Origin of the sequence: Aquimarina discodermiae (assembly GCF_040786235.1) — a bacterium.
GTDB lineage: Bacteria > Bacteroidota > Bacteroidia > Flavobacteriales > Flavobacteriaceae > Aquimarina.
The window spans coordinates 1-57,671 of record NZ_JBFMKP010000033.1 but is presented as its reverse complement, the minus strand read 5'-3'; the positions used below and the strand labels follow the sequence as shown (position 1 = coordinate 57,671).

The window sequence follows — 57,671 nt, the reverse complement described above, 5'->3', positions numbered from 1 at the left end:
AATCACGAAGAGAATAATAATGTTATCAATCAAGAGCAAAGTGGAGAAGGTAATACAGCAAGAGCGACTCAAAACTTAGGGGCTTTTGGAGGCGACAATGTTGCAATTCAACAACAGGTAGGTAATGCAAATAATGCAGAAGTATCTCAGGATGGAAGTAACAATGCTTCAGATCAATCGCAGAGTGGAGATGAAAACAATGCAACCGGTACACAGTCGGGAGACAATAATGCATTGACTCAAGTACAAAGAGGAGCAAACAATAATGCAGTAGCGCAACAAGGAGGGCTTTTCTTTGCTTCTACAGGAGGTGTAATTGATCAGGTACAAACAGGTAACGATAACGACGCTTTTGCAAGGCATGAAGAAACAAGTAATGTTATATCTCAAACTCAGGAAGGAAATAAAAATAAAGCATCTGCAGTGCAAAATGTATTAACCTTTGGAGGAGAAAATACTACCACACAACTACAGATAGGAGATGGTAATAGTGCAGAGGCTACCCAAGAAGGAGATACCGGTATTGCTGGAGAAGGAAATAGTATCCTTCAAAATCAAACAGGTAACCTTAATGAGGTTATGTCTTTTCAGAATGGAGCAGCTAACCTAAGTGAAGTATACCAAATAGGAGATATGAATGTATCAACAAATACTCAGTTTGGTGAGAATAATAGCATTTTGGTCAATCAGACTGGTACGATGCATTCTAGTATTTTACTACAAAACGGAACCAATAATGCAGCAGTAATTAACCAGAGTAATTCTGGAGGAGGATCTAAGTAGTGAATTATTTCATTAAAACATAATAAGAAAGAGTTATACATGCCATGCTTATTGGTTTGTATAACTCTTTTGTAATTGTAGATAAAACCTTTATAGAATGTATAAAACAATCAATTTACGGTTAGGACTTTTTATAATCATGTCTTTTTTGTGGTATGGCACTTATGCCCAAACAACAAAGAGTGAAAATGATTTGATCTCTGATAAAGAGAAGTTCATGACACTATCTCAAAGTACCTCTCTGTTCGAATCGGCTCAACTTATAAATCAACAGACTACCTCTTCGATTGGTAATATGGTGTATATACAGCAAATAGGAACGGGTAATTTAGTTACTTCAAATAGTACATCAGAATTTTCAAACATAAACATTGTTCAGAATGGTGATTACAATAAAGTTGAGATAGATGAGCATGCAAAAGAAGTTGAAAAAACAATCCTACAAACAGGTACTAATAATTCTGTTACTGATTTTTCTTTTAATGCTGATATTTCAACAAAGTTAGAGTTAACCCAAGAAGGAAATAATCTCATTTTTGAAAAATTTGGAAGTAATGAATTGTCAAAAAACTTAAAATTTAAAATGTCTGGTGAGTCCAGAACAATCATAATCAGAAGTTTTTAATCAAAAAAGTATGCAGATGAAAGCTGTTGTATGGATACATATTTTTATGATATGTCAGTTTTCTATGGCACAATATACCAATACAGAGGTTGTAGCCAAAATAAAGACAAATACTATCGATGACTCAGTCATAATTGTAGGAACCGCAGTCAATACAACCGAAGTATACAAGAGTTTGACCTATGTCTTGTCTGTTTTTAAAACAGACAATAATGCCAATGTAACAAAAAATACTCAGGAAGGGAGATTTACATTAGAGTCAAATGAAAATAAAGAATTGGTAAATACAGCTATCACAATCGATGAAGATTCTAAAATAGTGTTGTTATTATTGATATATGAAGAAGATAAAATTATAGCGAAGGATAGGATTGCATTCAACGAAAAAAAAAATGAAGAGATAAAAGAACAAGAGGAAACATCAAATGATGGAGTAGCGTTAAAAGGAATAGTACTTGACGAAACCAAAACCAAACCAGGAAGGGATTTTTATGATTATTTCTATAATACTTATATACTAAATCAAATAAATGGAAATAAAGTAGTAGGAGTTTATGAAAAACTAAGTTTTGGTAGAAGCACGATCATCCAAATAAAAATAGAAGATGTAGTTGTTCATGAATTTTTAGGGAAACCTGACCAAGAATACTTAGATAATATGTCAAAGATTTCGATTAGAAAGGTCTATAAATATTTTAAAGATTTAAAAAAACAGAAACATGCTATTTTTCAATACTAAAAAGACATGATCGGTGTATGAAAAATAAGATCATTTCTGTATGTGGAAATGTTAGATTAAAAAACACATAGTAATGAAACGAGCCAAATAAACAAGTATACATTACAAAGTATACTGGGCGAGTTTTATGAGAAGTTTAAAACAATAGAATAAACACATGAGATTACTAATAATTACCCTTTTTTTGGTAGTAGCTTTACCAAAAAATTCTGTTGGACAGGATTTGGTGTATACACCTAAAAATCCTGCTTTTGGAGGGGATACATTTAATTATCAATGGCTTTTAAGCGCTGCAGAAGCGCAAAATAAACTTACAGATGATAAAGATGCTTCTAGAGATCAAAGATCGGATGTAGAGAGATTCACAGAAAACCTTAACAATCAGTTACTCAATAGGATTTCCAGAACCTTATTTAATGAACAGTTTGGAGAAAATGGTCTAACAGAAGGGACATTTAATTTTGGTACACTATTCGTAGAAATTTTCCCATCAGGAGAAGGACTGGTTATTAATATTTTGGATACCAGCACAGGAGATCAATCTCAAGTAATAATTCCTAATTAATTTTTAATGCATAAGAAGTTTAACGTTATCACATTGATTATTGGTACCCTATTGTTAACGAGTTGTGGAGCATATTTTAACCAGCCCATAACTATAGAAAAGGCGAGATTAGGGGAAGGGTCAGAGGTAACCAGAATATTAGAAGAATTAGTGCCTCCAGTAGAACCCGTGGTTGTGGGAGTGTATAAATTTAGAGATCAAACCGGGCAGTACAAACCTACAGAAACAGGAAATACATTTAGTACAGCGGTTACACAAGGAGCAACAACAATCTTGATAAAAGCGCTCGAAGACTCCAAATGGTTTGTACCTATAGAAAGAGAAAACCTGAGCAACTTACTAAACGAACGTAATATCATACGATCTACCCGAAAAGAATATCGAAAAAATAAAAACCCTAATGAACCCCAGTTACCTCCTTTGTTGTATGCTGGTATTATTCTGGAAGGTGGTATTGTATCTTATGATTCTAATATTATAACGGGTGGTTTAGGAGCAAGATATTTTGGAGTAGGAGGTTCTACTCAATACAGACAAGATAGGATTACGGTATATTTAAGAGCAGTATCTACATCTAGTGGTAAAATTTTAAAGACAGTCTATGTTTCCAAAACCATTTTGTCGCAGGCATTAGATGCTAGTTTTTTTAGGTATGTTAAGTTTAAAAGATTATTAGAGGCCGAAACCGGGTTTACAAAAAATGAACCTGCACAACTGGCAGTTGCAGAAGCAATAGAAAAAGCTGTTTCCTCTTTAATTATAGAAGGAATAGAGGATAAACTCTGGTCTGCAAAAGGAGAAGAGAAAACGGTTAATGATATGATCATTTCCTATAACAAAGAAAAAAGTGAAGCACAAAATACTGCTCTATATAATCGATATTTTAAAGAACGAAGAACAAAGACTTCTGTTTTTGTAAAAGGAGGAACCTCTTTGATAAGTGGAGATCTTAAAAGTCCAGAACTAAGTTATGATGCAAAAATAGGATCGAGATGGTATTTTAACCCATATTTTAATTTTAACGGAAGCTTTAATAAGTTTAAATTAATCAATCAAAAATCATTTTCAAGAGGGTTTAATGCTATAGAGTTGAATGCCGAAATAACTGTATTACCCTTCGAAAAATTATCTCCTTTCTTTTTTGCAGGAGCCGGGATGGTTAATGATGATGATTTTGAAAAGAACTTGTTTAAGTTTCAATATGGGGGAGGAATAGAGTATATGATTTCAGATAAGATAGGCGCCTCATTGGGAGCTACTCATAATTTAATGCTTAACGATGAATTGGATGGTATCGTGCAAGGTAAAAGAGATGATCAGTATTTTAATTTTAATTTAGGTATTAACTGGTATTTTGGTACCCCGGTTAAAAGAAAAAAAATAAAGTAAAACATGAGAAATTATATTATAAAAATAATAGGTGTTTTTACAGTCTTTATTATGGTTTCCTGCAGTGAAGATACCATTGATTTAGAAGGGTTGGGATCTATAACAGGAAGAGTAGTAAATGAAGGAACTAATGAACCCATAGAAAATGTGAAAATAGAAACAAATCCGGGGACAAGTACTGTATTTACCGATAAGAATGGGGATTATAAAATTAAAGGAGTACCAGCAGGAAAATATTCACTTTCTGCTCAAAAAGAAGGGCTTTTGGCAGCTTTTGAAGGAATTACAGTAATTACAGATAACGAATTAGAAATAGTGTTTGAGATGAAGGTAGAAACGGCTAATAACCGTCCTCCATCTGCCGCTACCTTAAGTAAGCCTCTGGATAACGAATTGGATCAACCCGTAAGTGTTAAGTTGGTTTGGAGTGCTAGTGATCCCGATAAAGATGATTTAACGTATGTAATAAACTTAAGAAATGATAAAAACACCAGTGTAGAAGTGTTTGAAAACATAACAGATACTACCTATACAGTTACCGATTTGTCGTATGCAACAAGATATTTCTGGCAGGTGACTGCTAGTGATGGAATTAATCCTCCAGTAAATAGCGCAACATTTACTTTTGAAACGATTGATGTACCAAATAATAGGGTTGTTTTTACTAGAATTGTCAATGGCAATAGTGTGATTTACTCTGCAAATGAAAGTGGTGGTACAGAAATAGAATTGACTTCTAGCTCTAAAAATAGTTTTAGACCAAGAAGAAACGTGGCTACTGGTAAAATAGCATTTTTGCAATCTGTAGGCTCACAAACACATTTGTTTATAATGGATGAAGATGGAACGAATGTAAAACAGGTAACTTCCTCTATAGGGGTTTCGGGTTTTTCTCTAGAGGAAATAGATTTTTCATGGAGTCAATATGGAGCAAAGTTACTATTCCCAAATCAAAATAAATTATATAGTATTAATACTGATGGAAGCGGGCTAACCCTTGTTTATCAAACTACCGGAGATTTGATTACAGAAGTAGATAAAAATGATACAGCAGGTTTAATTGCTATAAAAACAAATGATCTGGATGGATATTCGGTTCAGATTTTTACAATTAATGATGCAGGAGTTGTACAGGATATAGTGCTTACAGGAGAAAATGGTGCTGCCGGAAGCATTCATTTATCAGCTGCCGGAGATAAACTGTTGTATGGTAGAGATATCTCTGGATCAGAAGATCCAACCACCTATAGGCAATTAGATACACATGTTTTTGTTTATGAATTTGCAGGAGGAACAAGTACAGATATCTCTACAGATAAACCAGCTGGTACTAATGATTTGGATGCTCGATTCGCTCCGAATGAAGCAAGTGCAATTCTGGTAAATACTTCTAATGATGGGGTGTCTGTAAGAAATATTCAAACCGTTACTATTTCCAATACAGATACAAGAAATACAATCATAGAAAATGGAGAAATGCCAGATTGGAAGTAAATAAGTAAACGAAGATACTTAATATATAAAAAGACCTATAGTCCTTGGCTATAGGTCTTTTAGTGTAGTTTCTAGTTATAGGTTTCTTACGAAACAAATAATGCATACCAATTGTTGTTTTATGGTAAACTCTAGCGACAAATGGTATTGTTTAGATAAGTACTATTAACTAGTAGATAATGTGTGTTGTTCCTCTTGTGATTTTGCTTTTACAAAATCATCTACTTCGTCGTGTTTAATTTCTTTTACTTCGATAGGAAAATCTCCGTTTGAACCTGAAATTATAATGGTTGATCTAAACTCCCCAGGAAAAGTTCCTTTTACCACATACGGAGTAGTTCCTTTTCCTAATGGTCCTGTCCAACCCATTACGTCAATCTTTAACCCACCAACAAAATGAGGGTCACGAATTAGATTAAAGCCATAAGAATAATTAGGTGCATCTCCTTCAGCTTTAACGATAAAAACTCCCGGAGTTCCCAGGCCGGTCCATAAATACTCTACTGTTGTTTTTTTTGGGTTAACAGGTTCTTTTGAATAAAATCCCATAATACTATTTAATTTTGTAATTAATCCCTACTCTTATTTTTTAGGATAGACTTTTCGGGTTCCGCCTATGTCATCACAAAAGATAGTATCTTGTAGCTACACAATTCAATTATCTCAATCATACCAAGTTTAATTATGAAATGTCGTAAAGAACAGAAAATGAACAAGTTTGAATACGCTATTTCATTGTTAATTTGGTATTAGATGCTGTTCTAATTTCCTGATTAATTTTCAAAAAAAATATTTCACCATATTTCACTGTTTGTCAATATATTCATTATGAAGGGTTAAGCACTTTCTTTGCTAGGTTTTAGTAGTACAAAAAGATCAAAATATCTAGCGCAATATGATTTTAAAGTTGAGTTTGTTTTTTTACATAGAACTTTCATTCTTTGTAATTCGTAATTCGTCATTAATTCAATTATCTTTGCGCTCTAATTTTCAATATAATGAGTCAAGAAGTAAGTAAGCGTTATGCTCAGCGTGGTGTATCAGCATCCAAAGAGGATGTACACAGTGCTATCAAGAATATAGATAAAGGGCTTTTTCCAAAAGCGTTTTGCAAGATTGTTCCGGATTATCTAACAGGAGATAAAGAGCATTGTTTAATTATGCATGCTGATGGAGCAGGAACCAAATCATCATTGGCATATATGTATTGGAAAGAAACAGGAGATCTTTCTGTTTGGAAAGGAATAGCGCAAGACGCATTGATTATGAATATCGATGATTTGTTGTGTGTAGGAGCCACAGATAATATTATGTTGTCTTCTACCATCGGAAGAAATAAAAACTTGATTCCGGGCGAAGTAATATCTGCTATTATAAATGGTACAGAGGAGCTATTAGAAGAACTTAAAAGCTTTGGAGTAGAAATCCATTCTACAGGAGGTGAGACGGCAGATGTGGGAGATTTGGTGCGTACAATCATTGTTGACTCTACAGTAACTGCTCGTATGAAAAGAGAAGATGTTATCGATAATGCTAATATAAAAGAAGGAGATGTTATTGTTGGATTGGCATCTTTTGGGCAGGCAACTTATGAAAAAGAATATAATGGCGGGATGGGGAGTAATGGATTAACCTCTGCGCGTCATGATGTGTTTAGTAAAGTACTTGCCAAAAAATACCCAGAGAGTTTTGATCCATCAGTACCCTCTGATCTGGTATATTCTGGTAAAACGAATTTGACAGATGAGGTAAAAGATGCTCCAATAGATGCAGGTAAATTGGTATTGTCTCCTACCAGAACGTATGCACCTGTAATAAAGAAAATCTTATCAAAATATAATAGTCAGGATATACACGGAATGGTACATTGTAGCGGTGGAGCGCAAACCAAAATACTTCATTTTATAGACAATCTACATATTGTAAAAGATAACTTATTTGAAGTACCACCTTTATTTAAGCTGATCCAAGAAAACTCTGGAACAGATTGGAAAGAGATGTATCAGGTATTTAATATGGGACATCGTATGGAGTTGTATGTTAGTCAGGAAATAGCAGAAGATATTATTGCAATCTCTAAAAGCTTTAATATCGATGCACAAATAGTAGGTAGGGTAGAAGCTTCAGAAGAGAAGAAATTGACCATTACTAGTGAATTTGGTACTTATATATACTAGTTGATAATAATCATAAATATTCCCAAAAGTTAAATAATATTTAACTTAATAATCAAATGAAAACATTAAATTATTCATTGATATTAATTTTTGTTTTTTTAGCAAACTTCTGCTTAAATGCTCAAACTCTAATTATAGATGATTTATCAAACTTAAAAAAAGGTATTTATAAAAACTATGAAGAGTTTAAATATAATAAACCTTCACTTAAGTTAGACTATGAAATTTTAGCGAAAAATAAAAAATATGGTCCCATAAACAATAGAGAAATAGTAACTTTTTATCGATTGGATGTTACTAAAGAACAATCAAAATCAATTGGCCCTATATACGGATTTTGTGATGGAGAACATATTTATATAAAAGGGTATTATAGAGTCCAATTAAAACCAAAAACGAATTTTTCTCAATTGGATTTTGTGGGTGAATATTGTCTTTATGAAGGTGTTGGGTCAAGTAGCATAAATACTGGAAATGGTAATATAGCGATGTCAAATCGGATATATATGGTACTAAACTTAAATAATAGACAAGTATCAGTTCTCTCAAAAAGAGTCTTGAAAAAAATAATTTCGGATGACCCAGAATTATTGATGGAATTTAAAAAGAGAAAAAAGAAACACAAAATTTTAAAAGAATATTTTCTAAAATACTTTGATCGAAAAGAAAAAAACAAACTATTACCAACACAAAAGTAAAAAACATTAAAACGCTTTTTTACTTGAAACGTTATACACATAAACAGAAAAGATTAAATGGATGTAAATACACAAATGGCTGTCCTCATCGATGGAGATAATATACCTTCTGCTCATGTAAAAGAAATGATGGAGGAAATTGCCAAATACGGCAATCCCACTATCAAAAGAATTTACGGAGATTGGACTAGGCCAGGTCTGACCAAATGGAAGAATCTTTTACTGGAAAATGCAATTACTCCAATCCAACAATATGGATATACAACAGGAAAGAATGCTACCGATTCTGCAATGATAATTGATGCTATGGACATTCTCTATAGTGGGAAAGTCGATGGGTTTTGCCTTGTTTCTAGCGACAGTGATTTTACTCGTTTGGCAACACGACTTAGAGAAGCAGGAATGCAAGTAATAGGGATTGGAGAGAAAAAGACACCCAACCCCTTTATTGTAGCGTGTGACAAATTCATCTATATAGAAATATTAAAGCAGCAATCAGAGGATAAAAATGAATCCAAGGAAGAGAGCAAAGCTGTAATTGATAAAATAACTAAAAAGGAGATAAACCTTATATCTTCAACTATCAAGGATTTATCTGATGAAGACGGATGGGCTTTTCTAGGAGACGTTGGGAGTTTACTTCAGAAAAAGCGTCCTAATTTTGATTCAAGAAACTACGGGTTTGAAAAACTCACACCACTTATTAAATCGATTGATAAATTCGAAGTTGAACAACGCGAAAATCAAAAAAGACGACACAAATTAATATTCGTTAGAATTAAAGAAAAGCATATACCAAAGACTAAAAAATCATAACTACCCTGCAAGATAGCAACGCTTTTTAGCCAAATGTTATAAAAATATATGAGTATCTATTTTGTGTACTAATGATGTTTTTAATGTAATTCTGAATTTATTTCAGAATCTCATCATGTTGATAAGTAAGTTTTTATGACAAGATCTTGAAATAAGTTCAGGTCGACAATGATGAATTATTATTCATTCCAGACATTCAATTAAAAGTATAATAGAAACGTTAAAAGTTACCTATTCGGCAACTTTTTTTGTTAAACTTGTATCGTATAATGTCTAAAACTGGAGGTTTTATACCTGTTCTTAAATGATTTTACTGTTAACTGAATCAAAAAGAAACAATTTTAGTAGGGAGTATCATTTGAGAAATGGTATTATAATCAAAATAGACATTTTTAATCGCTATAGATGACTCCTAGTTCTTATTAGATAAGAATATAGTCAACTACCTCGGAGCAAACTTGAGGTATCCAGCAGAAAAATAGTTTTTACATTTCGAGGCAAGCCTCAGAGAATTAACTCACAATTTGAATTAAAGTACCAATGAAAATTCGAATAGAAACTGAAAGGTTTATTATAAGGAATATAGAAGAAGATGATGTAAATGGTATGTTTGAACTTGATTCTGATCCAGAAGTGCATAAATATATAGGAAATGAACCTGTTAAAACAAAGGAAGAAGCTAGGCAAGTCATAAATTTTATTAGGGAACAATATATCGATAACGAAATGGGGCGTTTGGCAATTGTTGATAAGATTACAAATGATTTTATTGGTTGGACAGGGTTGAAATATGAACAGAGTGTACGAAAAAACCTAAGTTATTATGATTTAGGGTATAGAATAAGAAAAAAATACTGGGGGAAAGGAATTGCCACCGAGACCGCTAGGGAATCACTAAAATATGGATTTAATACATTGAATCTAAAGGAAATTAATGGTGCGGCAGATGTTAATAATATAGCATCAAATAAAATACTTAAAAAGGGGGGATTAAAATTTATTGAGACTTTTGATTTTGAAGGGGTTACTCATAATTGGTATGGTGCCAAAAAAACAGAATGGATAGCAAAAAATTGTAAAAAGTGATACGTTATGATAGATATTTCAAAAATAGAACCCCGAGAAATAATAAAAGGGTATAAAGCAAGATTTGTACATACAGAAAATACTACCCTTGCTTTCTGGGAAGTAGAAAAGGGAGCAGCAATACCTATACACTCTCATATGCATGAACAAACCATGCAGGTGATAGAAGGTAAATTTGAGTTTACTGTTGATGGTAACACCAAGGTGTATGAACCAGGGAGCATGGCTGTTATTCCATCTAATGTTCCTCACGGGGGTGTTGCACTTACAGATTGTAAACTATTTGATGTTTTTAGTCCTGTTCGTGAAGATTATAAAATATAGATGCCACTTTTTGTTTTGAGAGATAGTATTTTTAGAAAGAAAGATTGTGAATGTACTAGTTTTGTAGAAACTTTTGTTTTGTATAAATTTCTATAGCAAGATCGTCTGATTCTTTTTCCCTTTTGCTTATTTCTTTGTTGGTCTTGTCTAAGACATATTCCATTCGTTTGATTAATTTTTCAAGCTTTTCTTCTTTATTTCTTATAGAATTATATTGCTTTAAGTACTTTATGTTATTCTTGTAGTTAAAAAAATCTTTAGATACCGTTTTAAGTTTCTTTTCTAATACTGTTTTTTCTTTGTTCAGTTTCAAATTCTTAAAACAAACTAATATCAGGATAATCGTAAGTAGGAGAGTTAAAAAGGGCATGTTGTGTGTTTAATTTATATATTGATTAATGTTCTTTACATAATTTAACCCTGTTTTTTATACATAAAGCGGGTTAAATCTCATAGGCATAAATGATATCATTGCATAAAAGATGTAATTAAGTTTTTAAAACCTCTTATCCAGATACTCTAGAATATCTTGTATGTAACTATGTTAGTTTTATATATGACGAAAAAGTATAGAAAAACCCCTATTTTTATATGGTTTATTTGTAAGAAATAAGGCAAAAATTGAATTATATTTTTGAAATGAGTAGTATTAATTTTTTTAATCCACAATTCTTGTTTTACAGATATAGCTAAATTAATATAAAGTGGCATAAAAGATTTATAAAGGAAAAAGTTGAAAATTTATGGCACGACATAGCGAAAGCAATGTGCGAGATAGAGCAGTGAGAAAGGTCATAGCTGGGCTAAGACGAGTGTTTTTAACGCAGAAATTCGATTTTTTACTAGAAAGATTAATGTCAATTTATGTTGATTTAGCTATATATACGTAAATTGGTCATAAATTCTTAGAAACGAATCTATGTCCGATATCACAAGATTTTATAGCCTGGCACATATGTGCATTGCACTTATAGGGGGTATTGTGTTATTGGCCATATGGTATAATATTAGAAAACGTTTTAGTCAGTTTCTAGAAGAAGATGATGCACAAAAAAGGAAAGATAAAGGGCTGCTGTATTTAAGCATGGCACTTTTTGTTTGGGTATTTTCGGGAGGATGGATCTATATAGGACATCTTTTTTCTTTTACAGAGACCATCCTATATGATATTGGTTACAGATTGTTTTCAGTAGTAAATACATTGGTATTGATCATGGCGCTTTTTTATTTTGAATTTGCACCACAATTTTTGTCAAAAAATAAAAAAAATACACTTTTACTTATTGGCATAGCTTTGTTAGTATCTGGAGTGACTTTTATACTTGCTCAGAGTTTTAAGGATAATCCGGTGATTAATGGAATTCGAATTAGCGGAGTGCCAGATTTTCTATTTTCCTGCATCCTTACCTGGTTGTTTATGGTATCCTTTTATCGAACATTTATGAATCGTGGATTACAACCAGTGGCCATCATTTCTGTTTTGACATTTTTGCTGATGCTCATATCACAAATGCCCGATGTTTTTGTGGTAATGAGTAATGAATTGTATGAAAATTTGATAAAGATTGTGGCCAAAACCTCTTTTATATCCATCTTTTTGGTGCTTGCTACAAGTTGGGTAATTCAATTGGCATTAACACCAAAACCTAGTGAAATGACCATCAAATTTATGGATTGGTCTTTGGTTAAAATTACGATACCGTCTAAGTCAATTTATGATAAAACCATAGATTTTGGCTCTAAAACTACACAGTACAAGAACCTTTTAAGATTTGCTGTAAAAAGAAAATATAAAGAAGGAAAAGAACAATATCTTATGGTAAACTCTGGAGGCGAGATTAAAAGTCAAACCTATTTGAGTCGTATCATCGAAAATATAAATGATATCCTCGAACCCGAGGTCGAATCAAAATTAGAGAGAAAGGACTTGTTTATGTTTATGGGGCAAGGAAGATATCGACTAAGAGTAATTCCAGAAAATATAAAAATAGATAACACCTTACTACAAGAGTCTGGCTTGAATGAATAGTTTTATTAATTATTTAAGAATGGTAATTGTCACTTTTATTTAGTAATTAGTATAAGATTACAAAACCTCAAAGGTTTGGAAAACCTTTGGGGTTTAAATGTTGTTAGGTTTTTTAAGACTTTAACATTACATCATCTTCTTGTACACTTATATTTTGAGACATCAAATATTGATCAGGAATGTAATGCCTCATTTTGAGAGACGTTTTTCTGAGGCAGGAAAATTGTGCCTCAAAACGCAGGACGTTTTTCCCCTATGGGAAAGTCATGTTTCAAAACGCAGGGCAAAATTCCTAACTATAGAATAATTCTAAATAATTTAGGTTGATAAGGTTTAGTATGTTGATATTTAGTTGTATATGTGATTTGTGATTATTTGTAATCACTTGTATTGCAGCAACAAATTACTATTAATTGCTATTTTTTAGTACATCATTTTTAAAAATTAGAAAACTATGTCTGTTTTGTGTTTTATAATTTAAACACAGCATATGAATTCTGATCAAATTACTATTGATAATCGCGGAGTACTAGGGCACCCAAAGGGATTGGCTTACTTGTTTTTTGCCGAATTATGGGAACGTTTTTCATTTTATGGGATGAAAGCACTTTTGGTATTGTATATGACCAAGCACTTACTATATTCTGATAAAGCATCTTTTGGTATTATGGCGGCCTATATGTCATTGGTGTATGTCACACCTCTGATTGGAGGTATCATTGCCGATAAATATATGGGCTATAGAAAATCAATTGTGATGGGGGGTATTTTAATGGCTGCAGGTCATTTTTTTTTAACCATAGAAACTCCTTTGTTTTTTTATGGTTCATTGGCGCTTATAATAGTTGGTAATGGTTTTTTTAAACCCAATATCTCGACTTTATTGGGTTCATTATATGAAAAGGCAGATAAAAGAAGAGATGCTGGGTTTACCATTTTCTATTTAGGAATTAATGTAGGTGCTGCTTCAGCTCCTTTGATCTGTGCATGGTTTGCAGAAGTGTATGGGTGGCACTATGGGTTTTTGTTAGCAGGGATAGGAATGTTAATTGGATTAGTAGTATTTAAAAGAGGAGAACAAAATAATGTCTTTAGAAATAAAGGATTAGTACCAAATGATGATAATTACAAGAAAAAAATTAGAGGGCTTAACAAAGGTGGTCAAATATGGTGTATGGCTATTTTGTCTGTGCCTGTGTTCGCTTTGATCGTTAAGTTTAACGAGTTTGAACACTATTTGGTGTGGATTGCAACTTTATTCTTAGGAACATACATTATGTATATACTAAAGAATGTATCAATCAAAGAACGTAAGCGGTTAGTTGTCGCCATGTATTTTACCGCCTTGTATGCCCTTTTTTCTGCTGTTTTTGAGCAAGCAGGAAGCTCTCTAACACTTTTTGCCGACAGAAGTGTAAATCTGATAGGAATCAATGCTGCACAGACCAATAGTATCAATGCGGCGTGGATTGTAATACTGGCAATCCCTTTTGCAATGCTATGGACCTTCTTAGCCAGACGTGGAGCAAATCCAAGTTCTCCCTTCAAAATGGGAGTTGGGATGTTACTTCTAGGTGCTGGGTTTGTAATTTTTGGAGCAGCTGCGCAAGAGGTAGATCAGTTTGCCAAAACACCGATGTTTTACTTAATATTGGGATATTTTGTACTTACAGTGGGTGAATTGTTCTTATCTCCTATCGGGCTTTCTAAAATAACAGAATTGTCCCCTATAAAATATATTACGTTTATTATGGGAGTATGGCTTTCGGCAAATTTTTATGGTCATTTTTTTGCAGGAAAAATTGCACAGCTAACCACGGTAACAGAAGGTGAAGCACCTATTTTTTCTGAAGGAGTTTTTGGAACCATCACAGAAACAATAACGGGCTTATCTGCCGATACTCTAGCAGGAGCCATAGAACCTATGCAACAATTATATTCTTATGTGTCTGTATATGCGGTTTTTGGTGTAATCACTATGGCAATTGGTATGTTGGCAATTTTTATTTCTCCTGTAATTAAAAGGTTAATGTCTGGGATATCTTAATTGTAGTTGCAGATATTTTTGTGTGAAAAAGAATCACTCGTTTTAAACGAATGATTCTTTTTTTATTAGAAAAAAACACAAAAGTTGGAGTGAATTTTTTCAATCTATTCTTACGTCAGAAATATTTATGTTTTTGGTAAGTAAAGAATTATAGATCAGAAATGTTTTAAAGATTGATATCCTTGTGAAAACAACAAAAGTATTTTATAAAATCCTTAGAAAAAATGGGAGAATATGAAATAGGTTTGCGTACACACATAGGAGACTGTAAAGAATATACATTTAAAAAAATAGTCATAAGAGATCATTCTTTTAATGAAAATGAACAATTTTCAGAAGAAGTTAAGGAATACTTGTTGTAACCTAATCCAACCTCTGGAAACTTTACAATAAGCCTTGTGTTTTATGTGGCAATGCCAATAAATATAAAACTATTTAGTGTTACTAATAATAAAGTTCTAAAAAGATTTCAAGGAACAGGAAACTCAGAATACTTCATTCCTTTTAACCTACAAGGAGAATTACCATTTAGAATCTATTCTTTGATGCTGGAAATACCAGGCAAAAGTTATGTGCGAAAAATTATAATTGAATAGAAAAATAATATTCTTTAGAGAGCTATTTAGTTTTACAATATGTGTTTTGGACAAAAAAGCTTACTTTTGTAAATTTTACAGACTGTAAGGATACATTATGATTGATAAATTAAATATTGTTAAGCAACGATTTGATGAGGTGAGTGATTTGATCATTCAGCCCGATATCATTGCTGATCAAAAAAGGTACATAAAACTTAATAAAGAGTATAAAGATCTTAAAGCGATTATGGATGAGCGAGATCGTTATATCGAGCTTACAGACAATCTTAAGGAAGCCGAAGAAATAATAGCAGATGGTAGCGATGCAGAAATGGTCGATATGGCAAAAATGCAATTAGAAGAGGCCAAAGAAGAGCTACCTGAACTAGAAGAGAAAATACGATTTATGTTGGTTCCTAAAGATCCCGAAGATGCTAAAAATTGTGTCGTAGAGATTCGTGCAGGAACAGGAGGGGATGAAGCGAGTATTTTTGCGGGAGATCTGTTTAGAATGTATACCAAATATTGCGAAGGAAAAGGTTGGTCTACAAGTGTTGTAGATCTTAATGAAGGTACAAGCGGTGGGTATAAAGAAATCATTTTTGAAGTAAATGGAGAAGATGCCTATGGTACCATGAAATTTGAGGCAGGTGTACATCGTGTACAACGTGTCCCTCAAACAGAAACTCAGGGACGTGTTCATACCAGTGCAGCAACCGTAATGGTGCTTCCTGAAGCAGAAGAATTTGATGTAGAGTTGGATATGCAAGAGGTACGAATAGAAAGAACTACTTCTACAGGACCAGGAGGACAATCGGTAAATACTACCTATTCTGCGATCAAACTACATCACGAACCCACAGGAATGATTGTAAGTTGTCAGGATCAAAAATCATCGCACAAAAACCTGGAAAAAGCGCTTAAAGTTCTAAGATCCAGATTGTATGAGTTAGAACTGGCCAAAAAACAAGCAGCAGATTCAGAAAAAAGAAAAAGTATGGTATCCTCTGGGGACCGTTCTGCAAAAATTAGAACCTATAATTACCCTCAAGGGCGTGTTACCGATCACCGTATAGGGCTAACCTTGTATGATTTGGGAAATATTATTGATGGAGATATTCAAAAAATTATTGATGAGCTTCAGTTAGTAGAGAATACAGAAAAACTGAAAGAATCTAACGAGATGTTATAAGTGTAGTCCAAGATAAAATAATTAAAAGGCCTCATACGAACGCTATGAGGCTTTTTTTATGCAAATTTCATAACCGATAGAAAGACCTCATTTTTGCTACAGGAAAATAAAAATCATCTAATTGTTAACTTCAAAAGAGATTTGTCATTTTGGTTTTTAGTTACTTTTAGTTTTAAAAGAGGAAAAAGAATTAGAGTGTAGTTCTGGTAATTTTTATATAGATATGCTCAATTTTAACAATTATAATCAAAACTGTTAAAATGTTTTTTGTCGTATTAAATCTTGATTTTGAAGAATATATTCCCGGTAAAGAGTTAATAATTTATTTTTGTAAAAAGACTATTCTTTAATCGATTTTTTTCTATAATCCTAAATTATAGATCACTAGGATAATTCAAAATAACCTTGTCAAAATATGTTGTAGAAAGCTTACTAATAGAAGTGTTTTTTTATAATCGAACAATCAAAAAAATATTCATGATTAACTGAAGAATTTTTATGTTAAATTTTCACTATTTGTAGGTTTCTGTAAAAAAAACTTACAAATGTGAACTAGTGTCACACTGAAAGAAAATTAGTTTGGATCAAAATAATTCAGACATAATACCTTGTTTTTATTTGTTAAAATTTATGATGGAAAAACGATAAAGATAACGTATAAAATATGTGGTTTTTGTATAAAACAAAATAGTGTTTTAGATTCGGATTTTGTTCTTATTTGTTTAGTTTTGAGTGATTTATAACTTTTAAACTGAACTCAACATGAAACTAAAAAAAATAGTATTACCATTAGTAATGGTAGCATCTTTTATGGTGCATTCACAGAAAAAAGAAGCAAAAGCTTTCTATCATGGTCAAATTTCTTCTGTAGAATATGTCCCTTCTATAGTATCTCGACCCAATGACTTGCAGGCTCCAGACTATTTACCCAAGGAGGTGAAAGACAAAAGATCATTGGGGCATCAAATTGTTGCAGGTAAAGATCCCCAGACCGATAATGATTATTTTGTAAAGAATAGACATCAAATGGAACAAAGTGTTAAAAGGAATCCGCCGAGTCTTGTTTTTGATACGTTTACCACTAATTCTTTACCTGGTGACCCCTCTTTGGCGATTGGCCCTAACCATGTGTTCGTAGTTTATAATACTGGATTTATGATCTATGATAAAGAAGGAAATCAACTTTTGGGTGAAACCGCTCCTAATCCTGCTATTTTCCCATCAGGGGGATGTTGTGACCTTACGGTATCTTATGATAATATTGCAGATAGATGGGTGCTTTCTTTTTTAGGGAATGGAGCTCAGGTAGCAGTTTCAGATGGCCCTAACCCTTTAACAGCGGGATGGTATGTTTATAATATACCTACGATAGAAGATTATCAAAAACTATCTGTATGGAGTGATGGATACTATATTACCGATAATTCATTTGGACAGAATAAGCTTTGGGCATTAGAAAGGGATGCGATGTTAGTAGGGGATTCTGAGGCTCAGGTTATTGGATTTAATCTTCAGAATCTTGCGAGTCTTGGTTTTATAGCTCCGCAAGTTTTAAATATTACAGATGATAATGCACCTGCTCCTGGAGGCGCTACTGTCGTTTACTTACAGGATGATGCTTGGAGTGGCGTATCCGAAGATCATATTAAGATTTGGACAGTCGATGTAGATTGGAACTCACCGGCAAGTTCTACGGTTTCCAGCCCTCAAGAGATTAAAACTACCCCTTTTATCAGCGTTTTTGATGATGGGAGTTTTGAGAATTTAAGCCAGCCTGGAGGAGGTCTGGATATTGATGCGCTGCAAGGTACGATTATGAATCAAGCCCAATTTAGAAAGTTTGCTACTCATAACTCCGCGATATTTAATTTTGTAGTAGATACTGATGCTGGCCCTAGTGAGTTGGCAGGGATACGTTGGTATGAATTTAGACAAAGTGGGGATAATCAACCTTGGTCTCTATATCAAGAAGGGACATATACCGCACCAGATGGAAGACATGCCTGGATGGCCAGTATGGCAATGGATAAAAATGGAAATATAGGAATGGGATACGCTTCTATGTCTGGACCTACAACGCCTACCACAGTTCGGGTTAGTTCTTACTATACTAGTAGACTAAGCTCTGACCCATTAGGAGTAATGACAGGTGAAGAAGAACTTATTGCGAATGGAAATCAAAATGCCCCTAGTAAACGTTATGGAGACTATAGTAAAATGGATGTTGATCCTATCGATGATTCTTCGTTTTGGTTTATTACAGAATACTTTAAGAGTGGTACTACGACAGCTGTTGTTGGAAAATTTCAAATAGAAGTCGATACTCCTGATACCGAATCGCCTACTGTACCAACGAATTTGATGGCAAGCAATATTACGACTAATGGAGCAACACTTAGTTGGACAGCATCTACAGATAATGTAGCAGTGACTGATTATACTATTTCTATAAATGGTAACGCTGTAGGTACGTCACAAACTACAGCCTTTGATGTAACAGGACTTTCTCCTACTACATCATATAACGCTTCTGTAACTGCTAAAGATGCTGCAGGTAATGTCTCTGAAGCAGCAACCGTTTCATTCACTACAATTACTAATGATATTACCTATTGTGATTCTGCAAGTAGAAATGCAAGTGAAGAATATATTAGTAATGTGCAGTTAAACACAATTAATAATACTTCTACTGGTCAAACATATACAGATTTTACGTCGGTTTCTACAAATTTAAATCAGGGGCAAACCTATACGATTTCTATCACTCCTACTTGGGTAGGTGCTATATATAGTGAAGGTTATGCAGTTTGGATTGATTACAATAATAACGGTAGTTTTGATGATGCAGGAGAACTAGTTTGGTCTAAATCAGCTTCGAGAGATACGGCTAACAGCGGATCATTTACGGTTCCTAGCGGTACTTCTCAAACTTCTGTTAGGATGAGAGTGTCTATGAAGTATGGCGGAGTTCCTACTTCATGCGAAACTTTTAGCTATGGTGAAGTAGAGGATTATACGGTTAATCTTGTGATCTCTGGAGTTGCTGTTAATGCAAATGCGAGAGTTCTGAAAGCATTTACAGAAAATGTGAAAAGTAATATTAAAATGTACCCTAATCCGGCCAATTCAGAGTTAACCATTGATATCAAGGAAGGTAACTTTGACGAGATCAAAATATTTTCATCTACAGGAGCCATTGTTAAAAAACTAACACCAAAAGTTGGAGCTAATGTTATTGATGTATCCCAGTTTACTACAGGAGTGTATTTTGTAAGATTTGTATCTAAAAAATTGGCTGTTACTGAAAGGTTTATTAAACAATGATCGTTTAATCTAAAGAACTCCCCCAAGACCCATGTCTCGGGGAGTTTACCAAAAGTTACAAAAGAGATTAAGATAGTTTTTATTTTATAAATGGTCTTAGGCCTCTACAATAAAAAAATCGTTCTGTTCAAAAACATTCGTTTTTTCTTAACCGTAGACTTGTAAATAGAAACAATTTTATTTTGTCCTAGACAAATCAAAAACTACCTGTCTCTTTAATTTTAAGTTTTAAAATAGATTAAAAACTTAAAAAGTAGTTTTGATGTTTTTTATACTTGAAGCTTAAATTTTAACAATTGCGAACAAAACTGTTAAAATGCTTTTTGTCTTAATAACTATTGATTTTGAAGAACCTATACCTGTTTTGATATTGGCTATTTGGATTGTAAAAAGATGATTCTGTATTCGGTCTTATTTATAAATTCTCATAACGTATCAAACGTGATAACTAATAAGGTAACTTTATCAAAATATGTTGAGGAGAAGTTCTTAACAGAGCCATTTTTAATTAATGAATAAGTGAAAAATACGGGAGTTGAATTATGAATTTGAGATGTCTATTTTTACGGGTTTTATTTTTTTAAAACTAACGATTCGATATAAATCATCGATATGTTGAAGGAAAATTAGGATACATCAAAATAATTTAGACATAATATCTTGTTTTTTTGTTAAAATTTAGGGCCAAAAACAAAAAACCACATATAAAATATGTGGTTTTTCCATAGAATAAAATAAAGTTTTATATTCGGTTTTCAGTCTTATTTGTTTAGTTTTGAGTTGTTTATAACTATAAAACTAAACTCAACATGGAATTAAAAAAAATAATATTACCATTGGTAATGGTAGCATCTTTTATGGTGCATTCTCAAGAAAATGAAACTAAAGCTTTTTATCATGGAAAAATATCTTCTGTAGAATATATTCCTTCTATCATATCAAGGCCTAATGATGTTTTGTCTCCTGATGATTCAAAATTGAAAGGAAAAGATAAGAGGTCATCCTTGTTAGGAAGTAGAGTAGTAATAGGTAAAGATCCTCAAACACAGAATGACTATTATGTAATGAATAGACATGAAATGGAACAGAGCGTCAAGAGAACTCCTCCTAGTCTTGTTTTTGATACCTTCTCAAAAGATTCAGATGCAGTTACGGACCCTTCTTTAGCAGTTGGTCCCAATCATGTGTTCGTAGTTTATAATACTGGATTTATGATTTACGATAAAGAGGGAAATCAACTTTTAGGTGAAACCGCTCCTAATCCCGCAATTTTCCCTTCAGGCGGATGTTGTGATCTTACGGTATCTTATGATAATGCAGCAGATAGATGGGTCATTTCTTTTCTAGGAATTAACGGAGACACAACTCAGCTGGCAATTTCAGATGGATCCAATCCGCTTACATCGGGTTGGTATGTATACAATCTTCCAGATGTATTTGATTATCAGAAATTATCTGTATGGAGTGATGGATATTATATCACAGACAATGGTTTAAGAAATTTGTGGGTATTAGAAAGAAGTGCTATGCTGACGGGAGATCCCGAAGCCCAGGTTATTGGTTTTGATCTCAACGGCATTGTTAGTAATCGTTTTATTGGTACTCAAGCCTTTAATGTTACCGATGATAATTTACCTGCACCAGGAGGCGCTACTATCGTTTATTTACAAGACGACGCTTGGGAGGGAGTGTCTGAAGACCATATTAAACTTTGGACCGCAGATGTAGATTGGGAGAATCCAGAAAATTCTACAATTTCTGATCCTCAACAAATTAATACTGCACCATTTATAAATGTCTTTGATAATGGGGATATTGCAAATTTAAGTCAACCCGAAGGTGGTGGTGCTATTGATGCATTACAGGCAGCGATTATGAATCAGGCTCAGTTTAGAAAATTTGCAACTCATAATTCGGCTGTATTTAATTTTGTAGTAGATACCGATGCCGGTCCAGGTAAACTGGCAGGAATACGTTGGTATGAGTTTAGACAAAGTGGAGATAACCAACCTTGGTCTCTATATCAAGAAGGGACATATGCCGCACCCGATGGAAGACATGCCTGGATGGCAAGTTTGGCTATGGATAAAAATGGTAATATCGGCATGGGATATACCTCTATGTCGGGGCCTACAACTTCAACAACAACGAGAGTTAGTTCTTACTATACCGGTAGGTTGAGTTCTGATCCGTTAGGAACAATGACAAGTTCAGAAGAACTGATTGCAAATGGTACTGCAAATATTGTTGGTGCACGTTATGGAGATTATAGTAAGATTGATGTAGATCCATCTGATGACTCTTCATTTTGGTTTATTACCGAGTATATGAATAGTGGTAGAAAAGGCGTGGTTGGAAAATTTCAAATAGAAGCAGGTACCACTGATACCGAAGCACCTACTGCACCAACCAATTTGATTGCAAGCAATATTACACCTAGTGGCGCAACACTTAACTGGACAGCATCTACAGATAATGTAGCAGTGACCGGATATACTATTTCTATAGATGGTACCGTTGTGGGGGCGTCTCAAACTACTACGTTCAGTGTAACCGGACTTTCTCCAGCTACATCATATAATGTTTCTGTATCTGCTCAAGATGCTGCAGGTAATGTCTCTGGAGCTGCAACCGTTTCATTTACCACAATTACTAATGATATAACCTATTGTGATTCTGCAAGTAGAAATGCAAGTGAGGAGTATATTAGTAATGTGCAGTTAAATACAATTTACAATACTTCTACTGGTCAAACCTATTCAGATTTTACGTCGGTTTCTACAAATTTAAACGAAGGAAAAACGTATACGGTTTCTGTAACTCCTACATGGGTAGGTACCATATATAGTGAAGGTTATGCAGTTTGGATTGATTACAATAATAATGGTAGTTTTGATGATGCAGGAGAACTAGTTTGGTCTAAACCAACTTCGAGAGATACCGCTAATAGTGGATCTTTTACAGTTCCTGTTGGTACATCTCAAACTTCTGTTAGAATGAGAGTGTCTATGAGGTATAGTGGAGTTCCTACTTCATGCGAAACTTTTAGCTATGGTGAAGTAGAGGACTATACTGTTAACTTAGCAGGCAGAGGTGTCATTAATGATAATACGAAAGCTCTAAAAACATTTGCAGAAAATGTAAAAAGAAACATTAAAATGTATCCTAATCCGGCAAATTCAGAATTAACTATTGATATCAAAGAAGGTGATTTTGATGAAATCAAAATACTTTCATCTACAGGAGCTATGGTCAAAAATATAAGCCCAAAAATAGGATCTAATGTTATTGATGTATCTCAGTTTACAACGGGAGTGTATTTTGTAAGATTTACATCTAAACGACTGGCTGTTACCGAAAGGTTTATTAAACAATGATAATTCAATTAATAATTGTCACAAAAGACCATCCGAAAAAGATGGTCTTTTTTTATAAATAATAACTGCGAAATACTTATCTAATAAGTTGTTTGTATTTTGTTTAATCTTAATCACATTATATTTTTAATCTATATAATGTATCTCGAATAAAGCTTATTTTATCAATGTTAACTCAGTATAATATTTTTGTTTAGCTTTTTAGCTTCTTTTGTAAAGGCAAAAAGAAAAAATGATTGTTCCGATTTCAGGAATAAGCCCTATCCAGATTGCAGAACTTTCTTTTTTTAAATACTCTTCTTTACCATAAATTGTTTCATTATTATTTTGAATTTGAATCACATCTAAAGTAATTTTGTCTGAAGATTCTTTAAAGTAAGCTTCAATAGTATCATTAATTTTGTTAAGTAAATTAGAATAGTTTTTGTCAGATTTATATATTCCTAATCTTTGATTTAACCCAACTAAGTCCAGAAAAAATATAGTAGAAGGTAAACTATTATAGTTCCTTTAGGTTTTAGTTTTTCCTATTCGTTTTCCTATTCCTGTATGACGATTGACTTCAGGTAAATCAACGCTCTGTTTTTGATATCCTTTATAAGCAAGCAGAAAATAAATAATAGAAGTTAAAGCGATGCCAAAAGATGATGTTTTTTTCAAGTTATCTATAGATTTTTTTTAATGATAACATAGGGTTTACTAATAAAACCAATTGTAATAAAACATGGTAAAAATGATACTCTTTAATAATATGGTTTTATAACCCTTTTAATTGTGCATCCCTCACTTTTTTAAATAGATTCGATGAATACACAAAATCTGTTATCGCTTTATTATCGGTTTTAAATATTTGACTTTTGTCACCTTCCCATTCTAAAAATCCATTTTTAAGAAAAACGATTTTTTCTCCAATTTCCATTACAGAATTCATGTCATGAGTATTGATCACGGTAGTGATATTATACTCTTCTGTAATTTCTTTAATAAGATTATCGATTACAATAGCTGTTCTGGGATCTAGTCCAGAATTGGGTTCATCACAAAATAGATATTTTGGTCGGGTTACGATAGCACGAGCAATGGCAACACGTTTTTGCATACCACCACTAATTTCTGAAGGTAGTTTTTTTTCTGCATTTTCTAGATTTACTCTATCTAGAACCTGATGAACTCTTTCTAGCATTTCTTCCTTTTTCTGTTGTGTAAACATCATAAGCGGAAACATAACATTTTCTTCAACTGTCATAGAATCAAATAGTGCACTTCCCTGAAAAACCATCCCCATTTGTTCTCTTAGATCTCTTTGCTGTTGTTCATTTAATTCAGAATAAATACTTCCGTCATAAGAGATTGCTCCTTCTTCAGGTGTAAAAAGACCAAGTAAACATTTTAAGAAAACGGTTTTACCACTACCACTGGTTCCGATAATCAAATTGGTTTTACCACGATCAAAAGTAGTAGAGATGCCTTTCAAAATTTCCTCTCCGTTAAATCCTTTATGTAGATTCCTAACTTCTATCATGTTAACTTAATAATAATTGGGTGAGTACATAATTGGAAATAATGATCACTACCGTAGTCCAGACAAATGCAGTGGTACTTGCTTTACCTACTTCTAGTGCACCACCTTTCATATAATAACCATGAAAGGATGGGATAGTAGCTAATAAAAAAGAAAATATAAAAGTCTTAATAAATGCATATACCAAATGAAAAGGAATAAACTCTTCTCTTAAACCAGTTAAGAAATCACTGCTAGATAAAAAACCTCCGTATACACCAGCTATATAGGCTCCAAAAATACCTGTAAACATAGCAATAGCAATAACAAAAGGGTACATTAACATCGCAATTACTTTGGGAAATACAAGATAGTTTACAGAGTTAATACCCATTACTTCTAATGCATCAATTTGCTCGGTTACTCGCATGGTTCCTATACTAGATGTAATAAAAGATCCAACTTTACCAGCCATAATTACAGAAATAAAAGTAGGTGCAAATTCTAATATTACAGATTGGCGTGAAGCAAATCCGATCAGCTGCTTCGGAATTAAAGGGTTGGTTAAATTTAAAGCGGTTTGAATAGCTATCACGGCACCTATAAAAAATGCCAGAAAAACGGTAATTCCTAAAGAGCCTAATATAAGGTCATCAATCTCTTTAAATATTAAATTTCGTATTACAGAACCTTTAGTCATTCGACTAAAAACTCCTTTAAGCATTAAAAAATAGCGACCAATATCGTCTAAGTAAAACATTCTTTATGATTAGAAAGGCTAAAATAGAAAAAAAAATATCCATAGCATTTAACCTTTTATTAAAGTTTTTACATTTATCAAATAGTAATTTAGCAAGCTAAATATGAATAAACAATGACAACAAGATTACTTTTAATAGCCATATTAATTTTATTCTCTACTCTTGGTAATTCGCAAGAGAAAGTGACCGTTCATCATTCACCCAGGTTAGTGGTTGGTATTGTTGTAGATCAAATGCGGTATGATTATATAACGCGATTTTATAATAGGTATGGTGAAGGAGGGTTTAAGCGTATGATTAATGAAGGATTTAACTGTAAGAATAATCATTTTAATTATGTGCCTACCTATACAGGGCCAGGGCATGCTTCTGTATATACAGGAACGACTCCACAAAATCATGGAGTTATTTCTAATCATTGGTATGATAAATTTACCAAAGAAGTAGTGTATTGCGCAAGTGACAGTTCGGTAAAAGCAGTAGGTAGTACTAGCGAGTTAGAACGTATGTCACCTCATAGAATGAAAACCACCACAGTTTGTGACCAAAATAGATTACATACACAACTAAGAGGAAAAACTATCGGTATTGCGATAAAAGATAGAGGAGCCATACTACCTGCAGGACATACCGCGAATGGCGCATATTGGTTTAGGGGTAAAGAAGAAGGCAAGTGGATTACCAGTACCTATTATCGTAATGAATTACCAGAATGGGTAAAGGATTTTAATAATTCGGGTAAGGCGGCTTCATACCTAAAAGTATGGAACACATTGTATGATATTGATAGTTATACAGAAAGTGGCTCTGATCTTAATCAATTTGAGACAGGATTTAAAGGTAAAGAAAAAGCAATTTTCCCTTATGACTTAGGGCAATTAAAAGGTCAAAATTCTGAGTATGATATTATTAAAGGCTCTGCTTTTGGAAATAGTTTGACAACAGATTTTGCCATTGCAGCAATCGAAGGAGAAGCATTGGGGGCAGATGCTATTACAGATTTTCTTACGGTTAGTTTTTCTAGTACAGATTATGTTGGACATAATTTTGGAGTAAATTCTAAAGAAATACAAGATACCTACCTAAGACTGGATCAGGATTTAGAAAGGTTTTTTAAAACATTGGATACCAAAGTAGGAACGGGGCAATACACCGTTTTTCTTACAGCAGATCATGGAGCTGTACATGTACCGTCTTATCTGAAATCAATTAAAATACCAGCAGGTTATTTTGATAAAGATGCGTTTAAAACCAAGGTAAAAATGTTTGTAAAAGAAGTGTATAAAATAGATGATTTAATTGAAAATATATCAAATCATCAAATCTTTTTTAACTATAAGGAATTACAGAAAAATGCAATTAACCCTGAAGCATTACAGAAAAAATTGGCAAATTTCATATTGTTACAAAAACATGTGGATAAAGTATTTACCAGAAACCAATTACACGAAGAAAATTACACCTCTGGAGTTGCAGAACTTATTCAGAAGGGATTTCATCAAAAAAGAAGTGGAGATGTTGCTTTTGTATTAAATCCAGCTACGATACCTTATTCTAGAACAGGATCAACTCACGGAAGTGGCTTTGTTTATGATACACATGCACCCTTATTGTTTTTTGGTCATGGAATACAAAAGGGAAGTACAACCGTAAAAACAGTAATTACCGATATAGCACCTACAATTTCGGCGTTATTAGGGATTACCTTTCCTAATGGAACATCAGGAAAGGTATTACCATTTGTGTTAAAATAAGAAACAGAAAAGTTGAGTTTGCATTAGTTCTTTTTAGCTAAGTTCTAAAATAAGTATGTTTTATCTTTGATACTATTAAATTTTGAGCTTTGATCCCAGAAGATTTTAAAGATTAATTTATGAATTGTGATGCCTCAGAGCAGCAATCAATTATTTCTTTACTAGTATCAATGTCTACTACTGAATGTAATTTGGCGGACAATAGGCAGCAAAAGGCGGTGAGTTGTCCTCATTGTAGTAGTTCTAAAATACGTGCTAATGGTAAGCTAAAAGGGGTTCAGCGTTATCTTTGTAATGGATGTGGAAAGAATTTTAGTGAAACTACAGGAAAGTTTTGGTTTGGTTTAAAGAAAAGAGATAAGGTAAATCGCTATTTGTATTGTTTATTATTTGGGTATAGTATCCGAAAGAGTGCTAAAGAGACCGGCATTTCTATACAGACCTCATTTGATTGGCGTCATGAGTTATTAACTTCTTTCTCTAGTGTTTCTGTAGAAGGTTTTGAAGGTATAGTAGAGAGTGATGATCTATTTTTTGCTTATTCTGAGAAAGGGAACCGTAATTTAGACCGTGAGCCAAGAAAGCACGGTGAAAAAGCAAACAAATCTGGGATCAGTAATGAAAAAGTGGCTGTTGTTGCTACTTGTGACCGATCAGGACACAAGGATTTTAAGGTAGCTACTACAGGACGTATCTCTAAAAAAGATTTGGACAAGGTTTTGAAAGGTAAATTCGATAAAGCCCAAGTATTATGTAGTGATAGTCATAGAAGCTATACTGCTTTTACCAAAAGTATGGATATCACCCACAAAAAGTTTAACGCATCTAAAGGGCAGCGAGCAGTGGATAAAGTATATCATGTGCAAAATGTAAATAATTTAGATAGCAGACTTAGAAAATTTATGGAATCCTTTAATGGTATAGCTACCAAATACCTCAATTGGTTCTTGGTATTGGAAAAAATCAAAAATGATACGAACAGAATGGCTACTGTCGCTACAATCGCTTTTGCTTCCAATACAGCATGGACCGAATTTAAAAATATAGCCCTAAATCATATACTTTTTATAACTTAGCCTTATTTTTTTATAATCTTCGATGCTTCAGTAAGGTTTTTAACATCTATTTTTGGGTTACCGTATATGTAAACAACGCTTTTATCGCGAGCATGTAATTCTAGTTCTTTTCTAGCATATATATTAACATCGGCAGTATTAGAGGTTTTTAGGTTTATAGATCCTATTTTCATCTTTTTTGCATTTAGTTTAGCAGAGCCTTTAAGGTCAAAAGTTGCTATATCTGCATTTCCATCTAATTTTAATCTTGTAGACCTAATTAAAGAGGTTTTGATTTTATCGGTTTTAATAGTGCCCCTTACGTCTGCTTTACCATTCATCTCGAGCGTTGCGCTTTCAGATTTGATATTAACCAAACCTTTTACTTTGTCATAGAGCATAATGGCAATATCGTCTGCTTCTATTGATAAGTCAAATTGACTTGAATCATACGCATTAATAGTAACCTCTTTTGTACTAAGTTTTTTGTTAATTGTTATCTGGGCATGATCTCTTAAGATAATTTGATTAATGTCTGTAATAGTCACATCAATTTTAAGTTTTTTGCTTCTTACAATTTTGTTTGTTGCATATATCTTAAGTATGTCATCTTGTACTTTAAATTGAATGATGTCAATAAGGTTTTCGTCTGTTTTTAGGTAATACTCATTTTGGTCCCCTTGGTAAAGTGTGACTTCGAGTGCATCATCAATTTCTATCGTGCCAAATGCTTCGGTAATTTCCTTGCTTATCTCGGTAACGTTTCTGTTTCCTTTGATTTTAGGCTTTTTTTGCGAAAATCCAGTTATAGTTATAGTAAATAAAAGAATTGTGATTAGTGTCTTTTTCATTTTTATATTCAATTTGTTTTGTGTTTTAATTCCTAAGAACATGTAAAACTATTTTGCTCAGTACTATAATTATTTGCCGTTACCGTGATTGTTTGTTTGTGGTATTTGGCATGATTCCATATGGTATAATTTGACCTAAAAAGTTTATCATATACATATGAATATATAGTTAGAGCATAGTGTTCAACAAATTCGACACTTTTTTATTAAAAAGTCACATATGTTTTATTTTTTCTTGTTTATAATCGATTAAAGGCATAAAAAAACTGTCAATGAATAGAGGTAACTACTACGCATTGACAGTTTTAGTATAGAAAAAAAGGTTAGATGTTTAATTCATCAAAAAGTTCTATGAGCGAAGGGTTAGAAGGTCTGGGAGCACTAGCGTGAACAATTTTCCCTTCAGGGTCAACCAATATGAATCTTGGGATCCCCTGTATGGCGTAATCTACAACAAATTGCGAAGAAAAGTTATTGTCTGCAAAAAGTTGAACTCCTCCCAATTCTTTTTCCTCAATCATTTTTTTTCCGGCATCATGTTGCGTTTTTCTATCGACAGAGATACTAACAAATTCTATGTTCTTGTCATGATATTTTTCTTCAACCTTTTTTAAATAAGGTATTTCTGCTTTACAAGGACCGCACCAAGGGCCCATACATCTATATATACATATTTTCTTTAAAATCGGTCAAAGAGGATGTTCCCCCTTTATAATTTTCATAACCTGTAAAAGATGGAGAATCAGTACCTTTTACCAATAGTTTAATTTTTTCGTATTGCGAGGTTAATTTTTATTTAAGTTATTTTTCATCAGATACTTGCATAAGAGTGTGATAAAGAGCAACGGCATTTTCATTTCTTATAGATACACGATATGACATATTCTCTATTAAAGCATCTTTTATATTTTTACTTTTGATCTGATTAATATTTTTTAGGAACGCTTTTTCTTCAGGAATACTATCTCTAGAAGCTATTTCTCAAGTTAATCTATCTTTAGAAAAGGCTTTTAAATACGAAAAAACAAGAACTTTCGGGTTATTTTTTTCCAACGTAATTTGCGAATAAAGTCACCTTCACTTTTAGAGACTAAAAAAGGTTCCTTTTTATTCTTGGCTATAAAATACCCCGCTAAATAGTCTTTTATTAATAGAGGTCGTTTTTTGAGTATAGCAAGTTTAATAGATGCAATTAACGTTATCCAAAAGCCATATCGCATACAATAGAAGGCTTCTCCTTGTTTATATTTGGCTTTTGGGTTATACTTATTTCCTGTAGGTTTAAGATGTTTAACATGCAGAGAAGTATCTGTTTTTACTTCCCATTGATGATATTGGGCCAGTAATTCATCAATTGTATCCCATCCCATGGCTGGTTTAAGTCCATTAATATCGTTTAAACATGCTTTTCTATATGCTTTTAATGCACCACGAATATGATCTTTGTTAGTTAAGTTTTCTAAGATCCATTCATCGTTTTTTTCTATATAACAAAACCCACCTACCATACCTATTTTATTATTCTGATAAAAATGATCGCAGATCTTTTCTAAATAGTTTGTAGGAAATATAAGATCTGCATCAAATTTACAGATAATATCAAAGTTATCATCAAGGGCTTGGTAGCCTCGAACAAATGCATTAATAACTTTACTACCAGGCATATGATCCATAGACGAATTTGTATCTATTAATGTAATAAATTCGTGGGTTGTTGTATACTTGGTAACAATATCTTTTGTGGTATCTGTAGAATTATCATTTACAACCATTATTTTTTTTGGAAGAACAGTTTGTGCAACCAATGATTCTATGGTTTTACTAATAAAATGTTCTTCGTTATGAGCAGGTATGACAATGTATATTCTCACAATCGATTTTATAAAATGGTTATAATTAGTAAGTTATTTTGCGTATACATTTGAAGCTTTTTCTATACAGATTTCCTTTCTGCGTACACAATATAATATCTTGGTGTAAAAAGCCTTAGTAAAGGACGTATCCCAATTTTTTTAACTGGGTTTGTCCATTTGTCTCTGGCGATTATTTCCCAACCAGACTTTTCTAGAAGCCAATCAAACTGCCAATCTTCAAACTCATGATAATGCCTGTCCCAAAGGTCTGTTTTACTTCTATACGCCGATGAAAACCACAATCTAAGCGGGACTGAAGCAACCAATTTATTCGCTTTAATGTCTTTCAGAACGTTATAAGGAGAAACAAGATGTTCAAAAATTTCAAAAGCCGTAATCATATCGTAATCTTCGCTCAAAACAGCTTGTGTATGAATATCCAGATCCTCTCCTGTTGTGTTGGCTACTGTGTAGCCTTCTTGTTCCATATGTTTTACAAAAGGATTGGTAACCCCAAGATCCAGAATAGATGCAGGTGCTGGGGTATACTTCCTTAAAAATTCTAAAGTTTTTTGATATCGTTTATGAGGAAATTTTCCTTCGTACATAGTGGTTTAGTCAGTGATTTGTACGGTAAAAATAGACAATTAGATAAACTACCGATCATTCATGGGATAGAATTTTATTTTGAAACTAATGTTGGTAAACAAAAGCATTAATATTCATCCCTGCTCCAACACTGGCAAATAATAAAAGGTCCCCTTTTTTTATAGTATGATCTTCTATTTCACCCTTTAGAATAAGATCATAAAGAGTTGGGATGGTAGCAACGCTGCTATTACCTAATTTTTTAATAATCATAGGCATGATCCCTTCAGGAACATCTTTTTGGTAGAGTTGATAAAACCTTTTGACAATAGCTTCATCCATCTTTTCATTTGCTTGATGAATAAGTATTTTTTTGATATCTGTGATATCAACATTAGCTTTCTTAAGACAAGTTTGCATGGCTTCGGGAACTCTACTCAATGCAAATTCATATATTTTTCGCCCATGCATTTTGATGTATTTAGTATCTTCTTTGATTGCATGGTTGTATGTTTTTCCGAAAAATAAAAAATCACTTTCTTCTAGAGTATATGAAGCACTTACCGAAGCAATGATACCTCGAGTATCTGGCTTTTTTTCGAGTATAATAGCTCCAGACCCATCAGAATATATCATAGAGTCACGATCATATTTGTCAATAACCCTAGAAAGCGTTTCTGCCCCAATAATAAGGCATTTTTGGGCCATATTACTTTTAATAAAAGAATGTGCCTGTATAACTCCTTCGATCCAACCGGGGCATCCAAAAAGAACATCATAGGCAACACAATAAGGGTTTTTAATTCTTAATTTATGCTTTACTCTGGCTGCAATACTTGGAACGGTATCTCCTTGTGAAGAGTTTTTTCTAACATCTCCAAAATTATGAGCAACAATAATATAATCGAGTGTTTCTGCATCTATTTTAGAGTCGAAAATAGCTTTTTCTGCAGCATAAAACGCAATATCAGAAGTATTGTGTTCTAATGGTGCATATCTACGCTCTTCAATACCGGTAATTTTCTTGAATTTTTCGATTACGGTAGTAGTATCTTGCTCGATAAGACTTCCGTTATCTGTAAAAAAACTATGATTTATAAAGTCTTCATTTTTTTCAATATCCGTAGGTATATAGCTACCTGTCCCTGTTATTTTGACCCCCATTCGTTTCCAATTGTATTGTAAATTGAGCAAGTTACGTTTATGAAATGAACTGCTTTAGATAGTACCGTGGTTTTTACGATCGCTATGATATGAAATAACGATAAATATCGTTTTGTATTTACTTATGATGAAGATGTGTTAAGTTTTATTTGTAAAATCGTAGCGATAGATAATGCTCTGGTTTTGATAAGTTCTGCTTTTTCTCCTTTGAAATGAGTGTCAACTGTTTCGTTAAATAAGTTTAACCAGGTATGAAAATGTATTTTTTCAAGTTGTTTTTTTACTTGTAGATCTTTATGTATTTTGATTACATTTTTTTTATATGTTCCTGTTCGAAGTAATTGTTGTTCCCAAAAATCTGTGATTTCTGGAATATGATCTTCGAGGTTAACTGCAGCAATTTCTGTAAAAAAGGGACCAATTATAGGATTAGAAAATGCTTTCTTGTAAAAAGCGGTAATTAACAATTCTATATCTTTTTTGGTGGTAATATCTTTCATTTTGTTATAGAATGTATCGCGTTAGTAACTTGATTTTTAAATCAGTTCCAGATCACAGTTAATCTCTATGTCATCGATAATCGCTCCTCTACTTTTATAAAACTCTTGTGCTTTAGTATTCCAGTTTGATACTTGCCATTTCATTTTAAAACAATTTTCAGTTTTTCCAATTTCCATGACTTTATCAAATAACTTACTACCTATACCTCGGTTTCGATATTTTTCAAGTACATATAAGTCATCCAAATAAATTGCTTTCCCTGTCCAGGAGTAATAAGAAAAAAAATAAGTTGCAAAGCCAATTATAGTTGATTCGTGTAAAGCTACTAAACATTTGAAATATTTTTCATCTTTTATCATCTGGGCTGGAGTAATTTTTACTTTTTCGGGCGTTTTGATAAAAGCAGCAAATTCTTTAATCAAATCATAAACATCTGTAAACTCTGATGGTTTAGCGGTTCTTATTTTAATTTCCATTAGGTTAATATTTTGACTCTGAGTATGCTGATGATTAATAATAGACGTTGGTGTTTAGAATAGCAATTATGTTTTGTTTTAAATATACCTATAATTATGTTTTTTAGGTGCGTAATGTGTCTAATACCAGTAAATTCAAAGTGTAAATGGTATAATATCAAAAAAGGGCGACTAGAGTAGTAGTCGCCCTTTTACTATATAATATATTGTGTTTTATGCTTCTTCTTCCATATACTCTTCGATAGGAGCACATGTACAGATTAAGTTTCGATCTCCATAAGCGTCATCAACACGACGTACAGACGGCCAAAATTTGTTGTCTGCTACGTATGACAATGGATATGCAGCTTGTTCTCTCGAATATGGAAAATCCCAAGAATCAGCAGTTAGCATTGCAAGTGTATGGGGAGCGTTCTTCATAATATTATTTGGATTATCAGTACTTGCATTTGCTATTTCCTCACGAATAGAAATCATTGCATCACAAAAACGATCTAGCTCTGCTTTACTTTCACTTTCTGTAGGTTCTATCATAATAGTTCCTGCTACAGGGAAAGATACTGTAGGAGCATGAAAACCATAGTCCATTAATCTTTTTGCAATATCTGTAACTTCTATACCATTTGCTTTAAAAGGTCTGCAGTCTATAATCATTTCGTGTGCAGCTCTTCCTTTTTCACCAGTATATAATACACTATAATGCCCAGCCAAACGCTCTTTGATGTAATTAGCATTTAGGATAGCATATTGCGTTGATTCTTTTAAACCAGATACGCCTAGCATAGTAATATATCCATAAGAAATTAAACATGCCAAAGCAGATCCCCAAGGGGCAGATGAAATAGCTGTGATAGCTTTATCTCCTCCTGTAGGAATGATCGGGTTACTTGGTAAGAAAGGCATAAGTTGTTCTGCAACACAGATAGGTCCAACACCAGGTCCACCACCACCATGAGGTATGGCAAAAGTTTTGTGTAAGTTAAGGTGACATACATCGGCACCAATAGCTCCCGGATTGGTAAGGCCTACCTGGGCGTTCATATTAGCACCATCCATATATACCTGACCTCCATTATCATGTATGATTTTTGTAATCTCCTTGATAGCAGATTCATACACACCATGCGTTGATGGATATGTAATCATTAATGCAGCAAGGTTATCCTTGTGTTTTAGCGCTTTTTCTCTTAAGTCATCAACATCAATGTTTCCTTCTTCTGTAGCTTTGGTTACCACTACTTTCATTCCTGCCATAACAGCAGAAGCTGGATTTGTACCGTGAGCAGATGAAGGGATTAAGCAAATATTTCGATGATGATCACCTCTGGATTCATGATATGCTCTAATTACCATTAAACCTGCAAACTCTCCTTGTGCGCCAGAATTTGGTTGCAATGATGTAGCTGCAAAACCAGTAATCTCTGTAAGCTGTTCTTCTAAGTTTTTTAATGCTATTTGATACCCCTCTGCCTGTTCTACAGGTACAAAAGGATGAATGTTACCCCATTGTGGATTACTTAACGGTAACATCTCTGACGCTGCATTAAGTTTCATTGTACATGATCCAAGAGGAATCATAGAATGGTTTAGTGACAAATCTTTTCTTTCTAACTTTTTGATGTATCTCATCAATTCTGTTTCAGAATGGTAGATGTTAAATACCTCGTTAGTTAAAAACTTTGTAGTACGCTTTACATTTGCTTCTATACCACTTGCATTATCTAATGCGTTTATAGTAATACTATCTTTTCCAGCTACTTGTGCAAAAACAGCAATGATTGTATTCAAATCTTCAATGGTAGTAGCTTCGTTTAATGAAATTAGTACCGTTTCAGCATCTGGGTAGTAAAAATTCATTTCATTCGCTTCTGCAATTTCTTTGATTTTTGAAGCATCGCTTTTTACACGAATGGTATCAAAATAAGTAGTGTTAAGCTGTTCAATGCCTAAGCTCTTTAATGCGTTACTTAAAGTAACGGCAGAAGCATTAACTTTTGATGCTATGTACGTTAGACCTTCTGGTCCATGATAGACAGCATACATTCCCGCCATAACGGCTAGAAGTACCTGTGCAGTACATATATTAGAAGTCGCTTTATCTCTTTTGATATGTTGTTCTCTGGTTTGTAATGCCATTCGCAATGCACGATCACCATTTAGATCTTGAGTTACCCCAATGATTCTACCAGGAATATTTCTTTTGTATTCTTCTCTTGTTGCGAAATATCCTGCATGTGGTCCCCCATATCCTAAAGGAATACCAAAACGTTGTGTGGTTCCCACTACGACATCAGCTCCAAAGCTTCCGGGAGATTTAAGCGTTGTTAAACTAAGAATATCCGCAGCAACAGCAACTTTTATGTTTGTCTGGTGCGCTTTTTCAACAAACTCAGCATAATCATAAACTTGTCCTGATTTTCCTGGATATTGTAAAATAGCACCATAAAATTCTGATGAAAAGTCGAATTGTTGATGATCCCCAACCACTAACTCAATATCAAGAGGCGTTGCTCTGGTGTTTAGTAAAGAAAGGGTCTGTGGCAAAATTTCTTCAGAAACAAAAAACTTATTGGCTTTACTTTTTTTCTGGTCTCTTGAACGCAATGCAAATAACATGGTCATTGCTTCTGCAGCGGCCGTACTTTCATCTAACAATGATGCATTGGCTAGTTCCATACCCGTTAGATCACAGACCATTGTTTGATAATTCAATAAAGCTTCTAGTCTTCCTTGAGCTATTTCTGCCTGGTATGGCGTATATGCCGTATACCATCCTGGATTTTCCAAAATATTTCGCTGAATAACTGCTGGAGTAGAAGCCTCATGATATCCAAGGCCGATAAAAGTTTTAAAAACCTTATTTTTGGCTGAAAGTTTTTGCATGTGGGCAGAATATTCTTGCTCACTAAATGCAAAATCAAGGTTCAGCGGTTTTTTAAGGAGAATATCATCTGGAATGGTTTCATAGATTAATTGTTCTATGGACTCCGCTTTTATGGTATTCAACATGCTGCCAAGGTCCTTTTCTGAAGGTCCAATATGGCGTAATTTGAAAGAGTCAGTTTTCATAAACTAAAACAGTTGTAATTAGGACGGCAAAAATACATATTTAAAACTAAAACTTTCACAATAAATTAACCGTGATATACCAAGTTTTTAACCAAATTCGAGATTTATTAACAGATAACCTTATCTTTATAACGTGGAAACCCTAAAAAGTATATTTAGATTTTATATTAATAGTAGTATTCATGTTGCTTTAACCATATGCGCTTTGGTGTACGTAACTTTTGAAAAGTTTGAAGTTTCATGGGATATTCTCTTTGCTCTTTTTACTTTTTCTGGAGCGGTTACAGCATATAACCTGATAAAATATTCGAATACATCAAGGCTATATCATAGACGATTGACAAAATCAATGAAAAGTATTCGAGTGTTTACCATTCTATGCGCGATCTTATTTGTTGGCACTTCGGTAGTGTTACCACCAGATGTGATATTGTATATGTTACCTTTTATTGTACTTTCGGTATTGTATGTAGCACCTGTTTTTCCTGATAAAAGAAATCTAAGGAGTTATGCAGGGATGAAGATTTTTATCATAGCAATAGTTTGGTCTGGTGTTACTGTGCTTGTTCCCTTAGTTTATGCAAAAGCTACTCTAAATTTTGATTTTTTGATCGAGATGATTCAACGCTTTTTATTCATTGTAGTTATGATGCTTCCTTTCGAAGTGAGAGACCTACAATACGATGATCCCTCTCTAGAAACCATTCCTCAAAAAATAGGGGTAACAAATACCAAAGTTTTTGGTAGTATTTTACTAGTGGTATTTTTGTTATTGACTGCTTTAAAAGATGAACTGTTGTCATCAGTAGAAATTTTAAGCACAATATCTGTAACTACCATAAGTCTTCTCTTTCTGTGGGGTACAGAAAGAAAACAATCAGAATATTATTGTTCTTTTTGGGTAGAGAGTGTACCTGTATTTTGGATTATTATTATACTATCCCTCCAACGATTATTTGTTTAGAACAAAAAAGAAATAAAATAGAAAATTAATAATTATTAAAAATTATAAGTTATTAATAAATCTATAGCTTTAAGTAGTTTTTAATCCATCATTTTCTGTTGTAATTTTTTCTTCATCGCCTCTTTATCAGAAGGGGTGATACTTATTACTTTTGGGTTTTTAACCAATTTGGTTAATTTTCCGTTATTAGAAGAATACTTTCTACATGCTTTACAATAAATAAGATGTATATTCAACCTTACTTTTTCCCAAAAAGTAGACTCTTTATATTGTCCTTTATCACAAAAATGATTTGCTTCAGAACAACTCACTAATATTTTTTTTGCTTTACTCATTTTCTTAAAACCAATTTTTTTGCAGGCACTCAGCCATAGCAGTTCTTGCTCTATGGATGATTACCCATAGGTTAGACGCAGTAATATCAAAATCATTACAAATTGCTTCAGTATCGAAACCTTGCATTGTTTTTAATTTGAAAATAGTGGCTTGTTTTTGAGGTAATTTTCCAAGACAATTGTGTATTGCTAGTCCTAGCTCTGTATTTTCAATTTCACTTTCTGCGTTGCTGTCAAAGGGATCAGCTACTCTTTCTTCAAGCCAATCTCCTTCGGTGTTAGAATCACCTGTATAGCTCATTCTAACTTCTGCTTTACCTTTATTGCTGTTTATTTTTCGATAATGATCAATGATCTTTCTTTTAAGAATTGAAATGAGCCATGTTCGCTCACTGGCCTCTCCTTTAAAGTTTTTCATAGATTTGAGTCCAGCAAAAAATGTTTCCTGAACTAAATCCTGTGCAATTTCTTTATCATCAACTCTCACAATGGTATAGTTAAATAAATAGTCGCTGTATTTATCTATCCATGTGTTAGGGTCTATAGAGTTTGTTGACATAGTTGTTGTATGCTATTGTTTATTCATCAAAAATAGTATAAAAAGTTGGATATTATAAATGGAGCTTATAAAGAATGCTTTATAGCTATATTTAAAGAATCTATTCAGAATAGTTTTAATCGTTATAATAAGTTTCTAAACGTGTTTTTATAGCATGGTTACGAGTTGTGATAAATTGGATAAGGTATTTTTTTAATAGTACTTGATCCAGTATCTTACCTAACGTATTATAAGGGATTTCATACTCTATAATATCGGTCATTTCTGTGCCTATATTCGTTTTGAGGAAAGAATGTTGATGCTTAAAGTTTTTGAAGTATCCCATAATCATTTCATCTGTAAAGTAGGTAGGATATTGAAATGAGGTAATTAAACTTTGATGTGTCCAATAAATTCCAAAGTGTTTTCCTCTCCAAGTAACAGTTTCTCCTAATTCGATGTAACCATTTGTTCGCCCTGCAATAGCACTTTCTTTTGTTTTTTCAGAAGATTTAATATGAAAATCAATACTACGCGATAGATTAAACACTTGCTCAATAGGGGCTTTTATTTGAGTTTTGAGATGTATTCGCGACATATTATTATTGTGTAATTGAAACTAATGCAGACTCAAGGTCTGAATACATGAATAGAAAACCGTTATCGGTAAGTTTGGTTGGGATGACATTTCTGCTTTTGAGTACGAGCTCGGTTTCTGTCCTTATGATTTTGGCACCAATCTCCAGTACATTTTTAGAAATGGGAATCCCGATAGATTTTTTCATTACTTTTCTAAGTGTTTTCATAAATATTAGATTGGAAGTGGGTTTAGGAGAGACAATATTAAGGTACCCCTGAATATGGATGTTGTTTATGATAAACTCAATACTTCTGGTAAAATCAATTTCATGAATCCAGCTTAGTTTTTGATTTCCCTTACCTTGTTTTCCTCCAAGTCCCATCTTTACCAAATTTATAATAGGAGGTAGAGCCCCTCCATTTTTTCCTAAAACAATGGCTGTTCTAAGGGCCACTTTTCTGGTTTTTGGAGTAGGTTGTTCAAAAAAGGCTTTTTCCCAAGCTTTGGCAACATCAACAGAGAATCCGGTTCCTATTTCTCCATTAATTTCGTTCATCTCTTTATCGAGAGAATGTCGATAAATAGTTGCTGTAGATGAGTTTAGCCATAGTTTAGGAGGGTTTTTACATTTGTGAATAGCCTGACCCAAAATAGAAGTAGATGCTACTCGGGAGTTTAAGATTAATGCTTTGTTTTTTGAGGTATATCTGCAATCTACAGATTTACCCGTCATATTGATTAATACATCGCTGTTTTCGAGTACTGTAATCCAATTACTAATGGTGGTAGCGTCCCAATTAACAAAATGTATATTGTTTATTTTTCTGGTTTTTCCTCGAGTAAGTACGGTAATACTTTCTGCTTTTGATTTAAAATGTTCTACAAGCACTTTTCCTAAAAAACCTGTTCCTCCTGCAATCACTATTTTTTTCATACTCTTTATATTTTATTTTTCTGCTGTGATTAAATAATAACCAAAACTTCTAATGTGTATACCTGATAATAAAGCAAACAAGGATCCCTTAAGGTTTTTCCAACTGTTTGGTTTTAATGGCGTATTGGTGGTTGTTTTTTTAATAATAAAGTTTAGGATGGCAAAAGGAACATGTAAAACAGAAGGCGCTACCCTAAAAGAGATATCCTGGATGGTTATATTTTTAAAACCGATTTGTTGTAAATCATTTTTTACTCTGTCTATACTCCCTAACCCTTGCAAACTCCATCCTTTACATAGTTGGTTATAACAATAGTTACTGCCAAGGCACAATTGTTTAGGATTTTTCTTTAAAAAAGCATCGGCAATCACAAATTTAGAGCCAGATTTGATAATTCTATAGGCCTCTTGTAAGGCTTGTTTACTGTGCCCAGAATGGCATAGACTTTCAATAGCATAAGCGCCGTTAAGGCTATTAGTTTTAAAAGAGGTTTGACAATAGTTTTCTTCTATAATTAGCCCATTGGTGTTTTGTAATCTTTTGTTTCCTTCTCTTATCTGAAAAGAAGACAGGGTAATACCAATAATAGATAGATTGGGGTATTTTGATAATCCATAGCGCATCGTTCCCCCAATACCACATCCTAAATCTGCTATTATTGATTTTTGTTTTTTGAGATGTAGTCTTTTAAAAACCTGATGATTCATTTCATTAAGCATGGTATCTCTTTTAAATAAATTGGTTTTTAAAGGAGTGTAATACCCAAAATGCATATTGAAATCATGACTCCAAAATTCATAATCTTCTGTTGCTTCGTTATAGAAATCAATGAGGTGTTCTTTATTAGATTTTTGTGATCGGGTTGTTGTATATAATAGAGGAATGGTAATATTCATGATCGTATTATTTTATGATTATTGATACATTTTTAAAGAGTTGTTATACAGTAGTTTTATGGACGTGGAATAGATGTTACCTGTGTAGTAGTTTGTTTAGATTTTTTTCTTCCTCTAAAGAATAAGTACATGTTAAGAAATAGCATTAGTCCGAGGTACATTGAGAAACCACCTATTTTAAAACTCAATATTTCGACCAAATTTTGATAAGTGTCATTAAAGCGGTAACTATCAATTTTTAGAATTAACAATGCCCAGCCAACATTTAATAAATAGAAACCAACTTCGAATAGACGATTTGTAGCCAAAGCAATATTTTCTTTACCTTTAAAAATGTCGATCATAAAAGTTTTTCCATTTTTAAAAAGGGTTCTAGAGACAAAATAGGTTAAAGTGATAGCGATTGGTAAATAAATAAGGTAACCGATAAAAATTTTAGAAGTTTCCATAAAGTTGTATTTATTAGGGTTTAATTTTTTTAATAAATTTTGTTAACCAAAATAGGTTGAAGTAATGCAAAATGGCCAATATGCCGATAATGATTGCGATACGCATAGTAATGCTTTCAATTAGCTCAAGAATAGAGTTAATGGATTTCCAATAAGACAACGAGATTACTACATATCCAATATTGATGAGGTAATAACCAACTAAAAGTGCCTTGTTTATGCGTATGCAGAATTCTTTATCATTAGGAACGAGGTTCATGACAAATATGTTCCCATTCTTATAGCATATGAATCCGACTTTTACAATAATTAAAGAAGTAATCAACAGGTAAATACTATATGTTACTAAGTTGAAATTCATGTTTCATTTTTTTAATTTGATAGGTTACATAAATAAAATATCCAGCAATACTCATTGGAATGATGATGTAATAGACGAAAAAGAAAAAATCATTAAACGACGGTTGAAATAAGAACCAACTTATACCATATAGAAGCACCAATGTCCAGTATAATGAGATATGCATTCTGGATTGATTAGTTAATTTTTTCCATTGAAATAATAGTACAATACCGCAAATAATTTGGATACCACCCAGAGCTATTTGTGCTAGTAAACCACCATATATAGTGGTATATAGTAGTAGGGTAATTATAAAACTCCATTTGTTAATAAGGTGTGTTGTTTTCATAATGTTATTAATTTTTGAATTTTCAGTAATTTTTGAAACTTATATTTAAAAAGAAAAGGAACTTCTTCCTTCATCTTTTTGTTTTTATAAATATTACTTAATTAATTTTATTAATGTTTTGGTAATCCAATTTGCTTCTTGATTTACAATTTTATTCATCATTGTATCCGCATTATCTGCCAGGTCGTAAAGCGCTTTGGTTTGTTTAATGAGTTCTTCTGTTTTTGCGCTTCCATCCATTTCTATTCCCGAAACTTCTTTTAGCACTTTGATAACAGGTTTGATTTCTCTTCTACTACGTTCCTTTGCTACCTGTCGTGCTAGCTCTTGCACATCTTTTTCAGAAACAAAATATTCTTTACGTTCTCCCGGCTTACTTTCTTTAAAAACAATTCCCCAATCCATTAATTGTCGTAAATTCATACTAGTGTTACCTCTTGATATATGAAGTTCTTCCATAATATCCTCCATAGATAATGGTTCTGGAGAAATCCATAACAACGCATGAATTTGAGCCATTGCTTTGTTAATACCCCATAAAGTTCCTAAGGAACCCCAGGTAGAAATAAATTTGTTTTTTGCTTCATCGTATTTCATAGTACAAAAGTATAAAAAATTTTAAACTTTCAAAAAATATTGAAACTTAATTTGTTTTTCGATAACAAATAATAGTAGCAACGTATTTTTTTGACACCTTTTACCGATATGAAAAAACTTTATAAAACTGATGTTGGTATAAATAAAAATACTCCTAACATATAACTTGTTAGGAGTATTTTTATGGATGTAATTTTATAGTTATTTTATCAACCCAGCTCTTTTTAATAAAGCTTCGGGTTTAGGTTTTTGACCTCTAAAACGCGTATATAGTGTCATCGGGTTTTCTGTACCTCCTTTTGATAAAACGTGTTCTTTAAACTTTGTAGCAATTTCTTTATTGAAAATTCCATTTTCTTTAAAATATTCGAATGCATCAGCATCCAAAACTTCTGCCCATTTATAAGAGTAGTAACCAGCAGAATACCCACCTTGAAAAATATGAGAAAAAGCAGTGCTCATGCAACTTTCTTCTACATTTGGAAATAAAGAAGTTGTATCAAAAGTTTTTTTCTCGTGCCCTTTAACATCTGTAATAGCACTTGGATTTTGAGAATGCCATGACATATCTAAAAGCCCAAAACTTAATTGACGTAAGGTAGACAGACCTTCTAGAAAAGTAGCAGATTGTTTGATTTTTTCTACCAATTCCATTGGGATTACCTCATTTGTTTCATAATGTTTTGCAAACAATTCTAAGGCTTCTTTTTCATAGCACCAATTTTCTAATACCTGACTGGGTAACTCTACAAAATCCCAGTATACGCTGGTTCCTGATAAACCAGGGTAAGTAGTGTCGGCCAGCATACCGTGTAGTGCATGACCAAACTCATGAAACAATGTGGTTACTTCGTTAAATGTTAGCAGAGAAGGTTTTGACGGTGTAGGTTTTGTAAAATTACACACAATAGATACATGAGGTCTAATGTTCCTTTCATCCTTTTTCATTTGCGATTTATACGATGTCATCCAGGCACCATTACGTTTTCCAGGTCTTGGGTGAAAATCTGCATAAAATAAAGAGACAAAATTACCATGTTGATCTGTAACATTATAGGTTCTTACTTCTTCGTGGTATTTGTCAACTTCATTCGTTACAGAAAATTGTAGTCCAAACAATTTGTTCGCAATAGAGAATACACCATCAATAACATTTTCTAACTTAAAGTACGGCTTTAACTTTTCATCATCCAGATTAAATAGTTTTTGTTTAAGTTTTTCAGAGTAATAAGCACTGTCCCACGTTTGTAATTGATCTATTCCATCTAATTCCCTAGCAAAAGAAGATAATTGTTCAAATTCTCTTTCTGCAGCGGGTTTGGCTTTTTCTAAAATTTCATTTAAAAAAGAAAATACAGTATCAGGAGATTGAGCCATCCGTTCTTCGAGTACATAATGTGCATGAGAACTATAGCCCAAAAGTAAAGCTCGTTGATGTCTAAGTTTTGCTATTTTTAATACAATATCTTGATTGTCGAGAGCATCTTTTTTAAAGCCTTTTGAGCCAAACGCCAATGAAAGTTTTTTTCTTAGTTCTCGATTATCTGCATATTTCATAAAAGGAATATAACTTGGGTAATCTAATGTGATTAACCATCCCTCTTTATTTTTGGAAGCAGCAAGAGCTTTGGCAGCATCTTTTGCTCCTTCAGGTAAGCCCGCCAAATCTTCTTCATTGGTAATGTGCATTTCATACTTATTCGTTTCAGCCAAAACATTCTCTCCAAATTTTAGACTCAATGTAGAAAGTTCCTTGTCAATACCTCTAAGTTCTTCTTTCTTATTTTCAGGAAGATTAGCGCCATTTCTGGAGAAGGACTTGTATCTTTTTTCAAGAAGTCTGGACTGTTCTGCAGTTAGGGATAATGATTTCTTCTTATTATATACCGTTTCTATTCTTTTAAATAGATCTAAGTTTAATGCAATATCATTACCAAATTCAGAAAGTAGGGGAGATGCTTCCTGAGCTATTTTCTGAATATCTTCATTGGTTTCTGCACTATTAAGGTTAAAAAATAAGCTAGTTACCCTATCCAGTAATTCTCCACTATAGTCTAGCGCTTCGATCGTGTTTGTAAATGAAGCGGGCTCTGGATTGCTAACAATCTTGCCAACTTCTTTCTTGGCAAGTGCAATTCCATTTTTAATAGCAGGTAAAAAATGATCAGAAGTGATTTTAGAAAAAGGTGCGGTATCAAAAGGTTGTTGTAATGGATTGTTCATTAGTTTTATGATAATTTTTTAAAATTACGAATTCAATTTGTTCTTATGTCGAAAAAAACAACCACTCATCGAAAATTGGTAGATTTGATTAGGTCCGTTTTATATCAAATAAGTTTTATACTAATACATTTGGTTTAGGTTTATTAGTATGGTCAAGTGTTAGGATAGAAAATTATTAGTATTTGGGGTATGAATATTAATAATTGTTTCTAATGTAAAGACCAAATATATCGAAAGAGCTGCAATTTTTGTGGCTCTTTTGTTTGTATTTTTTTCCGAAATCAACACTTTTTTACGGTTTTTACCTGTTTTAGTGTATGTTTTTTCTATCAAAAAATAATAAATAATGTTAAAATTGAGTGTTTTATCGGTTAAATATGTTTTTTATCGAAAAATTGTAAAATTTATCTCATACTTGTTTGGTGTAATGAAAGTAAGGTTTTACCTTTGTTTCAGGTTTTAAGAGTAATGGTCTTACGTTGAATTTTTTGTGTAATATATTTAAGTTGGTTAATAAATATTGTTATTTTCTTTTGTAAGACCTGATATTCAGAAGAGTTACCGAAAGGTAGCTCTTCTTTTTTTGTTATTATTCTTTCGACAAATTTCGGATCAAGATCAAAAGTTGTGTTTATGCAAATATTCTAGTTAATCTAAATAAGAAGAATTCTACATTTTTGACACCTCTGAACTTTGCTCTAAACGCTTTTACTTTTGATTTGAAATATTTCACTAATATTATAGCACTTCTTTTATATAGAGTCATCTACAATTTATAGATAAGGTATAAACTATAATATTAAAGTTTTATACCATAATAAAGATTACTAACCTGTTTATTTTTCAATGATATTGGGTTAGAAAAACACATTATCCTATTTTTTAAGCACTTTGTGATTGAAAATTAACCATTTACACATTCAAATATACCGTTTATACATTCAAACATACCGTTCATACAAAACGAATACATATTTATGTTTTGTGTTGTTAAGTTTATAAAAAAATCATAAATATGTTAATAAATTTTATAGTTTACTTCTTTTTGTTTATTAGAAGTTTAGTTTTTTAACATTTTTATGGTTTAAGTATTAATAAAAAATTGCAAACTCAAAACATGAAAAAGACAAAAAACGCTATTCTATTAGGAATAGGAGTATTAGGATTGTCGATTTTTTCGACATTAAAAACGGCGAACAAAAAAGATGTTCAAGTCAATACTGCAGATGAAATTGCCTGTATAAGAGAGCAACATATGGAGTATTTAAATAATAGTCCGTACAAGGATATCAAAAACCTTTCTAAAAAAGAACGAAGAGCACTACGTCTTCCTCCCGATAGATATTATGAGCAACTATGGGAGCTAAGTATGAACCCCGCTACGGGAAGACCAGAACCCGAGAAGTTGACGGCCTTAAGGAAGCAATTAGGTAAAAGAACTGCGCAAAGGGTTCCAGGAGAAGCTAATAACCCTTGGGTAGAAAGAGGACCTAATAATGTAGGAGGACGTACCAGAGCTTTACTGTTTGATCCTAATGATAATACTAATAGGCGAGTGTTTTCTGGCGGAGTAAGTGGCGGTTTATGGGTAAATAATGATATTACCAATGCCAATTCACAATGGGCTAGAGTACAAGGGGTACCTGGTAATTTGAACGTGACTTCAATAACAGTAGATCCAAGAAATAATAACAATTGGTATCTGGGGACAGGTGAACATTATACTTTTGGAGATGTAGTAGGAAATGGAGTCTATCGATCTACGAATGGAGGAACTACCTGGCAAGCTGTAAATATTCCTCCTGCTGGAGGAGGAAATATTAATCAAGCGGTTGATAACCTTTTCTTGTCTGGAATTTACTATGTTAATAAAGTAGTTGCCTGGAACAACACAGCTCAGAATCGAACAGAATTATTTGTAGGTGTTGGAGCTCATGATCATAAAACGTCGGTAAATCCTTCCAATATATTGGGCCCTCAATCTGCAGGGTTGTATAGGTCTATTGATAATGGGCAAACATGGAATCGAATCGAAACGGCAAATATGAGATTTACAAATACAAATCGCACCTATTTTTATATTCCTAATGATTTTGAAATTGGAGCAGATAATCGATTATGGATGTCTACTATTAGTCATTTTCATTTTAATGAAGAGGGAGGGGGGCGTATTTTTAGTACTACTAATGGTACTACCTGGACAGAAGCCGGAGTGTCGCCAATAGAAAATTCGGATAGAGTAGAGTTAGAAGCTTCTGCTACAGACCGTAATAAATTATATGCATTGGTAGGAGGCGTTACTACCGCTACAATTCCTGTAAGTATATTCAGTACTTCTGATGGTTTTGCTACAGCGACAAGAACTAGTTTACCAAATGATGCAGATAATGATATCAATGCGAATGATTTTACTAGAGGACAAGCGTTTTACGATTTAATGATAGAAGCAGATCCGGGGAATGATGATATTGTGTATGTAGGAGGAATTGATCTTTTTAGATCTACAAATAGTGGAGGGTCTTGGACACAAATATCTAAATGGTCTAATAATAATAATCTGGCAGCATTAAATGTGCCTACTGTGCATGCAGATCATCACGCAATGACCTTTAGGCCAGGAAATAACAATCAGGCGATATTTGGTACTGATGGAGGAGTATATTATTCGAATAGTTTATCGACTGCTCAAAGTAATACAAACTCAATTCAATCAAGGAATACTGGATATAATGTAACTCAATTTGTCAAAGCATCTGTAGGCCCAGAAAGTGCAGGAAGCCAGGATATTTTATTACTGGCTGGATCTCAGGATAACGGGACACAAATATTTAGAGATCCTGTAGCAGGAATTAATAGCTCTGAAGAGATATCAGGTGGAGATGGTTTTTATAATTTTATTGATACAGATGGAGAGTTTTTAATCACATCGTTTTCGGGCTTAACTGCTACCCGATTTAATTTACCATGGAATGGAGTGGATAGAGGAACCAGTATTCTGAATTTTACAGGAGGGCCTTTTTTACCTCCAATGGGATATGATAGCGGTGCCAACCTTTTATTGGTAGATGCTTCTGGTGGAGGACAATTTCTAATTTTTACAGTAGATGCTACTAGTAATACCGCCGCCGATTTACAAGATAGGATTACTAATGCATTACTAGATGCGGCTCCAACAGCATTTACACCATCTCCTTTTGCTAATAATACTTGGTTAGTGGGATTGGCCAATGGTAATCTACTTAGATTAACCAACGTAGGGGTAAGAACTGCTAACTGGGCAAATATTAATACGCCGTTTGTAGGGTCGATATCTTCTATACGATTTGGAGCAACAGCCAATGATATTATGGTGACTATTCATAATTATGGAGTAACTAGTGTTTGGGCAACTACTAACGGAGGGGCGAATTGGGTAAATAAAGAAGGGAACTTGCCAGATATGCCGGTAAGAGATATTTTGCAAAACCCATTGGATAGAACTGAAGTGATTTTAGCTACACAATTGGGAGTTTGGCGAACGAATAATTTTAATGCGAATAACCCTAATTGGGTACGATCGCAAAATGGCATGAGTGATGTAAGTGTAACCTCTTTTGATTATTGGGCAGTAAATGGGAATAATAATAACAATACTGTTATTGCGTCTACCTATGGTAGAGGGATATTTACCGGATCATTTACTGCAAATGGTGTGGCAGATACGCAGGCACCAACGGTTCCTCAAAATTTAAGGAGTTCAAATGTTACACAAACATCGGTAAGTCTTGCCTGGAATGCCTCACAAGACAATGTAGGGGTAACCGGATATGATATCTTACAAAACGGGGTTGTAATTCGACAAAACCTAAATGCGACTAATTTTCAGGTAACAGGACTTGCTTCTGGTATTCAATTTAGGTTTAATGTTAGGGCCAGAGATGCTGTGGGAAATAGATCTGCTAATAGTAATACGATTCAAGTAAGAACCCTTGGGGAAGTAGCTTATTGCGCGGTTACAGGTAATGTAAATGACGAATTTATTAGTAATGTTACTGTAGGTAGCGTTAATAATACATCTCAAGGCTCTAACAATGGATATGGTGATTTTACAGCTATGCGCACCAATTTATCTAAAGGAAATTCGTCAACAGTTTCGATTACACCTACTTGGACAGGAAGAACTTTTAGTGAAAGATATTCGGTTTGGATAGACTATAATCAAAATGGCAATTTTACGGATGCAGGAGAGCAGGTATTTACTCAAGGGGGTACTACCAATAGTCCTGTGTCAGGTCAGTTTACTGTTCCTAATTCTGCTACCAATGGGGCAACCCGAATGCGAGTGATAATGAGCGGTAACGATATCACCTCTCCATGTGACAATTTACGTTTTGGAGAAATCGAAGATTATACGGTGAATATTACAGGAGGAATCGTTACTCCAACGCCAACTTGTACTGATAATATACAAAATGGAAATGAAACCGGAGTAGATTGTGGAGGTCCTACTTGTCCACCATGTGCAACTAATAATGACGGAGTAGTATTTGTAAATATGACAGATATCACCGTTAGTGCTTCAAATACGTGGGGGCCTTTTAGAATAGAAGTAGGAGATAATAATAGTTTCGGAGCTTGGATTTCTGGAGGCCAGCTAAGGTTTGTGAGTAGAGAAAATGATTTGGTGGTTGTTGGATCTACAGATAATATAGCATTAATTAGAGCTGGTGTTCAGGTAGGAGCTACGAGTAACTTTAACTCGAATGCCAATAATTCTTTATTAGGTACAGATTGGAATGGTCAATCTGGTTTTATAGGGTTTAGGTTTTTAAATGGAGGTAATACCCATTATGGATGGTTCCATGTTACAGTTACAAACAATGGTTCTGGATATACAATTACCGATTATGCGTATAATAGTAATGCAAATCAACCTCTTACTACCGTAGTAAGAAATAGTCAAAACACTGCTGCAAAAGAAGAGATTGTTTCTGATGTTAGTATATCTCCAAACCCATTCAAAAACAGTTTTGAGATCAATACCGCAAGTATCAACTCAAATAATTTTTCAGTAAAAGTTTATGATATTAGAGGAAAGTTATTGGTTAATAAACGCTATGACAACAATCCTAATAAAATTGTAATAGGTGACCAAATAAGAACTCAAGGTAGTTATTTTGTACAAATCAATACTGATAGAGATTCTAAAACTTTAAAAGTTATTAAGCTTTAAATGTTATATAAATAAAAAGACCGCCTTTTTGAGCGGTCTTTTTTTGTTATATAGGTGTTACTATTAGTTGTTCTTAATCTTTTTAGCACCTTCTATTACTTTTTCTTTAAGTCCCTCTTTATAAGCAATTACTTTATTCAAAACCGAAGTGTCGTTTGATCCAATGATCTGAGCAGCTAAAATACCTGCATTTAGAGCACCATCCAATGCCACAGTAGCTACAGGAACTCCTCCTGGCATTTGTAAAATAGATAAAACAGAATCCCAACCATCTATAGAATTTCTCGATTTTACAGGTACTCCTATAACTGGTAATGGAGATAAAGAAGCTACCATTCCTGGTAAGTGAGCAGCACCACCAGCACCAGCAATAATTACAGAAATCCCTCTGGTATGTGCATTTTGGGCATAATCAAATAATTTTTCGGGAGTGCGATGTGCTGATACGATATCAACTTCTGTTTCGATATCAAAACTTTGTAATATTTCGATAGCTTTTTCCATGATTGGCATATCACTAGTGCTCCCCATTATTATTCCTACCTTACTCATTGTATTATGTTTTTTGTTAGTATATTATAAACCCTATATAGTGTTAATTTTAGAATTACCATCAAAAATGAAGTTATCATAGATAGTGTATCTACTTACTAATTACCTGTATGGTGTTTTTAACGTCTTCGGCAATTTTTCTTGCTTCATTTATATCTTCATGTATAATGGTAACATGCCCCATTTTTCTGAAAGGGCGTGTTTGTTTTTTTCCATAGATATGTGGTGTCACCCCTTTCATTTTCATGATTTCATCGATGTTTTTATAGACCACATTTCCTGTATGACCTTCTGCTCCTACAAGATTAACCATGATGCCCCCAACTTTACTTTCTGTCGCTCCTAATGGTAAATCTAGAATAGCTCTTATGTGTTGATCAAATTGATTAGTGTAGCTTGCTTCAATACTATAATGTCCACTATTGTGAGGCCTTGGAGCAACTTCGTTTACCAATATCTGGTCATCTTGTGTTAAAAACATCTCTACTGCAAGAATACCAACATGCTCAAAAGCTTTTGAGACTTTTTGAGCGATGTCCACTGCTTTTTTTGCAATATCGTCATCAATTCTTGCAGGACAAATTACATATTCTACCTGATTAGCTTCAGGATGGAACTCCATTTCTACTACTGGGTATGTCTGTATGGCTCCACTTGGGGTACGAACCACAATTACAGCTATCTCGTTTTTAAAATTAACTAATTCTTCTGCAATACATTCTGTATCTGGTAATTTGGCAAGGTCAGAACCAGATTTAATAATAGAAACACCGTTTCCATCATATCCTCCTTGAGTACTTTTCCATACAAAAGGTAGTTTAACAACATTGCTGGTAATACCTTCTGCAAGATGGGCTTTATTAGAAAAACGTTTAAAAGCAGCTGTAGGAATTTTATGTTCCTTATAGAAAAGTTTTTGTCGACCTTTATTTTGTATTTTCTCTAACGTACTTGAGCTAGGGTATACCTTTTTTCCATCCTTTTCTAGTTGCTTTAAAGCTTCGAGGTTTACCGATTCTATTTCAAAAGTTATGATATCAGCTTTTTTGCCAAAATTATATACGGTGTCATAGTCCATTAAATCACCTTGCTCAAAAAAGTCACATGCAATCTTACCAGGAGCATCTGCACTAGGGTCTAAAACACGGGTTTGAATATCATACTTTCGGGTTTCATAAAGCATCATTTTGCCTAACTGACCACCTCCTAATATTCCTAATGTAAAACTTGATGAAAAAAAATTTGTCATTTCCGGGGTTTCCAATTTATTATAAAAAGGCAAAAATAATTTTTTCAGAAGGAATAACCATAATAATGTGAGGTAAATGCTTTTAGTAAGCATTATAAATCGTGTTTTATAGGTTTATTAGTAGAAATTATAATATAAACAGGAGATAAAATGCTATTAGTTATGCTCATTACTAATCACTATCTTTGCGCCTTTAATTTTTAAATTAAAGAAAACCTAAGAAACATCAAATGATAAAGCTGCATGATTTAGAGTTTATTCCTTTTATAGACGAAGATACGATTGATACGGCTATAGATAAGATTGGAGTGATGTTAAATCAGGACTTGGTGGATAAAAAACCATTGTTTATTGGAGTCTTAAATGGAGCATTTATGTTTGCTTCTGAGGTTGTCAAAAAGTTTGATTATGCATGTGAAGTTAGTTTTATAAAATTAGCTTCTTATGAAGGAACCCAGTCTACATCTGAAGTAAAGAAGCTGATTGGACTAAATGAAGATGTGTCTGGTAGAACAGTAGTAGTTTTAGAAGATATAATAGACACAGGCAATACGATCGAAACAATTGTTGATTTATTGATTAAAGAAGGGTGTGCAGAAGTAAAAGTAGCCACTTTGTTTTATAAGCCTGAAGCATATAAAAAGAAAATTAATATTGACTATATAGGGATAGAAATCCCAAATAGATTTATTGTAGGATATGGACTTGATTATAATGGATTAGGACGTAATCTTACAAGAGTTTATCAACTAAAAACAAAAAAGATGACAAATTTAGTGTTATTTGGACCTCCAGGAGCCGGAAAAGGAACACAAGCAGAAGTTTTAAAACAAAAATACAACCTAGTACATATATCTACAGGAGATGTGTTTAGGTATAATATAAAAAATGAAACTACCTTAGGAACTCTTGCAAAATCGTACATTGATAAAGGGCAATTAGTACCTGATGAGGTTACCATAAATATGCTAAATGCAGAAGTAGATAAAAACCCAGAAGCAAAAGGTTTTATTTTTGACGGTTTTCCAAGAACCGAAGCGCAAGCAGACTCGTTATCAGAATTGTTGGGCTCAAAAGGAGTTGATGTAAGTGCAATGGTGGCTTTAGAAGTTGATGATGAAGTATTGGTTCAGAGGTTATTAGAAAGAGGGAAAACATCGGGTCGGGCAGATGATGCAGACGAATCGGTAATACGTAATCGTATAAAAGTATATTATAACGAAACTGCAATTTTAAAGAACTACTATCAAAAAGAAGATAAATATTTTGGAGTAGACGGTGTTGGAGCAATTAATGAAATTACAGAACGATTAAGTAGCGTAATAGATAATTTGTAATTCTAAGTTCGTTAGAATTTGGAATTAGAATGTATAAAGAATACCATTTTTTAACGGCAGGAGTGCTTAGCCAATAAATGAGTAAAGAGAACTTATGACAGAAGGGAATTTTGTAGATTATGTAAAATTGCATGTATCCTCTGGTAAAGGAGGTAAAGGATCAGTGCATTTGCATAGAGAAAAATATATTACCAAGGGCGGTCCCGATGGAGGAGATGGGGGGCGTGGTGGTCACGTAATTATAAGGGCGAATCCTAATATGTGGACCTTATTCCATCTAAAGTTTAAACGCCATTTTAGAGCAGAGCATGGAGGTAATGGAAGTAAGAGTAGAAGTACAGGAGCCGATGGCTCTGATGTTTATGTAGATGTTCCATTAGGAACTGTTATTCGTGATACCGAAACTCAAGAGGTTATAAAAGAAATAACCGAACCTAACCAAGAGTATATCGTCGTAGAAGGTGGTATGGGAGGAAGAGGGAATTGGCATTTTAAAAGCCCTACAAACCAAACGCCACGATATGCACAGCCAGGAGTAGAAGGACAAGAGTCTGATATCACTTTAGAGCTTAAAGTGTTGGCCGATGTTGGTTTGGTCGGCTTTCCAAATGCAGGAAAATCTACGTTATTATCTGTAATTACTTCAGCCAAACCCAAAATTGCAGATTATGAGTTTACTACCTTAAAGCCAAATTTGGGAATCGTAGAGTATAGAGATTTTCAAACATTTGTAATGGCAGATATCCCTGGTATTATAGAGGGAGCTGCAGAAGGAAAAGGTATAGGGCATCGTTTTTTAAGGCATATCGAGCGTAACTCTACCTTGTTGTTTTTAATCCCTGCCGATGCTCCGGATATTAAAGAACAGTATGAAATTTTATTAGATGAGCTACGTCGTTATAATCCTGATTTATTAGATAAAGAAAGACTTGTTGCGATTTCGAAATGTGATATGTTGGATGATGAGTTAAAAGAAGAACTAAAAACAGAGCTTGATCAGCAGCTTACAGTTCCGTATTTATTTATTTCATCGGTTGCTCAACAAGGTTTGCAAGAACTAAAAGACAAGCTTTGGCAAATGCTTACTGTTTAAAGTAATTTTTTTGATTTTAACTGCCAATTATAACAAATACTGTTCGTACAACCATAGTAAATCGCCCAGAAGAGGTTTTAGATGAGGTAGAAGAGGAGGAAACCGAAGAAGTGATTGAAGGAGATAACAATGTATTTATTCTTCAGCCATTAAGAGTTTACCCAATCCCTTTTAAAGATCAGCTTACAATTGCCAATGTTAGAGGAAAAAGTATAAAAGAGTATGCTTTTTATTCGATCGCAGGTAAAATGTTTAAAGTGAATACCCAGGAAGAAGGAAATGAATTAATATTTGATACGAAGAAATTTCCTGAAGGAGTTTATTTTCTTAAACTCTGGACAGATACAGAAGTGATGATAAAAAAGATTCTTAAGAAATAGATGATAAACGATTTAATAATTTTAATAAGCAGGTTTCTTCAAAGAAACCTGCTTATTTGTTTATAGGGCTGAGGTTGGTGAAATTTATAATATAATTCGTATTAATACTTGTTTAACATTTGTTTAACTGAAATTTATCGAAGTAAAATAGACCCGGATCGTTTCACTAGGATAACCTGATTAGTAATGTTTTTAGAGTTTTCAAAAACGCTACTAGACAAGAGTTATAGATATACTAATGAAACCAACAATGCTATGAAGATTAAAGATGTAGTATCCGTTTTTGCTTTATCAGGATTTTTATTAATCACAGGGTGTGGAGAGAGTGATCATCAAAATAAAGATGAGAAGCTTCTTGCTCAAAATTTTTCTCAAACAAAAAAGGTTGTTAAAATTCCGACAATAACAGAGTTTACCTCTGTAGACAAAGGATTTTCGATCTTCACTTCTGCGATAAAGGCTACGGGGGTTTCTAAGATGCTTGATGATGAAGGGGCTTATACAATTTTTGCTCCGGCAAATCTTGCTTTTGATAGATTTTCCAAAGAGACGATCGAAAAATGGTTGTTGCCAGAGAACAAAGAAAAGCTTACAGCAATAGTAAAGTGTCATATTATTCCAAAGATTATTAAAAAAGAAGATATTGTGTATACTGTTAAGAAGCAAGGAGGAAGTGTAAAACTAAAAACATTGGATGGAGAATTGATCACTGCTACGTTAAAAGGAAATAGAGTATTTCTGATTGATAAAAATGGAAATGGCGGTGTTTTGATCACTACCGATGTGGCCGCGTCCAATGGCGTAATTCATACGATCGATGCAGTCATGATGCCTAAAAAATGAAAAAATGGTAATAAGTGTTCTTTATAGTCTACTTACAGGCTTTTTTAGTTGTGAATGTATAAAAGCCCAAAGTCATAAGGCGTCCATAAACAACTTTTGATAGAACTCTGTTTTAATGCAGAATTAACCCAACTATTACAGGTGTTGAAACATGTGTAGCTTCCCATAGCTTCATAAAAATCATCATTTTTTTTGTACCCAAGTCCAGCGAGTAATATTTTTTGATTACGTTGATCTAGTTTAAAAGTACTATTGATATATCGGTTGATTTTGATAAGCTGTTCTTTGTTAACTTTGATAGCTACCCAATGCTTTTTTGTTTTTGAGTGTCTGGTAACATGTAATAATGATGGGCTTACAAAAAAAAGTGCTTCAAGTCCATTTAGGAGTGTAAAATCTCCCCAAGTGGGCGTTTCTACATAAAAATTTTTGTCTCCCCATCCAAAAGAAAAGTATTGAGCTTTATCATTATATATTTGACCTTCTAGAATAGCTGGTATTAAATCCTGTTTTTGAATAATTATTTCTAGATGAACACCGTTAGAACTTAAATAGATGGTGTGGTTTTTTTGAGTATTAGTTGCTTTGTTGTTAACTGTAATAAATGAAAGAATAATAGATATCAGTAGATATGAAAGGGGAAGAATTAGAAGATATCCCGTGTATTTCAATATTTTTCTAAATAATTTCACTTCAGAACTAGTACTCAAATGATTTTGTTGAAAATTGACTTGCTTGACAAAAATATACTTATTTTCTTAGTAAAGAAATAGCTGCCTTTTATTATAAACCTTAGCTCATCAAGTATACTATAAAAAGTATCTGTTTTAGTGATTTTTCGCAGTAAAACGAAGAAAAATTGTATCGGTCTTTGGGTAAGTTAAAAATTACAAAGTTTTCAGAACAAAAATCCTAGTCACTTTGAGCATGTCATTTTTTGCATAAATCAAAAAAACTTAATCATGTTAAAGAAAAGTATTCGTGAAGTATATAAGAACTATTTGTAAAACAAAGATGGATGTAAATAGATTGAAAGCTAAGGTGTAGTTAAATCCTTTTTTAGCTACCTTAATAAATAAAAAATGTGCTATAAATGATGCTATAATCCATTCTATGTATTCATTTATCGGTAAAAAGTTTGATAGCTGCCAAAAAAGATCAAAGCGTTGTGCAGTTGCTTCGACCACAATGTCTAGAGCAACAAATAATAAAGCGCCCAAAATGGAAATTATAATTTTGTTAGTACTGATTTTTTCTGCTATTGCCGAAGTGCAATAAGTTATTGCTGCCCAGTTTACACAGACCATAATGGGTACCCCAAAAAATTTAATTCCCATACCGTCTCCATATTCGTATTCTCCAAAAATGAACTCGTAATTTACACCAATGTATTCTATGATCATTCCTGAGAAAAAAACAATTAGTAATCCTAATAACATTTTTTTATTTTTCAGAGAGTTTAAAATGATCAGTCCTATGCCTAAAAGTTGAATTGCAAAAAAAATGATCGAAAACCAATTCTCGTGCCCCATAGCAAGTGTTATAATAACTAGAGTAATAAGTGACCAAATCAAAACAATAGAAATGATAGATTTTTTGGTCATTCTTTTTGCTGAGGGTAACAGTTCGTTTTTTTGCAAATTAGAAACAGTTTTTATTGATGAAGAGATGTCTAAAAGTAATTTCTTGATCACTATTTCTTTGTAAACATAAATATTGTTGATTTATTGTTTTAATGATTTGTAAAGAATGGTAAAGAAATCTGTGATATGATAAAATAATGATCGCAAAACACAGAAGACAACTCCTTTTTGAATACAAAAATTTGGGTTGTTTTTTAGATAACCTAAAATAAAATTATAGGGTTACCCATATAAGTCTCAAATTATTGTAAATGAGTATGTTATTTTGTAAATTGTATGTAAATACACAAAAGATGAAGATATTAAAATCACTTGACAGGCAGGTGTTTACAGATCG

General features: G+C 33.2%; 50 protein-coding genes and 1 pseudogene (1 of these 51 running past the window's edge). 26 read left to right on the top strand and 25 right to left on the bottom strand.

All coding sequences use genetic code 11. From position 1 onward, the window contains the following. From ABW636_RS18985 to ABW636_RS18960, 6 genes are all read left to right on the top strand, one after another. Window positions 1–783: the 3' portion of a hypothetical protein gene (locus ABW636_RS18985; RefSeq protein ID WP_367591657.1), read on the top strand. The gene continues 747 nt to the left of window position 1, outside the view; 783 of the gene's 1,530 nt are visible here — the last part of the coding sequence; the start codon falls outside the window, past its left edge; its stop codon occupies window positions 781–783. 97 nt (window positions 784–880) lie between these two features. Continuing rightward, the gene (locus ABW636_RS18980; protein WP_367591656.1) at window positions 881–1,408 is read left to right on the top strand and encodes a hypothetical protein; all 528 of its coding nucleotides are present in this window, start codon (window positions 881–883) and stop codon (window positions 1,406–1,408) included. A gap of 16 nt (window positions 1,409–1,424) precedes the next feature. Next, complete coding sequence (locus ABW636_RS18975) at window positions 1,425–2,147, top strand: CsgE family curli-type amyloid fiber assembly protein (RefSeq protein ID WP_367591655.1); 723 nt, start codon at window positions 1,425–1,427, stop codon at window positions 2,145–2,147. A 157-nt stretch (window positions 2,148–2,304) separates the two neighbouring features. Next, entirely contained in the window at window positions 2,305–2,712 is a 408-nt protein-coding gene (locus ABW636_RS18970) for a curli production assembly/transport component CsgF (protein WP_367591654.1), read from the top strand. Window positions 2,713–2,718: 6 nt separating this feature from the next. After that, entirely contained in the window at window positions 2,719–4,101 is a 1,383-nt protein-coding gene (locus ABW636_RS18965) for a CsgG/HfaB family protein (RefSeq protein ID WP_367591653.1), read from the top strand. A 3-nt stretch (window positions 4,102–4,104) separates the two neighbouring features. After that, window positions 4,105–5,595 carry a carboxypeptidase regulatory-like domain-containing protein gene (locus ABW636_RS18960; RefSeq protein WP_367591652.1) on the top strand — a complete coding sequence of 497 codons (1,491 nt, stop codon included), beginning with the start codon at window positions 4,105–4,107 and terminating at the stop codon, window positions 5,593–5,595. Between the two features lie 165 nt (window positions 5,596–5,760). Here ABW636_RS18960 and ABW636_RS18955 read toward each other — a convergent pair whose 3' ends face one another. After that, entirely contained in the window at window positions 5,761–6,144 is a 384-nt protein-coding gene (locus ABW636_RS18955; protein ID WP_367591651.1) for a hypothetical protein, read from the bottom strand. Between the two features lie 449 nt (window positions 6,145–6,593). On the opposite strand from ABW636_RS18955, the gene ABW636_RS18950 reads away from it, so the two are divergent. The 5 genes from ABW636_RS18950 (at window position 6,594) to ABW636_RS18930 (ending at window position 10,696) form a co-directional block, all read left to right on the top strand. Continuing rightward, entirely contained in the window at window positions 6,594–7,772 is a 1,179-nt protein-coding gene (locus ABW636_RS18950; protein WP_367591650.1) for an AIR synthase related protein, read from the top strand. Between the two features lie 56 nt (window positions 7,773–7,828). Beyond that, window positions 7,829–8,470, top strand: a complete 642-nt coding sequence (locus ABW636_RS18945) for a DUF6563 family protein (RefSeq protein WP_367591649.1) — start codon at window positions 7,829–7,831, stop codon at window positions 8,468–8,470. Between the two features lie 57 nt (window positions 8,471–8,527). Next, entirely contained in the window at window positions 8,528–9,286 is a 759-nt protein-coding gene (locus ABW636_RS18940) for an NYN domain-containing protein (RefSeq protein ID WP_367591648.1), read from the top strand. Between the two features lie 540 nt (window positions 9,287–9,826). Beyond that, window positions 9,827–10,372 (top strand): GNAT family N-acetyltransferase, encoded by a 546-nt coding sequence (locus ABW636_RS18935; protein ID WP_367591647.1) that lies wholly within the window; start codon window positions 9,827–9,829, stop codon window positions 10,370–10,372. 6 nt (window positions 10,373–10,378) lie between these two features. Beyond that, window positions 10,379–10,696, top strand: a complete 318-nt coding sequence (locus ABW636_RS18930; protein WP_367591646.1) for a cupin domain-containing protein — start codon at window positions 10,379–10,381, stop codon at window positions 10,694–10,696. Window positions 10,697–10,751: 55 nt separating this feature from the next. Here ABW636_RS18930 and ABW636_RS18925 read toward each other — a convergent pair whose 3' ends face one another. Further along, a complete protein-coding gene (locus ABW636_RS18925; protein WP_367591645.1) occupies window positions 10,752–11,009 on the bottom strand; it encodes a hypothetical protein in 258 nt (85 codons plus the stop codon). Window positions 11,010–11,615: 606 nt separating this feature from the next. On the opposite strand from ABW636_RS18925, the gene ABW636_RS18920 reads away from it, so the two are divergent. The 7 genes and pseudogenes from ABW636_RS18920 (at window position 11,616) to ABW636_RS18890 (ending at window position 23,243) form a co-directional block, all read left to right on the top strand. Further along, complete coding sequence (locus tag ABW636_RS18920; RefSeq protein WP_367591644.1) at window positions 11,616–12,725, top strand: hypothetical protein; 1,110 nt, start codon at window positions 11,616–11,618, stop codon at window positions 12,723–12,725. Window positions 12,726–13,215: 490 nt separating this feature from the next. After that, window positions 13,216–14,772 carry a peptide MFS transporter gene (locus tag ABW636_RS18915; RefSeq protein ID WP_367591643.1) on the top strand — a complete coding sequence of 519 codons (1,557 nt, stop codon included), beginning with the start codon at window positions 13,216–13,218 and terminating at the stop codon, window positions 14,770–14,772. Between the two features lie 224 nt (window positions 14,773–14,996). Beyond that, entirely contained in the window at window positions 14,997–15,134 is a 138-nt protein-coding gene (locus tag ABW636_RS18910; RefSeq protein ID WP_367591642.1) for a hypothetical protein, read from the top strand. Between the two features lie 12 nt (window positions 15,135–15,146). Beyond that, window positions 15,147–15,368, top strand: a pseudogene (locus ABW636_RS18905) (hypothetical protein); the annotation flags it as partial. A gap of 97 nt (window positions 15,369–15,465) precedes the next feature. Beyond that, window positions 15,466–16,542, top strand: coding sequence for a peptide chain release factor 1 (prfA, locus tag ABW636_RS18900; protein ID WP_367591640.1), 1,077 nt, complete (start codon window positions 15,466–15,468; stop codon window positions 16,540–16,542). A 762-nt stretch (window positions 16,543–17,304) separates the two neighbouring features. Then, window positions 17,305–19,866, top strand: a complete 2,562-nt coding sequence (locus tag ABW636_RS18895) for a GEVED domain-containing protein (RefSeq protein WP_367591639.1) — start codon at window positions 17,305–17,307, stop codon at window positions 19,864–19,866. A gap of 809 nt (window positions 19,867–20,675) precedes the next feature. After that, the gene (locus ABW636_RS18890; protein ID WP_367591638.1) at window positions 20,676–23,243 is read left to right on the top strand and encodes a GEVED domain-containing protein; all 2,568 of its coding nucleotides are present in this window, start codon (window positions 20,676–20,678) and stop codon (window positions 23,241–23,243) included. A gap of 757 nt (window positions 23,244–24,000) precedes the next feature. On the opposite strand, the gene ABW636_RS18885 is transcribed toward ABW636_RS18890, so the two are convergent. Both ABW636_RS18885 and ABW636_RS18880 read right to left on the bottom strand, forming a co-directional pair. Further along, entirely contained in the window at window positions 24,001–24,765 is a 765-nt protein-coding gene (locus ABW636_RS18885) for an ABC transporter ATP-binding protein (protein ID WP_367591637.1), read from the bottom strand. Window position 24,766: 1 nt separating this feature from the next. Continuing rightward, on the bottom strand, window positions 24,767–25,504 hold the full coding sequence (locus ABW636_RS18880; RefSeq protein WP_367591636.1) for an MlaE family ABC transporter permease: 738 nt from the start codon (window positions 25,502–25,504) through the stop codon (window positions 24,767–24,769). A 114-nt stretch (window positions 25,505–25,618) separates the two neighbouring features. On the opposite strand from ABW636_RS18880, the gene pafA reads away from it, so the two are divergent. Continuing rightward, window positions 25,619–27,259 carry an alkaline phosphatase PafA gene (gene pafA / locus ABW636_RS18875; protein ID WP_367591635.1) on the top strand — a complete coding sequence of 547 codons (1,641 nt, stop codon included), beginning with the start codon at window positions 25,619–25,621 and terminating at the stop codon, window positions 27,257–27,259. A 119-nt stretch (window positions 27,260–27,378) separates the two neighbouring features. Continuing rightward, window positions 27,379–28,335 (top strand): IS1595 family transposase, encoded by a 957-nt coding sequence (locus ABW636_RS18870; RefSeq protein WP_367591634.1) that lies wholly within the window; start codon window positions 27,379–27,381, stop codon window positions 28,333–28,335. Window positions 28,336–28,337: 2 nt separating this feature from the next. Here ABW636_RS18870 and ABW636_RS18865 read toward each other — a convergent pair whose 3' ends face one another. From ABW636_RS18865 to gcvP, 8 genes are all read right to left on the bottom strand, one after another. Continuing rightward, a complete protein-coding gene (locus ABW636_RS18865; protein WP_367591633.1) occupies window positions 28,338–29,165 on the bottom strand; it encodes a GIN domain-containing protein in 828 nt (275 codons plus the stop codon). Window positions 29,166–29,488: 323 nt separating this feature from the next. Further along, window positions 29,489–29,821 (bottom strand): TlpA family protein disulfide reductase, encoded by a 333-nt coding sequence (locus ABW636_RS18860; protein WP_367591632.1) that lies wholly within the window; start codon window positions 29,819–29,821, stop codon window positions 29,489–29,491. Between the two features lie 354 nt (window positions 29,822–30,175). Then, the gene (locus ABW636_RS18855; RefSeq protein WP_367591631.1) at window positions 30,176–31,036 is read right to left on the bottom strand and encodes a glycosyltransferase family 2 protein; all 861 of its coding nucleotides are present in this window, start codon (window positions 31,034–31,036) and stop codon (window positions 30,176–30,178) included. 62 nt (window positions 31,037–31,098) lie between these two features. Further along, window positions 31,099–31,626, bottom strand: a complete 528-nt coding sequence (locus ABW636_RS18850; protein WP_367591630.1) for a methyltransferase domain-containing protein — start codon at window positions 31,624–31,626, stop codon at window positions 31,099–31,101. 85 nt (window positions 31,627–31,711) lie between these two features. Then, complete coding sequence (locus ABW636_RS18845) at window positions 31,712–32,770, bottom strand: 3-oxoacyl-ACP synthase III family protein (protein WP_367591629.1); 1,059 nt, start codon at window positions 32,768–32,770, stop codon at window positions 31,712–31,714. Between the two features lie 122 nt (window positions 32,771–32,892). Beyond that, window positions 32,893–33,270 carry a group III truncated hemoglobin gene (locus ABW636_RS18840; protein WP_367591628.1) on the bottom strand — a complete coding sequence of 126 codons (378 nt, stop codon included), beginning with the start codon at window positions 33,268–33,270 and terminating at the stop codon, window positions 32,893–32,895. A 36-nt stretch (window positions 33,271–33,306) separates the two neighbouring features. Continuing rightward, a complete protein-coding gene (locus ABW636_RS18835) occupies window positions 33,307–33,747 on the bottom strand; it encodes a GNAT family N-acetyltransferase (protein ID WP_367591627.1) in 441 nt (146 codons plus the stop codon). A 213-nt stretch (window positions 33,748–33,960) separates the two neighbouring features. Beyond that, window positions 33,961–36,816: an aminomethyl-transferring glycine dehydrogenase gene (gene gcvP, locus ABW636_RS18830; protein ID WP_367591626.1), complete on the bottom strand. Its 2,856-nt coding sequence runs from the start codon at window positions 36,814–36,816 to the stop codon at window positions 33,961–33,963. A 133-nt stretch (window positions 36,817–36,949) separates the two neighbouring features. Here gcvP and ABW636_RS18825 point away from each other — a divergent pair, with 133 nt between their 5' ends. Further along, a complete protein-coding gene (locus ABW636_RS18825) occupies window positions 36,950–37,780 on the top strand; it encodes a UbiA prenyltransferase family protein (RefSeq protein WP_367591625.1) in 831 nt (276 codons plus the stop codon). An 80-nt stretch (window positions 37,781–37,860) separates the two neighbouring features. Here the strand turns inward: ABW636_RS18825 and ABW636_RS18820 are convergent, their stop codons facing one another. From ABW636_RS18820 to ABW636_RS18780, 9 genes are all read right to left on the bottom strand, one after another. Next, a complete protein-coding gene (locus ABW636_RS18820) occupies window positions 37,861–38,115 on the bottom strand; it encodes a hypothetical protein (RefSeq protein WP_367591624.1) in 255 nt (84 codons plus the stop codon). 4 nt (window positions 38,116–38,119) lie between these two features. Continuing rightward, complete coding sequence (locus ABW636_RS18815; protein ID WP_367591623.1) at window positions 38,120–38,674, bottom strand: sigma-70 family RNA polymerase sigma factor; 555 nt, start codon at window positions 38,672–38,674, stop codon at window positions 38,120–38,122. Between the two features lie 115 nt (window positions 38,675–38,789). Next, on the bottom strand, window positions 38,790–39,251 hold the full coding sequence (locus tag ABW636_RS18810; protein ID WP_367591622.1) for an SRPBCC family protein: 462 nt from the start codon (window positions 39,249–39,251) through the stop codon (window positions 38,790–38,792). A 4-nt stretch (window positions 39,252–39,255) separates the two neighbouring features. Then, complete coding sequence (locus ABW636_RS18805; protein WP_367591621.1) at window positions 39,256–40,167, bottom strand: TIGR01777 family oxidoreductase; 912 nt, start codon at window positions 40,165–40,167, stop codon at window positions 39,256–39,258. A 12-nt stretch (window positions 40,168–40,179) separates the two neighbouring features. Beyond that, a complete protein-coding gene (locus tag ABW636_RS18800) occupies window positions 40,180–41,064 on the bottom strand; it encodes an SAM-dependent methyltransferase (protein ID WP_367591620.1) in 885 nt (294 codons plus the stop codon). Window positions 41,065–41,120: 56 nt separating this feature from the next. Further along, window positions 41,121–41,513: a hypothetical protein gene (locus tag ABW636_RS18795; protein WP_367591619.1), complete on the bottom strand. Its 393-nt coding sequence runs from the start codon at window positions 41,511–41,513 to the stop codon at window positions 41,121–41,123. Window positions 41,514–41,848: 335 nt separating this feature from the next. Beyond that, a complete protein-coding gene (locus ABW636_RS18790; protein WP_367591618.1) occupies window positions 41,849–42,205 on the bottom strand; it encodes a hypothetical protein in 357 nt (118 codons plus the stop codon). 93 nt (window positions 42,206–42,298) lie between these two features. Continuing rightward, window positions 42,299–42,802 (bottom strand): GbsR/MarR family transcriptional regulator, encoded by a 504-nt coding sequence (locus tag ABW636_RS18785; protein WP_367591617.1) that lies wholly within the window; start codon window positions 42,800–42,802, stop codon window positions 42,299–42,301. A 201-nt stretch (window positions 42,803–43,003) separates the two neighbouring features. Further along, window positions 43,004–45,025, bottom strand: a complete 2,022-nt coding sequence (locus ABW636_RS18780; RefSeq protein ID WP_367591616.1) for a M3 family metallopeptidase — start codon at window positions 45,023–45,025, stop codon at window positions 43,004–43,006. 1,117 nt (window positions 45,026–46,142) lie between these two features. On the opposite strand from ABW636_RS18780, the gene ABW636_RS18775 reads away from it, so the two are divergent. Beyond that, window positions 46,143–50,237, top strand: coding sequence for a GEVED domain-containing protein (locus ABW636_RS18775; RefSeq protein ID WP_367591615.1), 4,095 nt, complete (start codon window positions 46,143–46,145; stop codon window positions 50,235–50,237). Window positions 50,238–50,300: 63 nt separating this feature from the next. Here ABW636_RS18775 and purE read toward each other — a convergent pair whose 3' ends face one another. Beyond that, a complete protein-coding gene (gene purE / locus ABW636_RS18770; RefSeq protein ID WP_367591614.1) occupies window positions 50,301–50,789 on the bottom strand; it encodes a 5-(carboxyamino)imidazole ribonucleotide mutase in 489 nt (162 codons plus the stop codon). A 91-nt stretch (window positions 50,790–50,880) separates the two neighbouring features. Next, complete coding sequence (locus tag ABW636_RS18765; protein ID WP_367591613.1) at window positions 50,881–52,038, bottom strand: 5-(carboxyamino)imidazole ribonucleotide synthase; 1,158 nt, start codon at window positions 52,036–52,038, stop codon at window positions 50,881–50,883. 230 nt (window positions 52,039–52,268) lie between these two features. Here ABW636_RS18765 and ABW636_RS18760 point away from each other — a divergent pair, with 230 nt between their 5' ends. The 4 genes from ABW636_RS18760 to ABW636_RS18745 all read left to right on the top strand — a co-directional run bounded on the left by ABW636_RS18760 (window position 52,269) and on the right by ABW636_RS18745 (window position 55,691). Next, window positions 52,269–53,375: an adenylate kinase gene (locus ABW636_RS18760; protein ID WP_367591612.1), complete on the top strand. Its 1,107-nt coding sequence runs from the start codon at window positions 52,269–52,271 to the stop codon at window positions 53,373–53,375. A 94-nt stretch (window positions 53,376–53,469) separates the two neighbouring features. Next, complete coding sequence (obgE, locus tag ABW636_RS18755; protein WP_367591611.1) at window positions 53,470–54,468, top strand: GTPase ObgE; 999 nt, start codon at window positions 53,470–53,472, stop codon at window positions 54,466–54,468. Window positions 54,469–54,578: 110 nt separating this feature from the next. Further along, on the top strand, window positions 54,579–54,848 hold the full coding sequence (locus tag ABW636_RS18750; RefSeq protein ID WP_367591610.1) for a T9SS type A sorting domain-containing protein: 270 nt from the start codon (window positions 54,579–54,581) through the stop codon (window positions 54,846–54,848). Window positions 54,849–55,034: 186 nt separating this feature from the next. Further along, on the top strand, window positions 55,035–55,691 hold the full coding sequence (locus tag ABW636_RS18745) for a fasciclin domain-containing protein (RefSeq protein ID WP_367591609.1): 657 nt from the start codon (window positions 55,035–55,037) through the stop codon (window positions 55,689–55,691). A 44-nt stretch (window positions 55,692–55,735) separates the two neighbouring features. On the opposite strand, the gene ABW636_RS18740 is transcribed toward ABW636_RS18745, so the two are convergent. Then, window positions 55,736–56,401: a DUF2459 domain-containing protein gene (locus ABW636_RS18740; RefSeq protein WP_367591608.1), complete on the bottom strand. Its 666-nt coding sequence runs from the start codon at window positions 56,399–56,401 to the stop codon at window positions 55,736–55,738. 255 nt (window positions 56,402–56,656) lie between these two features. Then, complete coding sequence (locus tag ABW636_RS18735) at window positions 56,657–57,295, bottom strand: carotenoid biosynthesis protein (RefSeq protein ID WP_367591607.1); 639 nt, start codon at window positions 57,293–57,295, stop codon at window positions 56,657–56,659. Window positions 57,296–57,671 lie beyond the last annotated feature (376 nt).

Bases quoted from the DNA above. Each gene is read 5' to 3' on its own strand.
- ABW636_RS18980 (WP_367591656.1), top strand. From the start codon at position 881: ATGTATAAAACAATCAATTTACGGTTAGGACTTTTTATAATCATGTCT.
- ABW636_RS18975 (WP_367591655.1), top strand. From the start codon at position 1,425: ATGAAAGCTGTTGTATGGATACATATTTTTATGATATGTCAGTTTTCT.
- ABW636_RS18970 (WP_367591654.1), top strand. From the start codon at position 2,305: ATGAGATTACTAATAATTACCCTTTTTTTGGTAGTAGCTTTACCAAAA.
- ABW636_RS18965 (WP_367591653.1), top strand. From the start codon at position 2,719: ATGCATAAGAAGTTTAACGTTATCACATTGATTATTGGTACCCTATTG.
- ABW636_RS18960 (WP_367591652.1), top strand. From the start codon at position 4,105: ATGAGAAATTATATTATAAAAATAATAGGTGTTTTTACAGTCTTTATT.
- ABW636_RS18955 (WP_367591651.1), bottom strand. From the start codon at position 6,144: ATGGGATTTTATTCAAAAGAACCTGTTAACCCAAAAAAAACAACAGTA.
- ABW636_RS18950 (WP_367591650.1), top strand. From the start codon at position 6,594: ATGAGTCAAGAAGTAAGTAAGCGTTATGCTCAGCGTGGTGTATCAGCA.
- ABW636_RS18945 (WP_367591649.1), top strand. From the start codon at position 7,829: ATGAAAACATTAAATTATTCATTGATATTAATTTTTGTTTTTTTAGCA.
- ABW636_RS18940 (WP_367591648.1), top strand. From the start codon at position 8,528: ATGGATGTAAATACACAAATGGCTGTCCTCATCGATGGAGATAATATA.
- ABW636_RS18935 (WP_367591647.1), top strand. From the start codon at position 9,827: ATGAAAATTCGAATAGAAACTGAAAGGTTTATTATAAGGAATATAGAA.
- ABW636_RS18930 (WP_367591646.1), top strand. From the start codon at position 10,379: ATGATAGATATTTCAAAAATAGAACCCCGAGAAATAATAAAAGGGTAT.
- ABW636_RS18920 (WP_367591644.1), top strand. From the start codon at position 11,616: ATGTCCGATATCACAAGATTTTATAGCCTGGCACATATGTGCATTGCA.
- ABW636_RS18915 (WP_367591643.1), top strand. From the start codon at position 13,216: ATGAATTCTGATCAAATTACTATTGATAATCGCGGAGTACTAGGGCAC.
- ABW636_RS18910 (WP_367591642.1), top strand. From the start codon at position 14,997: ATGGGAGAATATGAAATAGGTTTGCGTACACACATAGGAGACTGTAAA.
- prfA (WP_367591640.1), top strand. From the start codon at position 15,466: ATGATTGATAAATTAAATATTGTTAAGCAACGATTTGATGAGGTGAGT.
- ABW636_RS18895 (WP_367591639.1), top strand. From the start codon at position 17,305: ATGAAACTAAAAAAAATAGTATTACCATTAGTAATGGTAGCATCTTTT.
- ABW636_RS18890 (WP_367591638.1), top strand. From the start codon at position 20,676: ATGGAATTAAAAAAAATAATATTACCATTGGTAATGGTAGCATCTTTT.
- ABW636_RS18885 (WP_367591637.1), bottom strand. From the start codon at position 24,765: ATGATAGAAGTTAGGAATCTACATAAAGGATTTAACGGAGAGGAAATT.
- ABW636_RS18880 (WP_367591636.1), bottom strand. From the start codon at position 25,504: ATGTTTTACTTAGACGATATTGGTCGCTATTTTTTAATGCTTAAAGGA.
- pafA (WP_367591635.1), top strand. From the start codon at position 25,619: ATGACAACAAGATTACTTTTAATAGCCATATTAATTTTATTCTCTACT.
- ABW636_RS18870 (WP_367591634.1), top strand. From the start codon at position 27,379: ATGAATTGTGATGCCTCAGAGCAGCAATCAATTATTTCTTTACTAGTA.
- ABW636_RS18865 (WP_367591633.1), bottom strand. From the start codon at position 29,165: ATGAAAAAGACACTAATCACAATTCTTTTATTTACTATAACTATAACT.
- ABW636_RS18860 (WP_367591632.1), bottom strand. From the start codon at position 29,821: ATGGGCCCTTGGTGCGGTCCTTGTAAAGCAGAAATACCTTATTTAAAA.
- ABW636_RS18850 (WP_367591630.1), bottom strand. From the start codon at position 31,626: ATGTACGAAGGAAAATTTCCTCATAAACGATATCAAAAAACTTTAGAA.
- ABW636_RS18845 (WP_367591629.1), bottom strand. From the start codon at position 32,770: ATGGGGGTCAAAATAACAGGGACAGGTAGCTATATACCTACGGATATT.
- ABW636_RS18840 (WP_367591628.1), bottom strand. From the start codon at position 33,270: ATGAAAGATATTACCACCAAAAAAGATATAGAATTGTTAATTACCGCT.
- ABW636_RS18835 (WP_367591627.1), bottom strand. From the start codon at position 33,747: ATGGAAATTAAAATAAGAACCGCTAAACCATCAGAGTTTACAGATGTT.
- gcvP (WP_367591626.1), bottom strand. From the start codon at position 36,816: ATGAAAACTGACTCTTTCAAATTACGCCATATTGGACCTTCAGAAAAG.
- ABW636_RS18820 (WP_367591624.1), bottom strand. From the start codon at position 38,115: ATGAGTAAAGCAAAAAAAATATTAGTGAGTTGTTCTGAAGCAAATCAT.
- ABW636_RS18815 (WP_367591623.1), bottom strand. From the start codon at position 38,674: ATGTCAACAAACTCTATAGACCCTAACACATGGATAGATAAATACAGC.
- ABW636_RS18810 (WP_367591622.1), bottom strand. From the start codon at position 39,251: ATGTCGCGAATACATCTCAAAACTCAAATAAAAGCCCCTATTGAGCAA.
- ABW636_RS18805 (WP_367591621.1), bottom strand. From the start codon at position 40,167: ATGAAAAAAATAGTGATTGCAGGAGGAACAGGTTTTTTAGGAAAAGTG.
- ABW636_RS18800 (WP_367591620.1), bottom strand. From the start codon at position 41,064: ATGAATATTACCATTCCTCTATTATATACAACAACCCGATCACAAAAA.
- ABW636_RS18795 (WP_367591619.1), bottom strand. From the start codon at position 41,513: ATGGAAACTTCTAAAATTTTTATCGGTTACCTTATTTATTTACCAATC.
- ABW636_RS18790 (WP_367591618.1), bottom strand. From the start codon at position 42,205: ATGAAAACAACACACCTTATTAACAAATGGAGTTTTATAATTACCCTA.
- ABW636_RS18785 (WP_367591617.1), bottom strand. From the start codon at position 42,802: ATGAAATACGATGAAGCAAAAAACAAATTTATTTCTACCTGGGGTTCC.
- ABW636_RS18780 (WP_367591616.1), bottom strand. From the start codon at position 45,025: ATGAACAATCCATTACAACAACCTTTTGATACCGCACCTTTTTCTAAA.
- ABW636_RS18775 (WP_367591615.1), top strand. From the start codon at position 46,143: ATGAAAAAGACAAAAAACGCTATTCTATTAGGAATAGGAGTATTAGGA.
- purE (WP_367591614.1), bottom strand. From the start codon at position 50,789: ATGAGTAAGGTAGGAATAATAATGGGGAGCACTAGTGATATGCCAATC.
- ABW636_RS18765 (WP_367591613.1), bottom strand. From the start codon at position 52,038: ATGACAAATTTTTTTTCATCAAGTTTTACATTAGGAATATTAGGAGGT.
- ABW636_RS18760 (WP_367591612.1), top strand. From the start codon at position 52,269: ATGATAAAGCTGCATGATTTAGAGTTTATTCCTTTTATAGACGAAGAT.
- obgE (WP_367591611.1), top strand. From the start codon at position 53,470: ATGACAGAAGGGAATTTTGTAGATTATGTAAAATTGCATGTATCCTCT.
- ABW636_RS18745 (WP_367591609.1), top strand. From the start codon at position 55,035: ATGTTTTTAGAGTTTTCAAAAACGCTACTAGACAAGAGTTATAGATAT.
- ABW636_RS18735 (WP_367591607.1), bottom strand. From the start codon at position 57,295: ATGACCAAAAAATCTATCATTTCTATTGTTTTGATTTGGTCACTTATT.